We start from the raw sequence: 52,494 nt of genomic DNA, 5'->3' as shown, positions 1-52,494 counted from the left end.
ATCCATCGCCGAGCGCCATGGAAAACCAAGGCTGCCGTGGAGTTGGCAACGTTGGAATGGGTCGCCTGGTACAACCATCAGCGTCTGCTCGGGTCCATCGGGTATATTCCTCCTGCGCAGGCGGAGGAGGCCTACTATCGGACTCAATCTGAATCTGTGCCGATCAACGCGTTACTTTAACCAAACAGCCTCCTCGATTCCCGGGACGATTCAATTGGACCGAAAGTGATCTGCATAAGCCGGCGATTAACTCATTTGTTTACGCCGGCTGCGTGTATGAACCTGTGGGTTAGTCCTGCTGTTGCATAGCGAGCAAGCACTCACGCTCTGCATTTGCAAATAATGCCATTTCTAGAGATACAAGACTGGTGCCAGGAAGCTCTGTTTGGCAGCGTGTGAGCACATTGATATATTTCTTGTATGTTTCGCTTGAACTAACTGGCAACCAACCGGAGCTAATGAGATTTTTTGGGGAAAATCGGGCATCTTGCGTAAAACCTTGCCCTGATCTGGCATTCCCAACGACGTTATTGCGACCTGGGACGTATTTGAAGGCTATGCCTTTTTGAATCCCGGCATTGAGTTGCACGGCGTTTAAACATGCAGCTACGCGCGCGTCATAAATGGCAAATCGGTCTGGATATACAACGGCGAAAATTTTCGAGTAGCTAGCGATGCCTTGAAGTGGCGTTGGAGGGTCTACGGTATCAAGAAGTGCCTTGACATATCTTTCTAGTGTCTCTGGACGATTTGCATGGACACCCCCCCAATCACTGACAATATTCTTAGCAATCTGAAGTCTGCCATCGTACGTTGCTTCTTCCCACTGCCTCTTGAAGTGTGCTTTTAGCTCGAGATTCGCTTGATATCCAACATGGCCAGAGTTTGGGAATCCCTCTATCAGCGGAATTCTCCAATTGTAATTTTTGGGTAGATGTGGGATCTCCCTGCGGAAGAAATCGCAAAGAGAAGATATTGTTTGAGTCAAGTCTATTCCCTTGGTAGTTAAACGCATTATGGGGGGCGCTCTTTGGTACCTTGCCGGTATTATATTGACTTGAGACGGATACGAGCTATCGCATGGAGAAAACTGTGCACCTCTTTGCATCAATCCGAGTTGTCACCTGAAACGGTGAACATATGAATACGATTACGTCGCGGTTCGGCATTTTTTGCCGCTGTTCAGCCTAGGATCAGCTGTCGTGAAGTTGTCCGGTAATGGGCCGCAACCTTTGACAGACAGCGCCATGATGATTGCCCGTACCCAAGCTGCCGCCAGGCGCTGCATCCCTGACGATATTTTTCTGCTGCACCCACAGCTTTCCTGCTCGATATACGGCTGATGCCGCTGAGCGTAACGCCTGGATAACGCTATACACCAGCGCCAATGTGGATGGTAATGTCACAGGGATCAGCTATATGCAACTGCCTCAGTTTTTGGCCTGTGTCCTGATAACCCTCCAGGCATCGCGAGAGACGGTGGTGCATACTTTGACCGTGCTGTGCCTGACTCGCTGAATTCACATTGATGTCCATGTTCGCAAGCCGTTGACCGGCCATTTTGCCACCAACCCCTACACCGTTCACTTGGCGCCCTTACCTATTTCCTCGGGGGAGGGCCATGGGCCGTGGGCGCTGAGGCAATCTGGTGTCGTATCCACCTGAAATGGTGGATACCAGCAGATGGCGCTCGCAGTGCTCAAGATGGACTTACCGGGCGTTCACGGAAAAAGAAACGCCAGTGATCACGCATACGGCAAGGCCCATCATCAGGGTCAAAGCCATTGCGGCAAAGGGTAGAAGCTGAACATAAACGATTCTTTCCTGGCCGTGTCCCCCGGATAGCGTTGCGGCGATCGACATCCGTACCGGCGAAAAGATTCCTAGCGACATGCCAGAGGCTTGCTGCAACGCTGCGACGGCAGGAATGCTCAGGCCGGCTTGTATCGCCAGGGCGACTTGAGAAGGGAGGAAAAGACTGTTCGCGGAATTGCCGCTATTGGTGAGAATGCCAAACGTGCCGGTGAGGAGTGGTGTCAGGAGGATAGCCTTTTCTCCGAGCGCGTTGAACGTTGCAACAGCGAATGCCTTGGATATCCCCGCAGCGGTCAGTACCTCAGCCATCATGGCGAATAGGAACACGGTAAATACCGCATGGCGTCCTGTTCTCCAGGCTGTGCCGGCCTCCTGTCCGAGGAAGCGCCCCTGCGCGCGTGCGCAGGCCGTCACCACGCTGCCGGCGATTAACCAGCTGCCTGCGTGGAAAAATGGCGCCCAGGCAGGTAGATCCGCGAAGGGTGATATCCGAAACAGGGAACTGAGGTTGTCTCTAAGCCAGGGTACCAGCCGTGTTAGGGACATACAGCCGATCAAAATCACATAAGGGAGTACCTTGTGTGTGGCGACCAGGATCTGATGGCGGTTCGGCCGTCTATCTATCAGGTAGCGGACCACGATCAAGGGTCCATACGCGGCAAGGAGCGCGATTTCCGGACCGAACGTTGCCGTGGTCACCGCCAGGAACAGCATGCAAGTACCTATCCATCCGAGTTCCCTCAGGTTCTCGGATCGCGGAGCCTCGAGGCCCGCCTGCCGTGCCGTACGCCAGAACAGACAAAGCCAGACCAGCATGAGCAGTGCAACCGGCATCATGGTGTAAAGCCCCAACTGCGTTGCGGGTATGCGAGCGTAGGCAGCAGCCAGCAATGTCCCGCTACTCATGGCGCCCCAGGGGATCACCGTCTGGCTTAGCAGCGCAAATACCATGAGATGCCGGGGGGCGAACCCGAAACGGCGGATGAGCATGACGGTACCGAGCATGCCGACACCGTAGCCAGTGGCGGATTCAGCGAACGGCCCCACCAGGAAACAGGCGAAGAATACAAGCCTGCGTTTGGCCAGGAGCGTTTCAGATTTTTCAACGGCGGGTGAATCGACGGGCGAAATGTCAGCGGTATGGCCCGATGGGGCGCGCGCGGCTACTTGCCAGAACATCAGTCCGCCCAGGACGTACGGGGCGACGATTGCTCCGATCCAGAGGCCGCGCCGCAACGCTTCATCCAGTTGACCGGCATCGAACGCGATGGGGCTGCACAGCATTGCAACGGGAATGGCACTCATCAGGCCCAGGGCTGCAGCGATGGTCGTGTTAACCCGCCCGCTGACAATCGTTGTCAGAACGATCAGAGTGGGCAACGACCACAGGAAGTACGTCATCTATCCTTCTATCGTTAGGTAAAGGCCGAACCTCGGTACCTATCGGTGTGGCAGTCCCACCTATGGCGTTTCTTGCCCGGTATTCCCCCATCCTCACCTGACATCAGACGTTCTGAGCGTTTGGGCTGGTGGGGAAGAGGCCTTGGAAGTGGAGGCGCGGGTTGGAATCGAACCAACCTGAACGGATTTGCAATCCATTGCATGGCCACTTTGCTACAGCGCCAATTTTAGTCACGTGACAAAGTTAATTATGATCTGGGCCAATATATTTTGCAAGGGATTTAGGCTGTCGCTGCCATCGGTATGTGGTCTTGCCTTGAGCTTTTCGCTGCCTTGAGTTCCTTGCGCGACAAGACATGTCATGCAGTTCCACTTCCCATGGCCATCATTAACGAAGATTTTCGTTCCAAGGACATATCAGGTTTGGATAGCCATACCTAGGCACGGGCCTGCCAGGCTCGACGGATCATGGCAGGCGGTTGGCAATGATGGGAACCCTGCGGCCGACGTTCGTTATAGCAATGGTGACAACGTTCGATCCGCACCTTGGCCTCAGCGTGGCGGCGGCACTATTCACGTTTGCACAGATCGTCGAATAGTTTGTCATTGAAGCTTTCGACGAAGCCATGGTGCCCAGGGTTGCCGGGCGTGATGAAGGCTGGAGGATGGCAGCGTCACGCAACCAACGCGGCACGCGGCCAGCGCATCACTCGGACAGCGGTGAATTCCGTCCCATTGTCGGGTAGAAAAACGCCGGCTTGCCGGGCAAGAGCAACAGGCGGTCTCGCCCCAGAGTAACGTTCTGCTCGCACAGGCTGACGCCGACTTCGATCGCCAGGTATTCCCGCGTGAATTTGCTGATGACGTACGGTATCTTCAACGTCCGTCCAGGTATTTGGTGGCGGAGGTGGTCATCACTGGATATCCCGTTGAATGAACGCATGGTTGCATCTATTGACTTCAGACAAACCGGGAATCCACGTGGATATCTGCAGACGAAAAAAAGCCCAGGTCTTGATCTGGGCTTTTTAGAATTTGGAGCGGGAGACGAGTCTCGAACTCGCGACCTCAACCTTGGCAAGGTTGCGCTCTACCAACTGAGCTACTCCCGCATTTTCGCGCCGTTGCAGCAGCGAAGAGAACGTAATCTTACACCTAAAAATTTATTTCTGACAAGTCAGGCGGGCGGCGTCTGGACAGTTTCAGGTTGCGCCTCTCGGCCGGCCCGTTCAAACCAGGCCAGGATGGCCTGCCAGTGCGTATCGCCATACAGTCTGCGAAAGCGCCGGGTTTCTTCTGTGTCCGGATTGCGCCAGGTCGCCAGCCGCTGAGCAATGTACCCGGCAGTCAGAGGAATACCGCATTCGTGCACGATGCAGTGGCGCCATTGTTCATAGGTGCGGGGGATGGGGGTGCTCATGGCGTTCTGGCTCCGGCGGAAATGAATCCCAATTTAAATATGTTATAACATTTCATATTTTGTGGGGAGTCATGAGATGGCGCATGAGGCTGGAGAGGGGTTTCCGGGGGTAGTGGCAGAGGGTGTTCATTCATGTTGAAAGCTAAGCTTGACGCCCTGGTGGTCGGCGCGGGGGCTGCGGGAGTTGGGATGGCTGTGGTGCTGGCTCGGCTGCCTGGGCTGCGCTATGGCGTGCTGGAAGCCGGGGAGGTGGGTGAGTCGTTCAGGCGCTGGCCCAGGCAGACGCGGTTTATTACGCCGTCGTTCCATAGCAATCCGTTTGGCCTGGCGGATCTGAATGCGGTAACGGAATACAGTTCTCCGGCCATTTTCAGCGGTACGGAACATCCGTCGGGCGCGCAGTATGCGGATTATCTTTCCCTGCTGGTGGCACGCCATGATTTGCCTGTGGTGCCGCATTGCCGCGTGCAGTTGGTGGAAGCCTTGCCGGAAGGGGGCTTTCAGGTGCGTACGCAGCAGGGCGTCCTGCAGGCACGTTTTCTGATTTGGGCCGCTGGAGAGTTCCAGTTTCCAGCGCTTGCGCCGTTTCCCGGCGCGCAGTGGTGCCATCACTATGCCCAGGTGGATGATTGGCAGGCGTTCAGCTCCGCTTCCCAGACAGTGATCGGTGGCTATGAGAGCGGGGTGGATGCGACGGTGAATCTGGTGCGCCAGGGTTGCAAGGTGCGTCTGCTGGTGCGCAAGCATAGCTGGGATCCGCAAGGCAGTTACGACCCCAGCCTGTCGCTGTCGCCCTATAGCCGCGAACGTATGTATGAGGCGTTGGATAGCCAGCGCCTGGAAATCGTGTTTGGTGTGGATGTGACGGGAGTGACCCGCCTGCGCAGTGGTGGTTTCCGGATCGAGGCGGCAGACGGGCGGCCGTGGAATGCCCCCCAGCCGCCCGTGTTGGGCACCGGCTTTGTCAAAGGCGGTGGTGCCTGCCAGATTGCGGGCCTGTGGGACAGGCGTGAGGATGGCGCAATTGCCCTGAGCCCCTGCGATGAGTCCACCCGTGTGCCAGGCCTGTTTCTTGTCGGGCCGCAGGTGCGGCAGGAGGATCGGATTTATTGCTTCATCTACAAGTTCCGGCAGCGTTTCAGTCTGGTAGCTGGCCAGATAGCAGAACGCTTGGGATTGGATGCCGGGCAGCTGCAGGCGGGCGCCGGTGCATGGGGGCCGTTCGGGAATAGCGAGTGTTGCGAGGGCTGCGAGTGTTGAAGAGGATGAGCCGGCAATGGCCGGGTGTGGGAGTGTCCCTGTTGCTGATAGCAGCGATGCTGGGTGGGGCGCTGACTGGCCAGTTGGCGCCGCAGGCCGCCGCCTGGCTGGAGGTCAAGGTTGATGCGACGCTGTTGTGCCTGGTGGTCTTGCTGCTGTTTGGTGTGCCGGGGCGTCGTGGTGGGGCAGGCAGGTCTGCTGCCCAGGCCGGGTTCCTGGTCCTGGCCGTGGTGCTGAATTTTGCAGTCGTGCCCTGGCTGGGGTATGCCATTGCCTGGCTGGTGCTGCCGGGGCAGCCTTTGTTGATGCTGGGGCTGACGATTTATTTTTTGGCGCCATGCACGGATTGGTTTCTGGGTTTCACGCGTCTGGCCGGGGGGAACGTGGCCTTGGGAACGGCGTTGATTCCTTTCAATATGGCCTTGCAGCTGTTGCTGTATCCGGTCTATCTGCCGTTGTTTGCCGGGCAGGCGGCGGCGCTGGATGTCAGTATGCCGTGGGTGACGTTATGGCAATGGTTTCTGTTGCCCTTGATGCTAGCCGTGCTGTTGCGTCAAGGGTTGCGCTGGCGCCTGAGTGAAGGCCGTTTTCAGCAGGTGCTGGATGGGGCCGACCGTCTGGTGCCTTGGATGCTGGCTGTCCTGGTATGGGAAATTTTCTCGGCGAATATCGCGGTGATTGTCACCCAGGCTGAAAATTTTGCTTTTCTGTTGCTGGGGGCCATGCTGTTTTTTGCCTCGACCTATCTGCTTGGCGAGTGGGCCAGCCGTCGGTGTGCCCTGAGGTATCCCGAGCATGTTCTGTTGACGATGACACTGGCGGCGCGCAATGCGCCATTGATGCTGGCCGTCACAATGGCCGTGCTGCCGGGGCAGCCACTGGTGTATGCCGCGATTGTGGCCGGCATGTTGCTGGAGTTTCCCCATCTGGCTTTGCTGCGCCACTTGCTGTTGAGAAAAGAGGCGCAGTGCTGCGCTATCGCCGGTCCGGTATCGCGGGCTACAATTCCGGATTGATTCTCATCGTCATCGAAATGGGTGGATTTATGGCACAGCAGTCCGGGATCGCAAGGCTGTTCAAGGTATGCGCATTGATAGAGGCAATTACCTGGGCCGGTCTGCTGCTGGGGATGTACCTCAAGTACGGCCCAGGAACGACAGATCAGGTGGTCTGGTGGTTCGGACGCTTGCATGGTGTGGCGTTCATCGTTTATTTCGTCGTGGCGATCGTGGCGGCCAAACGTCTGCGCTGGCAGGCCAGCGATGCCTGGCTGGCGGTGCTGGCAGCTATTCCGCCGCTGGTGACATGGCCGTTGGAAATCTGGTTTCAGCGACGCGGTTTGTTGTCGGGGGCGGTGGCGCAACGCTAGCTTGCCAGGCCAGGTTCTTCCGCCTGCCGTTTTCCTGCGCTCGCCTGTGGGATGGCGGGATGGCCGGGTGCGGTGAGTCAGGCGGACAGGCCGGCATGGTGGCGGCTTTCCACCAGCGCCTGCACACGCGCAGCGACGCCCGCCCGGTTGTCCGCACGTAGCTTGCGGAAGATATTGGCCAGGTGGAACCGGACTGTGGGCAGGCCGACGTTCAGCCGTTGGGCAATTTGCTTGTCCGGGCAACCGCAGGCAACCAGCCAGGCAACGTCGGCTTCGCGCGGGCTGAGCTGGGCATGCTGGCGCAGCAGGGCCGGGGCGTCAGGGACGGATTCAAACCGGGCCTTGGGCGGGTGGCCGCCTTGCAGGCGATCCAGGGTGGCGGTCAGGCTGGGTTCCAGCATGCGCAGCAGTTCGATTTCCGCGGCGTCAAAGTTGCCTCGTTCGCGGCGGCGCCAGATGCGGAAATCTCCCAGGCAGCGTTCTTCAGAGAAGAAATATATATTGATGCCCCAGTGCAGGCGCTCTACCTGCAGGAAATCGTTGAAGAATTCCGTGCGGTTGAGGTCGTTTTGCGCCAGTACCTGTGTGGCGACAGTGGGGCGTCGCCGCTCCATCATGGCAAAGGTCAGCGGGTCAACGAAGCGGTAATACTCGTCCCAGGCGCGTAGCTGGCATGCGGGCATGTTTTGCGCGACCGGGCGCGCGAAGCGCTCGGTATCCGGGTCCCACACCATGGAGACGTAATTGTCTGCGCCCAGCAATTCCAGCAGCGGGATGCCCAACGCTTCACGCAACGTGTCTGCGTCGTCAGCCTGCGCCATCAACTGCATGGCCTGGCCAAGTGCGCGGGATTGGTTGGACGAGAGATACATGGTGCGGTTCACGCAGTGACGCCAGGGAGCGGACGGGCGCCAGCAAGGTTCAAGCGGAACTTTCATCTTAAAAACGCTTTTCCAGCACGGATATTGGGAATTACCAGAAGGCGAGTGCCAGCCGAGACACATCCACCAAAGAAAGGCGAACCAGGACGGCGCATCCATCCGGCGATGCGGCCGACGGCGTGGCAAGGACACCTATCAATCCTGATAGGTGTGCATCAACCCGGCTTTCTCTACGCTAAGCATCATTCTGATTGGGAGGATGCATGGATTGGATGGATGGCACAGTCCTGGCGATACGCGATGCGTTGGCCGCCGGGCAGGTAAGCAGCTCGGGCTTGGCAGAACAGTGGATAGCCAGGACACAGCAGTCAGAAAGGCTGAACGCCTATGTGGCTTTTGATGCAGACGAGCTGCGTCGCCAGGCGCAGGCTGCCGATGCGAGGCTGGCCGCAGGAGAGCGGCTGCCGTTGCTGGGCGTGCCGATTGCGCTGAAAGACAATATCGACGCCTTGGGGTTTGCATGCGGCAATGGTACGCGTGCACTGCACGGTCATCCGGCAAAACGTGATGCTGTGCTGGTGCAGCGGCTGCGTGCCGCGGGGGCGCTGATTCCTGGGAAGGCCGGCATGCATGAGCTGGCCTTTGGGGTGACGTCCAATAACGCCGTGACGGGCGCCATCCGCAATCCTTGGCATCCCGAGCATTCGCCCGGTGGTAGCAGCGGTGGTTCCGGTGCGGTGGTGGCGGCAGGGTTGGCGCCGGCAGCCATCGGTACCGATACCGGCGGCTCGGTGCGCATTCCTGCGGCATTTTGCGGCATTGCCGGCTTTCGGCCCAGCCTGGGGCGCGGCAGTAGTGCTGGGGTGGCGCCGATTGCCGCCAAGCGGGATGTCGCCGGGCCCCTGGCGCACAGCGTGGCAGACCTGGCGTTGCTCGATAGCGTGCTGACAGAGGATTGGACGCCTTTGCCTGAGATGGCTTTGCGTGGGCTGAGGCTGGGGGTGCCGGATGTATTTTGGCAGGGGCTGACGCCTGAGGTGGAGGCGGTCGCCCAGGCAGCATTGGCACAGCTGCGTGAGGCGGGTGTGGTGCTGGTGCCGATGCGATTTGAGGGCCTGGACAGACTGGATGCACAGGCGAATTTTGCGGAAGTGTTGTTTGAGTTCCAGCGAGATATGCCTCGCTACCTGCAGGAACGGGGGGCTAGCGTCGATTTTGCAGAGATGCTGGCACAGGTGGGTAGCCCGGACGTTCGTGAGCTTTTGCATGGCCTGCGGGCAGGCGCTGCGATCACACAGGATGGGTTGCGTCTGGCCGAGCGCGGGCGTGAGCAGTTGCAGGCCAGCTATCGCGCCGCTTTTGCGGCGGCGGATGTCGCGGCCGTGGTGTTTCCCACGGTGCCGTGTACTGCGCCGCGTATTGGCGAGGATGACGAAATCAGGATTCAGGGGCGTTCCCTGCCTTTGTTCCCGGCCATTACCCGAAATACCGATCCGGGCAGCCATGCTGGCTTGCCGGGGCTGTCCATGCCGGTAGGCGTGAGCCAGGGCCTGCCGGTCGGGATGGAGATAGATGGTTTGCCGGGTACGGATAAGCAGGTGCTGGCCATAGGGATGGCGCTGGAGCGTGTCTGGCCACGTCAGCCCTTGCCGGCAGCATTGCGTGCCAGCTGGCAGGCGGCCTGAATTTTTCAGGACGGGTTTGTTGTTTAGTTCACGGAGATAATCATGAATCGACGTCTATTTCTTCAAACAGCAGGTGTGCTGGCGGCTGCCAGTTGTTGGTCGGCCGCCTGGGCGGCGGCACCCATTAAAGTCGCAGTCATGATTCCGCAGAGCGGTCCGGCAGGCATGTTCGGCCCGGCATCGCGTGCCAGCGCCGAGCTGGCGGCAGAGCGCATCAATGCGCGTGGCGGCATTCTCGGCAGGCCGGTGGAACTGTTGTTTGGCGATGCCGGCCTGCCGCCTGCGGAAGCAGCGCAGGCCGCGTTGCGGCTCTGGAAGGGGCAGGGGGCGGTGGCGCTGGTCGGGCAGCATGATAGCGCCGTGCGCGGAGCGATTGCCGGCATGCTGAAGGGCAAGATCCCCTTTATTTATACCCCCGTCAACGAAGGGGGCAGCTGTGCGCCGGGGGTTTATGCGATTGGTGAAACGCCGCAGCAGCAATTGGCGCCCGTCATCCCTTGGCTTGCCAGCCAGCGTCAGCCCAAGAAGTGGTATTTGATCGGCAATGACTATGTCTGGGGCCGCAATACTCACGCAGCAGCAAAAACCTATATCGCTCAGACCGGGGCCGAAATCGTAGGCGAAGAGTTCCTGCCGTTCACGGTCGATAACTTCGATGCGAGCCTGGCACGCATCCGGGATAGCGGTGCGGATGCCGTGCTGGTTTCGTTGGTGGGCGGTGCATCGGTGAGTTTCAACAAGGCCTTTGCCAGTTTCGGCCTGGCGGATCAGGCATTGCGCCTGGGTACCTTGATCGAGGAGAACACCCTGGCAGGGATGGGCGCAGCCAACGCCCGCAATCTGTATTCCAGCGCCGGTTATTTTGCCAATCTGGAAACACCGGATGCCAAGGAGTTTGCCGAGGCCTATGCCAGCCGTTTCGGTGCTCAGGCGCCCATGATGAGTGGTATTGCGGAATCTACCTATGAAGGCCTGCTGGCACTGGAGGCCTTGGCCAACCAGGCCGGTTCGCTGGAGGTGGCTGCCATGGATGCGGCCAGCGACGGTACCCGATACCGCGGGCCGCGTGGTGAGGTCACTTTTGGCGGCAGGCATGTCGCCCAGGATATCTATGTGGCAGAGGTGGGCGAGCATGGCTTCCGGGTCTTGGAAACCTTTACCAGTGTGCCGGCCGGCCAGGACTGCAAGGTGTAACCGCGATGGAAACAGACTTGCTGCTGCACGGGCTGAATCTGGCCTATGAACTGGCCACCCTGATGTTGGCAACGCTGGGCCTGGCGGTGGTGTTCGGCCTCCTGGGGGTCTTGAACATGGCGCATGGCGAGTTCGTCATGCTGGGCGCCTATGCCGTCGTGACGGTACAGCAGTGGGGTTGGCCGTTGGTCACGGCCTTGCCCCTGGCGCTTGCCGGGTGTGCGCTGCTGGGCTGGGCGGTGGAGCGCTGGTTGGTGCGGCCCCTGTATGCCCGGCCATTCGACACGCTGCTGGCAACCTGGGCGCTGGCCATGCTGTTGCGCAAATTGGTGGAGGCGATCTGGGGCAAGGGCTACCGTCATGTGGAAAGCAGCCTGACCATGCCATTTTCCCTGGGAGAGACGCAGTATCCGGTCTATCGCCTGAGCCTGATCGTACTGGCTGTTGTGCTGATGGTGGCCCTGGTGCTGTGGTACCGGCGCAGTGCCGCTGGCCTGCGGGTGCGCGCCATGACGGGTAATCCGGTGCTGGCGCAGGCGCTGGGCATAGATACGCGGCGGCTGGCATCGCAGACCTTTGTCGTCGGCGTCATGCTGGCGGGAGCGGCAGGCGTGCTGCTGGCCCCCCTGGTGCGGATAGAGCCGGGCATGGGCCTGGATTATCTGCTGGACGCATTTTTCGTGCTGGTGGTAGGTGGCTTGGGAACATTGAGCGGGTTCGCGGGCGGTGTCGGCGTGATCGGCGGTTCGCAAGCCGTTGTAAGCAGTATTGCGGGGCAGACCAGCGGCTATGCCGTGGTTCTGGTGATTTCGATTCTCTTCTTGTGGCTTAAACCCAATGGTCTCTTCTCACGTCGCTGATCCGCCTCTGCCTCTGGTACCCGCCAGGCGCTCCATGCTTGTCCGGCGTTGGCTGCCGCCGCTGATCCTGGTGCTGGCGCTGGTGGTGACACCTGTACTGGGCGGGGAGTTCTTTGCCTATCAGATCGCGCTTTTTCTGATTTACGGCATCGCCACGCAAGGCGTGGCCTTGTGCTGGGGGCGCCTGGGCTTCCTGCCATTGGGGCATGCGCTGTTTTTCGGCCTGGGCGCCTATTTGGCGGGCGCGGCATTGAAAGCCGGGGAAAGCGAACCCCTGTGGTTGCTGGGGCTGTTGGGGGCGCTGGTGTTGCCCGCGGTACTGGCCTGGGGAATTGCCCGACTGATCTTTGCCCGTAATCAGAGCAGCGGCCCGTATTTCTCGCTGATCACTCTTGCCATGACCATGCTGGGGTTCCTGGCGGCGCAGCAATGGAGCAGTGTGACGGGGGGCTTCAACGGCATGGTGGATATCCCGGAATGGGCGTTCTTCGATCGTTATGGCCGTTTTTACTGGCTGGTGGCAGCGGCCGTGCTGGCCAGCACGCTGATCGTCAGCTTGCTGATCCGGCGGCCTATGGGCGTGTTGTGGGATGGCATTGCCCAGAATGAAGATCGGATGCAACTGTTTGGCTATGCCACAGACAGGATCAAGGCCAAAGCCTATGCGCTGTCGGCCATGCTGGCGGCCTTGGCAGGCATGCTGTTTGCCCTGCATCAGGGAATTGTCACGCCACAGGCCATGGGGTTTGTGCTGTCCACGGAGTTTGTGATCTGGGCTGCCGTGGGCGGCAAGACCAGCCCTTACGGGGCTGTGCTGGGGGCGGTGCTGATCGGCTATGTCTCGGCCGAGCTGCGCGACAGTTTCGTCTATTGGGAAGTCTTTGTCGCGCTGATCTTCATTGCCGTGGTGCGCTTCATGCCTACTGGCTTGGTCGGCTGGCTGGCAGGCCTGTTTGCTCCGCCGGTTCTGTCTGCCGAACCTGGCGGCATCGCTGCGCCTGCGCCGCCTGCGCGTGCCCAAGTGCCCAGCCTGCATTTCAAGGGGGTAGAGGTGCAACGTTCGGGGGTACGGATTCTCAATGGCTTGAGCTTCAGCCTGAAAGGGGCAGGGATCCGTGCCGTGATCGGCCCTAATGGCGCGGGCAAAACCTCGGCATTCAATGTCATGACGGGCCGTTTGCCGGTGCGTAGCGGCAGCATCTGGGTGAATGGAAGGAATATGACGGGGCGGCCAGCCTGGCAGGTGGCGCGTCAGGGAGTCGGGCGCAAGTTGCAGATTCCATCTGTGTTCCCGGCGCTCAGCGTTGGCCTGAATATCGCCATTGCACTTTGGGCCGGGCGCCTGAGCGGTCTGGATACCGTACGCCGTTCCCCGCTGGCCTGGCATAGTGCATTGCTGGATGAGCTGTTGCGGCGTTTTCCCGAGCTCTTGACGCATTGGAACAGCCCCGCAGGCAGTTTGTCGCAAGGGCAGCGTCAGGCGCTGGAACTGGTCATGACACTTCTGCCCGAGCCTGACTTGCTGTTACTGGATGAGCCATGCGCCGGGCTGTCGCCAGCAGAAACCCGCCGCATGATTACCGCTATCTGCGAAGTCGTGGCGCAACTGGGGGCGGCGGCGCTGCTGATCGAGCATGACTTGACGGCGGTGGCGGAAATCGGAGGGGATGTCTATGTGCTGCACCAGGGCACTCTGCTGGCCCAGGGCAGCCTGGCGGAGATGCAGGCCGACCCGGCGGTGCGCAGTGTCTATGCGGGAGCGCGGAAATGACGCAGGCGGATTTCGAGTTCGATGCCGTGAGTTGCGGTTACGGCGACACGGTGGTGGTGAGAGAAGTTTCGGGCCGGATCGGGCCTGGCGAAGTGCTGGCTGTACTCGGGCGTAACGGAGTGGGAAAAAGCACGCTGCTCAAAGCGCTGGCCGGCTTCCTGCCACTCAGTGCGGGACAGGTCCAATGGCAAGGACGGCGTTTGGATACGGTGCCCGCGCATCGCCGCAGAGAACTGGGCATGGTCTATTCTCCCCAGGAAAATGTGGTCTTCGGTGATCTCAGCGTGCAGGCCAATCTTTGGCTGCACCATCCGGCAGGCCGGGCAGATAGCCGTTATGACGCACTTTTTGATCTGTTTCCCCGTTTGCGTGAGCGCCTGGCCCAAACGGCAGGTTCGCTGAGTGGCGGCGAGCGCAAGCTGCTGGCCTTTGTGCGTACCTTGGGAATGCAGGCCGACCTGTGCATGCTGGATGAACCGACGGAAGGCGTGCAGCCGGAAAACATCGAACGGATGGCTGCTGTGGTCAGGGAACGGGCGGCGGCGGGGCAGCGGTTTCTGATCGTGGAACAGAACCTGACCTTTCTGGAGCAGGTGGCCGATACCGTGCTGGTCATGGACCATGGGCAAGTGGTTTTGAATGGTCGCATGCAGGCATTGGGGCGGGAGACGCTGGAGCAGCATCTGGTGATCTGACTGATGCAGGACGTCAGGACGTCAGGACTTCAGGCCGTCGGGCGCTGGCGAGCGGGGGCGGGGTGGCCGCCGCGGCCCTGCTGGTACGCGCTGGGCGGTTGTCCGAAATGCTGCCGGAAGGTGGCGCTGAACGCGCTGGGGCTGTCATAGCCATGCGCCAGCGCCACCTCCAGGACGGACGCGCCGGACACCAGCATGGGAAGCGCCAGCAGCAGGCGCGTGCGCCGGCACCAGCTGCCAAAATTCAATCCGGTTTCCCGCTGGAACAGGCGCGCCAGGGTGCGCGGGTGCATATGCATGGCCTGAGCCCAGGCTTCCAGGCTGATGGCATCAGCAGGCGAGGCAATGAAAGCGCGGCAACGCTCCAGCAAACCGGGGTGGGTAGGCATGGGCACATGCAGCGCCAGCGGCGTCGCAGCCTCGATTTCATCCAGAATCAGCGACATGATGCGCTCGGACCGTCCGCCCGTGGGGTAGTCCAGCGGCAGTTCGGTCGCAGCCAGGATCAGCTGCAGCAGCAAGGGTGACACTTCAATGACCTGGCAGTGGGGCCAGAGAGCAGGGCGCAAGCCGGGTTCGACGAAGATCGTGCGCATCGCCACGGGCTGATTGGCCATCCGGATGTCATGGTAGATGCCCGGCGGTACCCAAACGGCGCAGCCTGGTGGCACCACCCAACTGCCGTTTTCTGCGCGGATCAGCATGACGCCTGTCGTGGCGTGCAGCAATTGTGCTCGCCGATGGGTGTGTGGCGGGATATGGGCGTTGGCAGGCATATCCGTGCCATAGGCCACGACCGGGCTCGCGGTATGTTCGCCCTGCATGGGCGAAGCATGCGGGTCAGGCACGCGGATCAGCCCGGGCTGGGTCATGGCCCAGCGCATCTCGGGAGACGGTGTAAGGGGGAGCTCCGCCATGGTCAGGGTTCAGGTTGTCAGTTTCTCGACGATTGTTGTGGATTTTGCGCGAGAAGACAATCCCGGGGCTTTTTAAGATGGGTTGATTGCCATTCTTATTTCCCTGTTTCGAGGACTCAACCATGTTTATGTTTCGCTTGCAGGCTTGCTTGTCACGGAGGCCCGCATGAATCGCGCCCGTCTTGGTCTGTTGACGGGCACCCATGCCGTCAATGATTTTTATCAGGGTCTGGTGCCAGCCTTGCTGCCTTTCATGGCGCTGGAGCGGGGGTATAGCTACACCGCAGTCAGTGGGTTGATGCTGGCGGCTACGGCGCTCTCCAGTGTGGTGCAGCCTTTGTTCGGCATGTATGTCGATCGCGCGTCGCGCCCCTGGATGGTGCCGCTGGGCTTCATGGTCGCAGCGATCGGCCTGGTGCTGATGGGCTTGAGCCCGGAGTACTGGGGCAGCTGGATTGCTGCAACGCTGTGCGGCCTGGGGATTGCTGCCTATCATCCTCCGGCAACCGTGGCGGCGCGGGTGGCGGGTGGCTCGTCGCAGAAGGCGATGAGCGTGTTCTCCGTTGGCGGAACCATCGGCGCTTCATTCGCCCCTTTGCTGGCGGCATCCGTTGTCGGGGGCGGTGAGCTGGACCGAAGCGGGTTGCTGGTGTTGCCTGCGCTGTGCATGCTGGCCATCTGGATGTTCTGGACTCGCGCGGACGGCCGCAAGGCGGCCACAGCGGCCCGGTCTGCCGCCGTCAGCATAGGCGGACGCAAGATCCTGGCGGAAAACGACTGGAAAGCGTTCTTCCTGTTGTGCGGGGTGATCGTGGGCTGGTCCATTCCTTATGTGATCGTGGTGTCCATGCTGTCTCTCTATGTCACGCGCGAGCTGGGGGGGAGTGCGTTTGTAGGGGCTGCCGCGCTGACCACCTTCACGGCTGCTGGCGCTGCGGGTACCTTGCTGGGTGGTTGGATAGGCGACCGTTGGGGGCGTATGCTGGCCATCCGGTTGGGCTACCTGTTTGCGTTGCCGGCGCTGGCAGGCCTGGTGCTGGCGTCCTCGCCCATGATGGCATGGAGCTTTACCTTGTTGCTGGGCCTGTGCATGTTCTTGCCGTTTGCGCCCCAGGTGACGCTGGCGCAGGACTATCTGCCGCGCAATCAGGCGACGGCCAGCGGCATTACCCTGGGCCTGGCCATGTCCATAGGCGGGATGGTGGCGCCTTTGTTTGGCTTGCTGTCCGATGCCATGGGTTTGCGCTATACCTTGGGTGCGGTGCTGTGCGTGTTGTGCGTGGCTTGCCTGCTGGCCTGGTGCATGCGCAATCGTCTGAATACGCAGCAGGTGCTGGTACAGGCCTGATTGCTCCAGAGGCCTTGGATACGTGCCCATTGCGGGCCGGGTACGGGCCGGGCACGTGCCGGGTGCATGTGCCCTGGGGGGCGGGCATGGCGGGCTAACTGTCTGGCCGCGCCCCGGTCGCCACAGATACACTTATGGGTTTCGTCGCACCGGCTTCCCGGTCGGCGGTCGTGAACGAGGCTCGGAATTGATGAATGCGCGTAAGGCAACACTGGTTGGTTTGATTGCAGTGCTGTTGTGGAGTGCCATTGTTGGCCTGATTCGCGGCGTCAGCGAGTATTTCGGCGCGACAGGTGGTGCCGCGCTGATCTATACAGTGGCGTCGGTTTTTCTGTTGCTGACGGTCGGCCCCAGCAAGGTCTATGAATTTCCCCGCCGTTATCTGCTCTGGGGCAGCTTGCTGTTTGTGGCCTATGAGCTATGTCTGGCCTTGTCCATCGGTTATGCGAATAGCAGCCGGCAGGCCATTGAGGTCGGCATGGTCAATTACCTTTGGCCGGCCTTGACCATGGTTTTCGCCATCCTGTTCAACCGGCAGAAAGCCAGCTGGCTCATTATCCCTGGCTTTGTGATTGCCATTGCCGGGGTGTGCTGGGTCTTGGGCGGCGAGCAAGGGCTGGAAATCTCGGGCATGCTGGCCAATGTGCAAGACAACCCGTTGAGTTACGGGCTGGCGCTGGCGGGAGCCATTATCTGGGCCGTGTACTGCACCGTCACGGCGCGGATTGCGGAAGGGAAGAATGGCGTGACGCTGTTCTTCATGCTGGTGGCGTTGGTGTTATGGGTCAAGTACGCCGCCATGGGGGGCGAACCCATGCTGTGGTCCTGGCGCAGCGTGGTCTATTTGTTGCTGGCCGCTGCTGCCATGGGCTTTGGCTATGCGGCCTGGAATGTCGGTATCCTGCATGGCAATGTCACCATTCTGGCCGGGGCGTCGTATTTCATTCCCGTACTATCGGCGCTGCTGGCTGCGCTGCTGTTGAGTACGCCGCTATCGCTGGCGTTCTGGCAGGGGGCGGGCATGGTATGCGTGGGCTCGATACTTTGCTGGATAGCGACGCGCAGCCGTGCCCGGGCGGCATAGTCCGCAGGGGGCGTGCGGACACCGTGGCCGGGGGAAGCTATAGCAAGGGTTCTATCGGCAGGATGGACAGAAACCGCAGGTACAGCCGTTTCCAGAATGAACTGTCGGGCTCGCGGGTGAGACGAACTTCGCCATCCGGGTCTTGCTTGAGCCAGACGAGTTCATGCTTGTCGTCGAGTTCCAGCTGGTAGGCATACCGTGGAATACCTTGGTCAAAGGCTTGGGACATGGCCTGCGCCAGCGGCGCGCTTTCAATGACGAAGCCCAGCTCGGTATTCAATTGCGCCGAGCGCGGGTCGAAGTTGAAGGAACCGACGAAAACCCGTTCGCCGTCGATAGCGAAAGTCTTGGCATGCAGGCTGGAGCCGGAGCTGCCGAAGGGGCCGGCCTTTTCCTTGGGGCGCTCGGTATCGGAGTTGCGCCGCAGTTCGTAGAGTTCGACGTCCTGTTCCAGCAAGGGAACACGGTATTTGGCGTAACCGGCATGGACTGCCAGCACATCCGTGGCTTCCATGGCATTGGTCAGGATCCGCAGGCGTACGCCTTGCGCGGCCAGTTCGCCCAAGGCCTGCACCCCCTGGGTGGTCGGCACGAAATAGGGGGAAATCAGATCGACGGAGCGCCTGGGGGTACCCAGAATATCCGCCAGGCGCGCCGTCAGCAGCGCATCAGGCGGCGCCTGGCCCAGCGCCTTGGCCGGGTCGTCGCTGACCAGGCGCACTTTCGACCAGTGAAATGCCAGACGTCCGGCATAGAGGTTTTCAATGAAATTCGATTGGGCAATGGCCTGGACATAGGCATGGGCCTTGGGTACCAGGGCGGCATCGGCTTCTTCCTGCAGCAAGGTTTGCGCCCGCCGCTTGCCTGGTGAGGAAACCAGCTGCTCCAGCGGGTAGGCAGACGGGCTGTGCCAATAACGGTCAAAATCCTGGGAAACCTGATCGACGACGGGGCCGATGACCAGCACATCCAGATCTGCGAAGGCGACGTCTGGCGTGGCACCGAAATATTCATCGCCGATATTGCGCCCGCCAACAATGGTTGCCTGCCCATCGACGGTCAGGGATTTGTTGTGCATGCGCCGGTTCAGCCGGCGGAAATCGGTCAGGAAGCCCAAGGGCTTGAAGAGGCGCGATGGGAAGGGATTGAATAAACGCACTTCCACATTGGGTTCGGCATTGAGCAGCGCGAGCTTGCCATCCAGGCCGTTCGTGCCATTGTCATCGAGCAGCAGCCGGACGCGTACATTGCGTCGCGAGGCCTCATGCAGCGAACGCAGCAGCAGGTTGCCGGTGATGTCATCACGCCATATATAGTATTGGACATCGACGCTGCGTTCTGCCGCAGCAATCAGCAGAATGCGCGCCGCAAAGGCGTCCAGGGAGTCGCTCAGCGGCAGAACGCCGGACAGGCCGGGATGCTGGGCGGCAAGTGGTGCCAGGCTTCGGCCCAGCCGGGTGTCCAAACCGTCTTGTGTCATGGTCGCCAGGGATGCGCTGCGCGAGTCCGGCGCGGGCAGGCCACACGATGAGATCAGGCCAGCTGTGAGAATGGCAATCCCGCTTCGTAACATGACTGGCCCCTGCCGGATACGTCCGAAAGTCGATATCGTGGAAGGATTGTCACATAAATTCCCGGCCCCATGCGGTACCGGCAACAGGAAGGCGCGCCGTATTCTTTTCATGGGATGGCATGCAGGTGTGCATTGTGGCCCCCGTGGCAGGCCAGGCCGGCATACACTGTCGGTCGATTCAATCTTGCTCGGTTCTCGCACACCGTTCTACTGTGACCCAAACGCCATTCTCATCCCTGCCCCTGTTGCCCGCCTTGCTGGAAAACCTGCAAAGCCTGGGTTTTGAACAGATGACACCGATCCAGGCGCAAAGCCTGCCGCTGATTCTGGAAGGCCGCGACCTGATCGCGCAAGCCAAGACCGGCAGTGGCAAGACAGCCGCGTTCGGCCTGGGCGTGCTGCAATCATTGCAGATTCATCGCCAGACGCCGCAGGCATTGCTGTTATGCCCGACGCGTGAATTGGCCGAGCAAGTAGCGCAAGAGTTGCGCCGGCTGGCCCGCTCAATTCCCAACGTGAAAATACTGACTTTGTGCGGCGGTACGTCGGCACGGCCGCAGGCCGAATCGCTGGCGCGCGGCACGCATGTGGTCGTGGGTACGCCTGGCCGCGTGCAGGATCACCTTGATCGCGGCAGTCTTGACCTTTCCGGCCTGAGCACGCTGGTGCTGGATGAGGCCGACCGCATGGTCGATATGGGCTTCCATGATGACATCGTGGCCATTGCTTCGCGCTGCCCTTCCAAGCGCCAGACGCTGCTGTTTTCGGCGACCTATCCGGAAAACATCCGCAAACTCAGCGCCCGCTTCCTGCGCAACCCGGTCGAAGTGAAGGTGCAGGCGCAGCACGATGCCAGCCGCATCGAACAGATTTTCTATGAAATCGAAGACAGTGAACGGCTGGATGCCGTGGCAACTCTGCTGGGACATTTCCGGCCGGTATCCACGCTGGCGTTCTGCAATACCAAGATCCGCAGCCATGACCTGGTGGAACGTCTGCAGGCCGCAGGCATCAGCGCGCAGGCGCTCAATGGCGACCTGGAGCAGCGCGAGCGCGACGAAATCCTGATCCAGTTCGCCAACCAGAGCTGCGCCGTACTGGTGGCAACCGATGTGGCGGCTCGCGGCCTGGATATCCAGAACCTGGGGGCGGTCATCAACGTGGATGTCACCAAGGATACCGAGGTTCACATCCACCGTATCGGCCGTAGCGGCCGGGGTGAGCAGAAAGGGCTGGCGCTCAATCTGTGCTCGCCGGACGAAATGCGCTGGGCCAACCTCATCGAGCAATACCAGGGCAAACCGCTGGTCTGGGCCGACATCAAGGCCTTGCGGCCCAAGGCGGACCGTCCTTTGCGCGCGCCCATGATCACGCTGTGCATCCAGGGGGGCAAGAAAGACAAGCTGCGCCCGGGCGATCTGCTGGGAGCGCTGACGGGTGACGGTGGCCTGGTGTTCGAGCAGGTGGGCAAGATCAACATCACCGAATACAACGCCTATGTGGCGCTGGATCGCAAGATTGCCAAACAGGCCTTTTCCCGTCTGTCCAACAGCAATATCAAGGGCAAACGTTTCCGGATGCGGTTTCTGGAAGAGTTCTGAATCAGCGGGGGCTGAAATGAGTGGGCCAGGTTCGTGGCAAAATTTGCCTGGCTCAAACGTTTCATATCAAGGTCCTGATGCCCCGTATTCCTTTCTCTCTCACCGTTCTTGCCGCCAGCCTCTGCTGCGCGGCCACGCCAGTTTTCGCGGCGCTGCAACCGATCTCCGAAGCGCCTCTGGCGGGTGAAATCGAATTCAATTGCCAGTTCAATGCCGATAACAGCACGGACTGCTTGAGCACTTACAGCTATACCATTCTCAAGCCGAGCGGCCGCGACATGCTGTCGCGCATTGATCGCAGCTATGCCGAGAACGACAGCCTGACGGTAGAGAAAGCGGAAGTGACGCAGCCAGGCGAGCACCCGGTTCCGCTGGATGCCTCGCAAATAGATACGCGGACAGCGCCCAACCCTGACCAGGGCTTTTTGCGGGAACACCAGACATCCCTGGCATTCCCCAACCTGCGTGTTGGCACCCGCATCAGCTATACCTTGCGTGAGCATTTTGCGGCCCCGCCCTTGAGCACGCAGTTTCACTATGTATTCAACCGCCAGCCCATGCCGGTGCGCGACGACCGCTTCGAAGCGACGTTCAAGTCCGACCGGCCCCTGGTCATGCGTAGCGAAATGCTGGATGCCTATGACATCCAGCAAAGTACCGACAAGAAAACCATCAAGCTCAGTCTGAAACAGCCGCCGCTGTATCTGAACTATATCAACGAGGCTGACAACGCCTATCTGCGCCATGGGCCTCGCCTGGAAATCGGCAGTTCTCCGGATTTGCAGGAAAATATCGGGCCGTTCGCATTGCGTTACAACGAGATTCTCTCTGCTGAACTGCCTAGGGAAGCGGCTGCGGCAGTGGCTGCCGTGCAGGGAAAACCGGTGCCGGAGCAAGTTGCCGGTTTGATGCAGTACATCAGCGACACCTACCGTTATCTGGGCGACTGGCGCGCCAGCGGCCGTGGTTACGTACCCTTCACGCTGGCAGAAATCGAGCGCAACGGATACGGCGACTGCAAGGATCTGGCTGTGCTGCTGAGTGCCATGCTCAAGGCTGCCGGCATCAAGGCGGAGCCGACGCTTGTCAGCCGTGGCGACATGGCGCGTGAGCTCCTGATTCCCGGCATGTATGCACCGAACCATGCCATCGTTCGTGCCGAAGTGGATGGCAAGGTATGGTGGCTGGATCCGACCAACCCGGTATTCGCACCCGGCCGCAGCATGCCCGACATCCAGCAGCGCTGGGCGCTGGTACTGGGCGCCGAGGGGCAGGTTCGGCGTGAACACATTCCCATGGAATTGCCCAGCGCAACGGTGCAAGTCACGCGCAGCGAACACTATCTGCCTGACGGGGAGGCCAGGGTCGAAGCGCAGGCGGTCTTATCCAATGCGCTACTGATGGATGTCAGCGTGACAGACCGCTTTTCTGGCCGTACCAGCACCGACCAGGAGCTATGCCGGAAATTTGCCAAGGAAGTCAGGGACTGCGTCCTGGAACGTGAGGACAGCACTTTCGTGGTGCAGCCTGGCTACGTCATCAAGGCCCGGCTGACCGACGGTCGTGCCCTGGAGCGTCGTGGCGGGCAGTATTTCTATGACCGCGAAGACCTGGCTGGCCAATGGGAAGCTTTCGTCAAGTATCGCAGCGAAGGCCAGTTGGCCGATCTCTACCAGGGCGAACCGCAGACCGTCACCTATGACGTGACGTTGTCAGGCGGCAAGATCGACGAACCGGCGCAGCAGTGCAAAGTACGCAGCCCATGGTTCGACATTGACCTGCAGGCAGAGCCGACACCCGAGGGCTACCGCTATCGCTATCACGAAGCCCAGAAAATCAGCTGGTTGAGCCACGACGAAATCAACAGTGCCGAGTTCGGCAAGCTGATAGAGGAAAGCCGCCGCTGCATTGAAAAATTGCATCTGGCGGTTCAGTTGCCAGGGGACTGATGATCAGGTGAGCGTGATCACTCAAAAAATTGCCTCAGATGCCACGCTTGGCAACTGAGGCAATTTTGTCTGTCTGACGAGACAAGACGCGGGTGCAAAAACATCAAAAAAAGGTGTAACAACAGGCAGCACTATTTGGCTTGTTCCTGAATTTTCTCACCACCACGTTCAATGTCCTTGCCTATGCCGTCAACGGTGTTGCAGCCGGCGAGGCTGGTGGCAAGCATGGCCAGCGCGAGGATAAGGGTTTTTTTGTTCATACAACCTCCGTGAAAAAATCAGGATAAGGATGGAAGAACTGATGGCGGCGGCAGGCATGGGTTGCCTGGTTTCAGCGCCGTGGTGCATGGGGCAGACCATACGGGACGAAGCCATTCTTCAGGATAGCAAAAGTTGTGGTGCCAGCTGCTTCTTGGAAGAGATGGTTACGAATGTCCGTTTTTTTTGCATGCGCGACATCCCGGGGAACGGGCCTGTCGGGGGACCGACAAAGTCAGGCATATGGGCGGGTGTGGTGGCCGGCTTGGTGCCGCATGATCCTGGCGTTTAGGGCAGCCCTGGGGCCTTGCTATCGCGCAGTACGCATGAGGATACGGCTCGAAACGACTGGAAACAGGGCTGTTCTGTTGATCACGTATCATGAGCCAGCCCGATTGTTGGCAATGCTGCCCGGCGGGGCCGCGATGACCGCGAGATTGCCCTGAAACCGTGTGCGGGCATGCGCCGACTTGTCACCTGAAATCATAGAAACAATGGAACAAATGCAAGCTGATGCACTGATTGAGATAACCACGCTCAGGAACGTGGGCGAAGGATATCGGATTCTTTATGCCGAAGGCCTGTCTCCGGAAATAGATCAGGTCAGCTGGGAAGACGAGGAGGGGGATGTTGCCGTGGTGTCCTTTGTCGATGACACAGAGATAAAGGGTGCGGGCAATCTTGCCGTCCATGCGGTATGGCACGAGGATGCTGCGCGGGTGACGCCTGATCATCTGAAGCAGGCGCCAGTTTTGCCGGTGCCTGCCTTGAGCGAGGAGGCGCGGGCGGCTGCCAGCCGGAACTCGAACGCATGATCAAGATCGCAGACCTGGGCAGTTTTGAACAGGTGCCGCCCGTAGTCGAGGCATTGCTGGCAGGGGATGCTGCCGCTCTGGATGCCTTTTTATCTTCAGGCTGGGATATCGAAGCCCCGCTGTCCTTGAGCAAACACATCCAGGAAAGGCCGCTGGTACTGGCCTTGTGCGTCAATGCGCGTGCCTCGGTGCGGTGGCTGGTTGAGCATGGCGCCAGCCTGAACCGGGCAGATGCGCCGGCATTTCCGATTGCTGCGCGTTATACCGATCCGGCCATGATGCGCTATCTGGTGCAGCAAGGGGCCGATGTGCATGCCGAACGGAAAGTTGGCGGCGATGCCTATATACAGGCCCTGTACGGCGGGAAAATCGAACACTTGGAGGAAATCCATGCCCTTGGTCATGCCGCAGCAGAGCATGGCGGACAGGCGTTTCGTTCCGCGGTTTTCGAGCGTAAAAAACGGGTAGTGGAATTTTTCCTGTCGCATGGGGTGGACGTCAACTTCAAGGAAAAGGACCAGGTTTTCTCCGATAGTGCGACCCCATTGCTGGTAGCGGCGCGGAACTGCGACAAGGGCATGTGCCGCCTGCTGGTGGAGCATGGCGCGGACGTCCTGGCAACGAGCCGGGATGGCGAGCGCCCCTACACGGTGGCGCTGGAAGAAGGCGATGAAGCCTTGGCTGCCTATTTCCGCTCACTGGAACCTGCCGAGCTGCACAGCGTCGAGCACAGGCTGCGCGAGCTCGAACCCTACAAGCTGCCGCCGGAAATGCTGGCATTCCTCCAGGGTGATCAACGGCGTATCGAATTGCCGGAGTGCGACTTCGGCTTCTTTGAATTCTTTGCGCTGACAGACATCTTTCCGATGAAAATCGGCCGCAGGAAGGTCTTGCGGCTGAGCAAGGAATCCGGTGATTACACCGATATCGTGCTTGTCTGGAACCCGACCAAAGGACGCATTGGCTACTGGGATATCGAGCACGAGGAATACGCCGACCTGGCCACCTTCAAGGCCTTCATGGCGAATCCTGCCAAGTACATGAACGGCGTGCTGGACGGCGATTATCAGTGAGATATGGCAAGCGCCACCGGCTGTGCCGGCGCTTGCCCAGGCCGCCGGCGCCGCACTGCCACCACTTTCCCTTCACCCACAGCGCGTGCACGCAACTGCCCGCAGCCAGCATCCACATCCTGTCCGGCGCTATTCCTGACCTTGGTAAGCACGCCATTGCCGTGCAGGTATTGCACGATGTGGCGGATACGCGCCGGATCGGGGCGCTGGTAGTCATCGCCTTCCAGGCTATTGAAGGGAATGATGTTCAGCACACAGAATTTGCCTGTGAGCAGACGCAGAATGGCGTCCAGCTCGTCATCGCCGTCATTGACGCCTTTGAGCAGCGTCCATTGATACTGGATGGGGTAATCCGTCGCACGTGCGTATCGTTCCCCCATTTCTATCAAGGCGTCAGGCGTAATTTTCGGCGCATGGGGTAGCAAGTGCTCGCGCAATGCGGCCTTGGTCGTATGCAACGAAAGCGCCAGGGCAGGCTTGACGCGCTGCATGGGCAAAGCCTCGAAAACCCGCGGGTCGCCCACCGTGGAAAACACAAGATTCTTGTGCCCGATATTGCCTTCCGTACCCAGCAGTTCGATGGCTTCCAGCACATTATCAAGATTATGGGCGGGCTCGCCCATACCCATGAACACGACCTTTTTCACCGGGCGCAGGCGTCGTGCAAGCACCACCTGGGCCAGGATCTCCATGCTGCTCACCTGGCGCAGCAGGCCGCTTTTGCCGGTCATACAGAAGCGACAGCCTACCGCACAGCCGACTTGCGTTGAAACGCAAAGCCCGCCGCGCGGCAGCAGCACGCTTTCAACCATCTGGCCATCGGCCAGCTGAATCAGCAGGCGGGAACCATCATTGCCTGGATGCTCCGAATGAATGCGGGCCAAGCCATCCAGTTCCGCTGTCAGGGCAGGCAGGGCATGACGCAGCGCCAGCGGCAGAAAATGTTCAGCTGGCCGCCGTTGCGTCCCGCTATCGAGCGCCTGCCCGCTTAGCCAGGCGCGCAGAATCCGGCCGCGGTGAACCGGCAGGGCATTGAAGGAGACCAGGCGCTGGGTGAAGTCGGAGACACGCATGGGAGCGGATTCTACCTTGCCTGACGTATCTCGTTGCGGACAGAAGCCTGCGGATCCGCGTGGCCGCTGCAGGCTGTTGAATGCCAGGCATGCAGTCACAGCGTTGAGAAGACGTTTGCAGATGTGCGTAGCTTCAAGCGCAAAGAGGATGAGGGACGGCCCAAGCGGCGGGAAGCATGGGTGCGGAGCCAGGCTGATAGGGATCGTGAACGCATGCACTGATGGTGGCTAGGGATAACCCAAGAGTCGGTTTCCGCTTAGGGAAAGTCATGATGTAAGGTCAAAAACTAGTTATATAGAATAAATAAAAATCCGATAAACATTCGGAATTTTTGATAAATAAGTTATTTTTTATAAAAATAAACCGAGGGATGGAGGAGACCATGGCAGCAAACGTTCGTACGAAAACTATTAGTGCCCTGCTGGCTGCGACCGCATCTGCGCTGGTACTTAGCGCATGTGGTGGTGACAGTGATTCGGGGACGGCTCATGCCGCGCCTGCGCCTGAGCTTCGCGTCGGGCCGCTGGGCTCGGCGTTCTGGGATGTGTACCGGCGTCCGCCTGCCGATGCCAAGCCCGGCGATGTGCTTTATATCCAGGCGCGCTCAGACGCACCCTCGGGTGCGAAAGGCTGGAATGTGGTTTATGTCTCCGAGATCGCACCCGGAAAACTGGCGTATGTATCGGGTGAAATCTACGCGCCTGCCGAGAACGCCTCGGTGCCTCGGGATGTCGTGCTGTGGAATCACGAAACCACAGGCGTGGCAGATGCCTGTGCTCCTTCGCGCAGGAATACGGATGAGGAGCGCATCCCTGCATTGAAGGCATTGCTTGAAAAAGGGCACATCGTTGTCATGAGTGATTATCCGGGGCAAGGCTTGCCAGGGCCGGCCTACTATATGGCCGGCCAGCCCAATGCGCGGTCTTCTCTGGATATGTTGCGGGTGGCTCAGCAAATGCCCGATATCAATGCTTCGAAACGCTATGTCATGTACGGCTGGTCGCAAGGTGGCCAAACCACGATGTGGGCGGAATCCATTGCGCCACAATATGTTCCGGAATTTACTGGCCTGGGGGCTGCGCTGATTGCGCCTGGCGTAAGAATCAAAGACCTCACGCTACGGTCGATGACGAGTACCTCTTTGGCTGGGTATGTCATCTCGACCCTGCCTGGAATCAAGGCGTACTTCCCTGAGCTGCGCTACGGTGATTTTCTGACGACGGAGGGATTGGAACAATTCCCGGCGATGGCGGACGGGTGCTTTGATGTCTGGAACACCGCAGCCAATGTCAGCGAACCCTATAAACCGGATGCGCTGGTTGAGGGATCCCCCTGGTGGCAAGCCATGTCAAAGGTGGATGATTTCAAACCCAGCGGCAGCATGCCATTCATTATTTTCCAGGGGGATGCGGATCACGACACGCCGATCGAATTGACGCTGCGAGAGCGTGACGCCATCTGTGAAGCAGGATCCTCGATGGAGTTTCGTAAATACAGCGGCCTGGATCATAGTGGTGTCGTACCGGAGGCCGCTAAATTGTTCCCCGATTGGGCGGATGCCAGATTCAAGGGGCAGGTGGCAGTCAATCAATGTGACGCTTGATGCGTTCATAACGCGTCTGTTTCGGGCTTGATGATGAAACCCTGACATCAGACGCTGAACCTCGAACTGCCGAATCCGTAGCGATATCAGGATCCGGAAGCGGAACGCCGCATGCGATGCACAATCGCATGCGGCGTATGTATTTCCTGCAGGCATACTGGAAGGCAGGCCTGCGGTATTTCCATTGCACTTTCGTGGCGCTGTCAACGGCAAGCCGGCATATCCGGCCAGGGCAGATATGCGGTTCTCTGTCGGCGCTAGCTAATGCAGAAACCCTTGTATCGCCAGGGGGGGCGGCGCGGAGTTATTTCATGAGAATACGATATGGGCATGTTGTTTTTGTATTAGGGTACCCTGGACAAGTATGCGAGCATTCGCATGGCACCTGCCCGGCATGGCACATGCCAATTTCTGGGTGGGTATCGGGTATCTGACCAGATACCTGTCAGGGTGGTGACGGCATTGACACAATCAGGCCGGCACAAACCGCTTCGTCGTTCATGCTTTTTTCAAGGAAATTGAAATGGGTCGTGTAGCAGGAAAAGTCGCTCTGGTTACGGGCGCTGCGCTGGGCATCGGCAAGGCTTCGGCAGAACTATTGGCGCGCGAAGGCGCCAAGGTCGTCGTCACGGATCTGAAGGTCGAAGAAGGCCAGGCTGTGGTCAGCACGATCAAGGAGCAGGGCGGCGAAGCCATCTTCGTACAGCATGATGCTTCCAAGGAAGATCAATGGGAAAAAGCTATTGCTGCCACATTCGATGCATTCGGCAAGCTCAACATCGTGGTCAATAATGCCGGAATTGCGTTGGGCAAAAACGTGGAAGAAACCACATTGGCCGAATGGCGCAAAGTTCAGGACATCAACCTCGATGGCGTATTTCTGGGCACTCGCTTCGGCATTGAAGCGCTGAAGAAAAGTGGCGGCGGCTCCATCATCAATCTCTCGTCCATCGAAGGTTTGATCGGCGACCCCAACCTGGCCGCCTACAACGCCAGCAAAGGGGGCGTACGTATCTTCACGAAATCGGCGGCACTGCATTGCGCACAGGCCCGCTACGGCATTCGCGTCAACTCAGTTCATCCGGCTTACATCTGGACGCCGCTGGTGCAGGAACTGGCGCAGGATGAACAAAGCGATGCCTACAAGCGTCTCGTCAGCCTGCATCCGGTGGGCCATCTGGGTGAACCCAACGATATTGCCTACGGCATTCTGTATCTGGCCTCGGATGAATCGAAGTTCGTGACAGGTAGCGAACTGGTGATTGATGGCGGTTATACGGCGCAGTAAACGGTGCTGCGGCAGCCTGCGTAGTGATGCGCCGGCTGCCTTGCCGCACTGATGTTGGCAAGGCAGGACAGCGCCGTGGCATTGTCTGATATGCCTGCGAATGAGATGTTCAAACCCGCGCTAGCCGGCTACCGACGGCTTGGGTGTCGAAGATTCTATGACTGGCGGCGAGTTGTGTAGCCGAATGGTGCGTGCGCACTCTTATGTTGGAAACAAAGCCTGGATATTTACAGATAGGCTGGTAATCAAAGAAGATACCGATCACCAGAGTCCAAGGACAGCATGGTGAAGGCGCAATAACCGGGGTTATGGCGCCCAGGGTAGCTAGCGTGTTGCGGCCAATGCCAGTGCAGGACGCAATGAGGTGGCAAAGAGTTCACCGTGGCTTTGTTCCGGGAACGCCTGGAAAGTAATGTCCATGCCTTCATGCGCGAGCCTGCTCACCAGCGCATGCGTGCTCTCCCGGCCAGGTGGAACCATGGCAGCCGGGCTGGATGAGAGGGCGGGTGTAGCGTCGGGGTTGGCGGCGGGACGTCCTCGGCCTACCAGCACTCTGACGATGGCCTTTGGCGCCTGGTCTGCATGAAACCCGTTTGCGCGTTTCAGCAGCGCGTCATCACCCCAGCCGACCGAAGGGTCGCCTGCGACGTAGCGCTGGAACATGAGCGGCCGGGTGACCAGGGTGTAGAGAGTGAGCAGGCCGCCGAACGAGTGCCCCCAGAGGGTCTGCCGCGCCGGATCCAGAGGAACGCGCGCTTCGACAGCCGGTCGGATAGCATCCTGGATGATATCCAGGAAAAGGTCTGCGCCTCCGCCGGGACGGCCCCGGTTCACGGTACCTGTTTGCACTGTACCGTCCGGGTTCAGGATGGGCGGCGTGTAGTCGAAAGCCCGCGCCATTACATCGTGCCGGGACGGCACGTCGTAACCGATACCGACCAGTACCGGGGGATTGTCCGCGAACAGGGCAGCCAGGTCCTGGTCTTGCAGGGTGTGCATGGCGGCGTTGCCATCGAGCATGTAGATGACCGGGTAACCTTGAGGTGGAGCCGGTTTGCGTGGTACTCCGATATACACCCGGTAATGGCGCTCGCCATCTCGGGAGTCGAACCGCAGGCGATCAAATTCGTAATACTCGGACGGCAGGTCCGCGACCGTCGGGCCGATTGGCTCATCCCAGCGGCGTCTGGTAGGCTGGGGTTGAGCGGCGGCTGTGGATGATTGGGCGAAGGTGCTGGCCGGCATACATGCAGCAGCGAGCAGGAAGCGTCGGCGCAACATAAGGTTTTTTGAATTTATGGTGAATGATATCAATAATCAGTCATTATAAATTGAGGTCGAAAACCTGGGTATTCAGTATGAACCATACTAGGCTTGCGCCGCAGCCGGCCTGATTTTCGGATGCCGGTGAAACATCACGGCGACCGGAATGCCGCTCAGGATGACCATCGAGCAGAAAGTGCAGATCGCGGCATTCATGCCCCAGTGGTCGGCAATCCAGCCTATGCCCATCATCGGAACCATGCTGCCAACATAGCCAACCACCAGGTAGGTGGCCAGCAATCCTGCGCGGTTATTCGCTGTGGCAAGGCGATTGATCATGCTCATGCCGGCAATCATGGTCATGCCATGGCCCAGCGCAGTGAGCAGCACGCCCAGCGCGAACAGGGTAGCCGAACTGACCCACAGGTTCACCATCAGCAGCGCATTGCTCAAGGCCAGGCTGATCAGGCCGAGCGCGCCAGTCAAGTGGGTAGGCAGGCGTGCGGTCATGACTTGCACGGCGGCGGAGGTAAAGAGGATCAGGGCGATAGTGGTACCGCTCACCACCGGGCCATGCCATGGCAGCAGCAGATCCAGGAACAGCGGCGCCATCGAGGTGTAAAGGCCAAAGACGCCAAATGCCATCAGGGGCAGACAACAGGTAAGCGCGAAGGCCTTGGATGTGCTGGCTTCCGGCCAGGTCAACGAGGGTAGGATGTCCTGCACGCGCAACCGCTGGCCCGGCGCAGCTCGGGCGCTTTCAGGCAATTTCAGGCGATACAGCGCGGTCAGCGCCAGCGAGCCAAGCAGCAGGGTTGGAATGTACGTGACGACCAACGGCGCCGGTCCCCATTGGCCGATGATCCCGCCCACCAGCGGCCCCAGGCCGAAGCCGAATGCCATCAGAAACCCCGTCATCATGGCGACATGCTGAGGGTTGGCATGCCGTGACAGCCTGGATAATCCCAGTGTCGCACTGGTGGTAAGCATGCTCGACGCAACACCCACAATGAAGCGCCCGACATTCAGGCTCGTCATGTCCCAGGCGAACAGGCTCATGGCGGTTCCGATCAAGGACAGTGCCAGGCCGCAAAGCATCATCGGCCGAAAGCCGACGCGGTCGGGCAGGCGCCCCAGGAACAGCAGGCCGAGCAGCGCGCCGCCCATATAGACGACGTACATCAGCGAGATGTCGCTGGTCTGCAATTGCCAGGTGTCTTTGTACAACCCGTACAGGGGGCTGATGAGCGCCGTCCCCATGACGCCCACGATCATGGCGAAACTGACCCAGGAGAATGGCGATCCTTTGATTTTCATTTTTCAGTGACTATGTTTTGCGGGAGTGTATGGGGAAGCTGGCATTCAGTCTGGCTCCCTGTGTTGCTAGGTTATGCGCCCGTCTTATCAAAGTGAATTGAAATTTTTTCCAGGGCTTGGCACGTGCCTTCCAATGCCTGCGGCGACAGCCGGGCAAGAATGATGTGCTTGAAAAAAACGTGCACGACTTTTGGCGGGAGGAGACAGCGGAAGCCGGTAGGCTTCGCTGGATGCTCCGTAGAGCAAAAAGGCTTTCGAATCAATTGCCTGCGGAGGCACTGAGAGGTCAGTGGACGTCTGCAGACGAAAAAAAGCCCAGACCTTGATCTGGGCTTTTTTTATATCTGGAGCGGGAGACGAGTCTCGAACTCGCGACCTCAACCTTGGCAAGGTTGCGCTCTACCAACTGAGCTACTCCCGCATGGCTTGTTTGCTATCGTTGCTGGAATCTTTTTTCGAAAGATTTCCTTGATGGCTTGCTCAGGGAAGCCCTGCGCAACAAGCGAAGAACGCAACTATAGCATAAGATTACGGCACTATGTCAAATGCCTCAGCCCCCCATTTTCCCATGGACCCAGTTGCTTCGGATGTGCCCGTGCTTGCTGCCGCTGCGCAGGATTTGCGCGAGTTGAATACCCTGGGCCTGCCGGCTCGGGCCGCTGCGTTTGTGTCGGTGACCGATGCCGCCCAGTTGCCCGCGTTGAGTCGCTTGGTGCGTGAGTATGGTTCGACGCTGGTGTTGGGGGGCGGCAGCAATCTGGTGTTGCCGGATGAGGTGGATGGGTTGGTGGTGGCGGCGCGGCTGCCTGGTGTGCGCCGCGTGGGCGAGACGGATGTCGCGGTGCTGGTCGAAGCTGCTGCTGGCGAGAGCTGGCACGGCCTGGTGCAGTGGTGCGTGGCGCAGGGATTGGGTGGCCTGGAGAATCTGGCGTTGATTCCCGGTACGGTGGGCGCGGCACCCGTGCAGAATATCGGCGCCTACGGGATGGAGGTGGCCGAGCGGCTGGTGCAGGTGCGTGCCTGGGATATGGCTGCCGCCCAGCCAGTTGTGCTGCCCGCCAGTGAGTGTGGGTTTGCCTATCGCGATAGCCGTTTCAAGCAGGACGGGCAGGGGCGTTGGCTGATTGTGTCGGTGCTGTTGGCGTTGCCCAAGGTGTGGGTGCCGCATATGGCTTATCCGGATTTGCAGCGTTATCCCGGTCTGCAGGATAGGCCTGCCGCCGAGGTGCGTCCGCAGGATATTTTCGATGCGGTGTGCGCAGTGCGGCGCGCCAAGTTGCCGGATCCCGCCGTGCTGGGCAATGCCGGGAGTTTTTTCAAGAATCCGGTGGTGGATGATGCATTGGCCGATGCGCTGCAATTGCGTTTTCCTGAGATGCCGCGTTACCGGGTGGCTGCAGGCCTGAGCAAGCTGGCGGCCGGCTGGTTGATCGACCGTTGCGGCTGGAAAGGGCGGGCGCTGGGCCCGGTTGCCATGCATGAACGCCAGGCTTTGGTGATGGTGAATCGAGGGGGCGCACATGCGGCAGATGTGCTGCACTTGGAAGCCGCCGTGCGTGCCGATGTACTGGCGCATTTTGGCGTGCAGCTGGAACGCGAACCTATCCTGGCTCCAGAGAGGGGTTGATCCAGAGCCTCGCAGCTGCTGGCAGGCACATGTGCGCGAGCGTGGCTGCCGGGAGCGAAGTCGAATCTGGTTCGGCGCATTGAGCGCAGGCTCTGAAAAACAAACAACCCCGGGCCTGGGCGCGGGGTTGGCAAAGCACATCATTTCACGGCAACGATGCCGTGCTGGCAGCTTCAGATCGCCAGCACATCCTGCATATTGAACAGCCCGCGTTCATGTTGGCCCAGGAATCTGGCGGCACGTACGCTGCCTTCAGCGTAGCCGGCGCGGCTGCTGGAGCGGTGGCTGATTTCAATGCGTTCGCCGGTGCCGCAGAAGTACACGGTGTGGTCGCCGACGATGTCACCACCGCGCACGACGGAGAAGCCGATGGTGCCGTCCTGGCGCGGCCCGGTTTCGCCATAGCGTGTCCATACCGCGACGTCTTCCAGTTTCTGCCCGCGGGCTTCGGCAATGACGCGGCCCATGCCGATGGCCGTGCCGGAGGGGGCATCGACTTTGTGGCGGTGGTGGGCTTCGAAGATTTCCGTGTCGTAGCCTTCGTTGAGCAGTTTGGCCGCCATTTCCAGCAGGCGCAGGGTAGCGTTGACGCCTACGCTCATGTTGGGTGCAAAGACGACCGCGATTTTCTCACTGGCGGCACGGATGGCTTCCTGGCCGGCGGCATCAAAACCCGTGGTGCCGATCACGATTTTGGTGCCGTGGCGGACACAGGCTTCCAGGTGGGCCAGGGTGCCTTCCGGGCGGGTGAAGTCGATCAGGCAGTCGGCTTGGGCGAGGTCGTCCAGGTTGGCGCTGATCAGGACGCCTGTGGTGGCGCCCAGGGGAGCGCCGGCATCCTGGCCAAGAGCGGCGGAGTCAGGGCGGTCCAGGGCGACGGCAAGGGTGAGGTCCTTGGCGGCGAGAACGGCTTCGATCAGCATGCGGCCCATGCGGCCGCTGGCGCCTGCAATGGCGATGCGCATGTGTGGTGTTCCTTGCAATGGAGGGGGGCAGGGCTGCCGGGTGAGGCTGATGGCGGCCCTGCACGGAATTTACAGCGGCATGGGGGCCGGGCTGGCCGAGCCGGGTTCGGTGATAGGTGTGGGTTGCAGTTCGATGTGCAACGGTACCGGGTCGCCACCGATGTCCAGGGTTTCCGTGACGCCTTCCTGGGGTGCAGCAGTGGCGGCAGACGGGGCGGTTTCAGCGATCTTGTCAACTTCGACGAGGTCGATCTTGCCGTCCTGGGCGCCCTTCTGGAAGGGCTGCACTTCCGGTACGGCATCGCCTTCCCAGCGTACCAGCCTGTCGTTGTCGAACCAGACGGTGAAGAGGCGATGCTGCGGTTTGCCGCTGCCGGGCTGGTAGTAGTAGGTGTAGTCCCAGCGGTTCGAGTGCAGGATGCTGGTCAGCATCGGGCTGCCCAGGGCAAACTGCACCTGGTCGCGGCTCATGCCGGGTTGCAGAAGGGCGACCTGGCTGGCGGTGATCCAGTTGCCTTGCTGGACGCTCGCCCGGTAGGGAAAGCCCCATTTGCCCGAGGTGCAGCCGGTGGCGCCTATGGCCAGCGCGATGAGTAGGGCGCTGAGGCGGGCGCGAGAAAACGATGCATTAACTTGGGACATGCTGCGATCCATGGAATGGGCTCGTGTCGGTTGCGTGATGAAATCTGTCATAAGTGTAGCCGGGGATGGCGTGACCGGTCAGGCAGGGTCCAGTGTGCCGGAACGCGAGAGCATTTCTTTCGCGTGCCGGCGTGTGGTGTCGGTCAGGGTGATGCCGCCCAGCATGCGGGCGATTTCTTCGATTCTGCCTTGTTTGCTCAATGGGACAATGGCCGAGCGCGTGAGTTCGCCGTCTGAGCTTTTGCTGACCTGGAAGTGGCTGTCACCGCAGGCCGCGACTTGCGGCAGGTGGGTGACGCAGAGCACCTGGTGGCGCGTGCCCAGTTCCTGCAGCAAGCGCCCGACGACTTCGGCGACGGCGCCACCGATGCCGGTATCAACCTCGTCGAAGATCAGGGTCGGTACCCGGGCTGCGCGGCTGGCAATGACCGAGAGCGCCAGGGAGATGCGCGCCAGTTCGCCGCCAGAGGCGACTTTTGCCAGCGGTCGCGGCGCGACGCCTGTATGGCCTGCCACAAGGAAAACGATGCTTTCGTTGCCATGGGCGCTGGGCGCCGTGGCGTCGAGCTGAACATCGAAGCGGCCGCCATCCATGGCCAGGGTCTGCATGGCAGCCGTGACACGTTGCGAGAGATCGGCTGCTGCCCGGCGGCGTCCAGCGGACAGCTGCTCGGCAAGTGCGGCGTAGGCGGTGCAGGCTGCCGCTTCTTCCTGCTTCAGATGTTCTGCATCGCTGGCCGCGCGCAGGGAGTCGGCTTCCTGTTCCAGCTGTTCCTGGAGTTCAGGCAGGGCTTCAGGATCGGTTCTGAGTTTGCGGGCCAGGTCGAATACGGCACTCAGGCGCGCTTCGGCGCGCGCCAGGCTCTCGGGGTCGAGATCCATGCGTTCGACGTAGTCGCGCAGTTCCGAAATGGCATCGCTGGCGGCGATGCGAGCAGATTCCAGCGTGTCGCGGATGGCGGTCAGCGCGGTGTCGTGGCGTAGCAGATGGTTCAGTTTGCCAATGGCACCGGAGAGCAGATGCAGGGCGCCTTGATCATCATCCAGCAGGCCCAGCGCCTGCGCGCCGCCATCGAGCAGCGCCTGCGCATGAGCCAGCCTGTCATGCTCAGCCTGCAGGCGGGGCCATTCGCCCGGCTGCAGGTTGACGCTACGCAGCATGTCCAGCTGCCACTGGAGTTGTTCGGCGCGCTCCTGGCGGGCGTCGGCATCGCGTTCCAGCCGCTCGATCTGGCGGGTCAGCTGATGCCAGTGCTTCCACGCCTGTTCGGTCTGGCGCGCCAGCGAAGTCAGTTCGCCGTGCGTGTCCAGCAGATCGCGCTGGGCATCGCCGCGCATCAGGCTCTGGTGGGCGTGCTGGCCATGGATGTCCACCAGCTGTTCGCCCAATTCACGCAGTTGTGCCAGGGTGGACGGTGCGCCGTTGACATAGGCGCGGCTGCGCCCCTGGGCGTCTATCACCCGGCGCAGTACCAGTTCGTCGCCAGCGTCCAGGTCGTGCGCCTGCAGCCATGCATTCAGTTCTGCCGGAGGGGTGAAGCTGGCGTGGATATCGGCGCGGCTGGCGCCTTCGCGCAGCACGCCGGCATCGCCGCGTGCGCCCAGGCAGAGCGCCAGGGCGTCGATCAGAATGGATTTGCCAGCGCCGGTTTCGCCGGAAAATACGGTAAAGCCTGGGCCGAAACGAATTTCGGCCTCATCGACAATGACGAAATCGCGGATGTGCAGCGAATGCAGCATGATGGTTTACTCGTCCTGGTCATCCATTCTGGGCATGACGTTCCAGTGTAGCTTGTGGCGCAGGGTAGAGAAGAAACTGTAGCCCGGCGGGTGTAGGAAACGGATGGTGTCAGGGGCGCGCAGCACTTCAATCCGGTCGCCGGGTTGCAGCTCCGACCAGGATTGCATGTCGAAGTGAATGCTGGCACCGGCCTCGACGCGGCTCATGGAGGTCAGGGTGATGCTCAGCACGCCGGTAGGTGGCAGCACGATAGGCCGGTTGGAGAGGGTCTGGGGGGAGACCGGAACCAGCACCATGGCTTCTATGCCCGGGTGGACGATCGGGCCGCTGGCCGCCAGCGCATAGGCGGTCGAACCGGTGGGCGTGGCGACGATGATGCCGTCGGCGCGCTGTGTATTCATGTACACGCCATCGACTTCCAGGCGCATTTCAATCATGCCGCCACGGCCGGCGCGGCTCAGGACGACGTCGTTAAGCGCACAGGCCTGGCACAGGATTTCACCGTCGCGCAGCACGCGGCCCGTCAGCATCATGCGGTCTTCCGCGTTATAGCGGCCGGCCAGCAGGTCGCGCAGCGCATCATGCGCCTGTGGCAGCGGGATGTCGGTGATGAAGCCCAGCCGGCCATGGTTGATGCCGGCAACCGGAACCCGGTACGGCGCCAGTTGCCGTGCGGCGCCCAGCATGGTGCCGTCGCCGCCGACGACAATCGCCAGTTCCGCCTGGCGGCCGATTTCTTCATAGGTGGCCAGGGGAAAGCGTGTCAGGCCGGAGTAGCGGGCCGTTTCTGCTTCGACCAACACGTGGCGGCCAGCTTCGGACAAGAGATCCCCCAGGCTGCCCAGCAGGGCATCCAGGTGGGTATCCTGATAGCGGCCAATCAGCGCAACGGTGGAAAAATGCATGAAATCCTGGCAGGGTCTAAGGTGATGGACATTTCCTGTCTCTTGGGGGTACGGGCGTACACAGGCGGTATTGCCCCAGGATCAGGAATGTCACGGCACCATATTAAACAGGCCTGGCCCGGCCTGGCTGCAGGCGGCAAGGCCGCCATGCCGCCACGTGGAGGCGCGGCCAAATCTGGCGCGGGTGGTGCCTGCGCCTAGACCGCGACGTCTGACCAGGACTGGGCTGACGTTACTGGCGCGATTATATCGACCGCCATCTGTTCATAGGGATGTAAAAGCATCCTAAAATGAACTCATGATGGATGATCGCGCACGCTCTCTGCTCAAGGCCCTGATAGAACGGTACATCGCTGATGGACAGCCTGTCGGTTCGCGCACGCTGTCGAAAGTGTTCGACCTGTCACCGGCCTCCATACGCAATATCATGGCCGACCTTGAGGAAATCGGGTTGATACACAGCCCGCACACGTCTGCCGGCCGGGTGCCGACGCCGCGGGGCTACCGCGTGTTTGTCGATACGCTGCTGGCAGCCCGGCCGTTTGAGCCCGGTGGGGTCAGTTTCGAAACCCGCCTGCCGATCGCCGATCCGGTGCGTACTGCTTCGGCAGCGGCCAGCATGTTGTCCAACCTGACCCAGTTCGCGGGCGTCGTGCTGACGCCGAAACGTTCCCAGGTGTTCCGTCAGATCGAATTCATCCGGCTGTCCGAGCGCAAGGTGCTGTTGATCATCATCACGCCGGACGGTGATGTGCAGAACCGTATCCTGTTCACGCCACGTGATTACGCCGAGCCGGAACTGCTGGAAGCGGCCAACTACTTCAACATGCATTTCGCCGGCAAGTCGTTTGATGTCGTCAAGCGTACGCTGGCAACCGAGCTGGATCAGCTGCGTGAGGATATCTCCCGGCTGATGATGGCAGCGGTGGAAACCAGCGCCGATGTCGAGAACGAAGGGGATGCCGTGCTGATCTCCGGGGAGCGCAAGTTGCTGGAGGTCGATGACATCACTTCAGACATGGATCGCCTGCGCCGCATGTTTTCGCTGTTTGAAAAACGGACGGAACTGCTGCAGCTGTTGGATGTGTCGAGCCGGGCGCAAGGGGTGCAGATCTATATCGGCGGCGAATCGCAATTGATGCCGTTCGAGGATATCAGTGTCGTCACGGCGCCCTATGGTGTCGATGGCAAGGTCGTGGGCACGCTGGGCGTGGTCGGGCCGTCTCGCATGGCCTACGACAAGGTCATTCCCATCGTGGATATCACCGCCAGGCTGCTATCCAATGCGCTCAGCCAGTCCAATTCTTGAGGAATGCTGTGAAATACCTGCCCGAGCCCCGGCGTGCCGATCCTTTTGATGTTCCGCCGGTTTCCGGCGAAGCCCAGGCCTATGGCCGGCAGGGTGTACTGCTGCTCAATCTGGGGACGCCGGACGCGCCGACCCCGGCAGCCATCCGGCGTTATCTGGCGGAGTTTCTGTCTGATCAGCGTGTGATTGAACTGCCATCCTGGCTTTGGAAGCCCGTGCTGTACGGGGCTATCCTCACGCGTCGTCCGGCCCGCCTGGCGCCGCGGTATGCCAGTATCTGGATGGAGGGCGGCTCGCCTTTGCTGGTCTATACCCAACGTCAGGCCCAGGCAGTGCAGGCGGGGCTGGCGGCCAAGGGGCTGGACGCGACGGTGGCCGTCGGCATGCGCTACGGGCAGCCTTCGGTGCCGCAGGCTTTGCAGGCGCTCAAGGAGGCGGGCTGCGAGCGTATCCTGTGCGTACCTTTGTATCCTCAATATGCCGCCAGCACGACCGCCACCGCAGTGGATCAGGTGGCGCGCGCGGCAGCGCGCATGCGCGATCAGCCCGAACTGTCGTTCATCAAGCGTTTTCACGTGGATGCAGGCTATATCGGCGCCATGGCCACGGCGATCCGGCAGCGTTGGCGGGCCGACGGTGAGCCTGAGCGCCTGTTGCTGAGTTTCCATGGCTTGCCGCGGGCCTGCATCGAAAAAGGAGATCCCTATTATCGGGATTGCATGCAGACAGCGCAGGCCTTGGCAGCGGTTCTGGCTTTGCCGCCGGAACGTTGCGTGGTGACTTTCCAAAGCCGTTTCGGCCCGGCCAAGTGGCTGGACCCGGATACCGAGGGCACCTTGAAGGCCTGGGGCAAGGCGGGGGTGTCCAGTGTGGATGTGGTTTGCCCTGGTTTCACTTCGGATTGCCTGGAAACCCTGGAAGAAATTGCCATGGAGGGCCGTGAGGCCTTTTTGGAGTCCGGGGGGCGTCAGTTCCGCTACATTCCGGTGATGAATGATGCGCCAGCGTGGCTGGCAGCGTTGACGGATCTGGTGGCCAGGCGGCTCGAAACATTGCGCTGATCCCGGTGCTGGCGCCCGGCGGGACGGGGTGGGCGCAGCGCTTTCTTTGCCGCCTCGCCTTGAAAACAGGCAGGGTTGCCCCCAGTTATAGGCCCGAAGGTGCAATCGCCTGTGCAAGAGCCTGTAGGTGGCGCTCTGCCAGGCCAGGTGCATCAGGCCGTTTGATATGAATTTTGCGGAGATAATCGACATGACGGATAGCAATTCGCCCGACCAGGTGCAACCGGAAACGCATCAGGAACAACCGGATCTGCAGGCACAGCTTGATGAAGCACTGGCCCAGATCGCGGAACTGAAGGATCAGGTGCTGCGCGCCCATGCCGAAGCAGAAAACGTGCGCCGCCGCTCCCAGGAAGATGTGGCCAAGGCCCGCAAGTTCGGTATTGAGTCCTTTGCCGAAAGCCTGGTGCCGGTGCGCGACAGCCTGGAAGCTGCGCTGGCGCTGGAAAACCAGACTGCCGAAGCGCTGCGCGAAGGCGTCGATGTCACCCTCAAGCAGCTCTCTGCTGCCTTTGATCGCAATCACCTCAAGCAGATTGCGCCGGCGCCCGGCGAACGCTTCGATCCGAATCTGCACCAGGCGATTTCCAGCGTGCCCTCGGAACACCCGGCCAATACCGTGGCCAATACGCTGCAGGTGGGTTATCTGATTTCCGATCGCGTGCTGCGTCCGGCGCTGGTGATGGTTTCCGCCGGCTAGTCTTAAAACGTTGTCTGTTTTCAGTGGGGACGCTTGAAATTGCGATGATCGTCCCCAGATAGTCCAGCATGAGGGCGTGATGCCCGGCAAGTAACGAATCTGACTATTTAGCAAGGTACTCTAGACATGAGCAAAATCATTGGTATCGACCTGGGCACGACCAACAGCTGCGTTGCAGTTCTGGAAGGCGGTCAGGTCCGCATTATTGAAAACGCCGAAGGCACCCGCACCACGCCTTCCATCGTCGCCTACATGGACGACGGCGAAACCCTGGTCGGCGCGCCGGCCAAGCGTCAGGCAGTGACCAATCCGCAGAACACCCTGTTCGCGGTGAAGCGCCTGATCGGCCGCAAGTTCGACGAAAAGGCCGTACAGAAAGACATCGACCTGATGCCTTACTCCATCATCAAGGCTGAGAACGGCGACGCCTGGGTGGAAGTGCGCGGCAAGAAGCTGGCGCCTCCCCAGGTATCGGCGGAAATCCTGCGCAAGATGAAAAAGACCGCCGAGGACTACCTGGGCGAAGAAGTGACCGAAGCCGTGATCACGGTACCGGCCTACTTCAACGACAGCCAACGCCAGGCAACCAAGGACGCTGGCCGTATTGCTGGCCTGGACGTCAAGCGCATCATCAACGAACCGACGGCTGCTGCCCTGGCTTTCGGCCTGGACAAGAGCGAAGCCGGCGACCGCAAGATTGCCGTCTATGACCTGGGCGGCGGTACCTTCGACGTTTCCATCATCGAAATCGCTGACGTTGATGGCGAAAAGCAATTCGAAGTGCTGTCCACCAATGGCGACACCTTCCTGGGTGGCGAAGACTTCGACCAGCGCATCATCGGCTACATCATCGACGAGTTCAAGAAGGAACAAGGCGTTGATCTGTCCAAGGACGTCCTGGCGCTGCAACGCCTGAAGGAAGCCGCTGAAAAGGCCAAGATCGAGCTGTCGTCCAGCCAACAGACCGAAATCAACCTGCCGTACATCACGGCGGATGCTTCCGGCCCGAAGCACTTGAACCTGAAGATCACCCGCGCCAAGCTGGAAGCCCTGGTCGAAGACCTGATCGCCCGCAGCATCGAGCCTTGCCGCGTTGCCATCAAGGACGCCGGTGTCAAGGTTTCCGAGATCGACGATGTGATCCTGGTCGGCGGCATGACCCGCATGCCCAAGGTGCAGGAAGCGGTGAAGGAATTCTTCGGCAAGGAGCCGCGCAAGGACGTCAACCCCGATGAAGCCGTTGCCGCTGGCGCTGCTATCCAGGGGTCCGTGCTCGCAGGCGACCGCAAGGATGTGCTGCTGCTCGACGTCACCCCGCTGTCTCTCGGTATCGAGACGCTCGGCGGCGTGATGACCAAGATGATCCAGAAGAACACCACGATCCCGACGCGCCATGCGCAGGTGTTCTCTACGGCTGATGACAACCAGCCGGCCGTGACCATCAAGGTGTTCCAGGGCGAACGTGAAATCGCCGCCGGCAACAAGATGCTGGGCGAGTTCAACCTGGAAGGCATTGCACCGGCACCGCGCGGCCTGCCGCAGATCGAAGTCACGTTCGACATCGACGCCAACGGCATTCTGCACGTGTCGGCCAAGGACAAGGGCACCGGCAAGGAAAACAAGATCACCATCAAGGCCAACTCCGGCCTGACGGAAGAGGAAATCCAGCGCATGGTGCAGGACGCCGAGGCCAATGCCGAGGAAGACCGCAAGGTCGCCGAGCTGGCGCAGGTGCGCAACCAGGCGGATGCCTTGGTGCACGCTACCCGCAAGTCGCTGGGTGAGCATGGCGACAAGCTGGAAGCCTCCGAGAAGGAAGCCATCGAGAAGGCCGTGGCCGATGTCGAAGCCGCGCTGAAGGACAACGCTGACAAGGCTGCGCTGGAAGCCAAGGTGGAAACCTTGACGACCGCTTCGCAGAAACTGGGTGAGAAGATCTACGCCGATATGCAGGCGCAGCAGGCCCAGGCTGGTGGCGCGCAGGAAGAAGCCAAGCCTGCCGACGACAACGTCGTCGATGCCGACTTCAAGGAAGTCAAGCGCGACCAGTAAGCACGGGTGAGCCGGTGCGGCTGATGAGAATCAGCCGCCCGGGCCCTGGTTCCAGGTGAATTCAACGGGGGCTCAGGCTCCCGTCATGCCCGGCGCTGCCCTTTTGTTTGGCGGTGGCCGGGTATGGCTTTATGGGGTAACGCATCCCGCGTGGGCTGTGTGACAAATCCAATCATGGCAAAACGTGATTTTTACGAAACGCTCGGGGTGGCCAAAGGTGCCTCGGATGACGATATCAAGAAGGCTTACCGCAAGCTGGCAATGAAGTACCACCCGGACCGTAATCCGGGCAATAAGGAAGCCGAGGAAAAGTTCAAGGAAGTCAAAGCGGCCTATGAAGTGCTGTCCGAGGCGGACAAGCGCGCCGCCTATGATCGCTATGGCCATGCCGGTGTTGATCCCAATGGCGGCATGGGGGGCGGGCAGGGCGGCATGGGTGGGTTTGCCGAGGCTTTTGGCGATATTTTTGGTGATATCTTCGGCGCTGCCGCTGGTGGCCGCCGTGGTCCGCAGGTGTATCGGGGTGCCGATATGCAGTACAGCCTGGAGATTTCGCTCGAACAGGCGGCCAGCGGTTTCGATACCGAGATCCGTATTCCGGGTTGGGATGAATGCGACAGCTGTCATGGCAGCGGCGCCAAGAAGGGTTCCAGCAAGAGCACCTGCCGGACATGTGGCGGCGCTGGCGCCGTGCGCATGCAGCAGGGCTTTTTCAGTGTGCAGCAAACATGCCCCACCTGCCATGGTTCCGGCGAGGAAATTACCGATCCGTGTGAGAAATGCGGGGGCGCGGGCCGTTTGCGCCGCAACAAGACGCTGCAGGTCAAGATTCCTGCCGGCATCGACGACGGCATGCGCATCCGCTCCAGCGGCAATGGCGAGCCTGGCCTGAACGGCGGGCCGCCGGGGGATCTGTATGTCGAAGTGAATATTCGCCAGCACGATATTTTCCAGCGTGATGGCGACGATTTGCATGCGGAACTGACCATCCCGTTTACAACGGCAGCGCTCGGCGGGGATATTCAGGTGCCTACCTTGAATGGCAAAGCGGAAATCACCATTCCCGAAGGCACGCAATCAGGCAAGACTTTCCGTTTGCGCGGCAAGGGGATCCGTGGCGTGCGCTCCACCTATCCGGGGGATCTTTACTGCCATCTGGTCGTGGAAACGCCGGTGCGCCTCAATGAAGAGCAGAAGTCCCTGTTGCGCCAGTTCGAGTCCTCGTTGACGCAAGGCGGTACGGATCGCCATTCGCCGCAGAGCAAGTCCTGGACGGATCGTGTGCGGGAGTTCTTCTCCTGATCTCCTTTGCGTGAAAAAGATCGCGCATACCTTGCCGGCCCTGTGGGCCGGCATTTTTTTGCCTGCGTGAAACCGGTGGCGCCTGTGTCTGGCGTTCGAGCGGCAGACGCATGCGCACCTGTCGCCGCACGCGTAATGGGCGGAAAAAATGCGGGTAAACCTCAAGCTGAATGAAAAAGCTTTTCAAACTCTGGTAGCAGGGAGTGGCGACATCGGTCTAAACTCGCCGCCTTGTGTTACATAATTGCTGCTTGATAACCGCACTCCGGAGGAACGATGTCTTTCAATCTTAATAGAATGGTCAAATGTCTGATGGCCATGGCGTTGGGACTGGTTGCTCCGCCGATGCTGATGGCGACGACCCTGCCTGCGGGCGTGTCCAAGGTGGCAACGGTCGAAGGGGTGAGCGAGTATCTTTTGCCCAACGGCCTGAAAGTCGTGCTGGCGCCGGATGCTTCGACCCCTGTGACGACAGTGAACATGACTTATCTGGTCGGTTCGCGGCATGAGAACTACGGCCAGACCGGCATGGCGCACTTGCTGGAGCACATGCTGTTCAAGGGAACGCCGACCACGCCGAATGCCCTGGGCGAGTTTTCCCGCCGTGGCCTGCAGGCCAATGGGACGACCTCCACGGATCGCACCAACTATTACGCCAGTTTCGCAGCCAATCCGGAAAATCTGGAGTGGTATCTGCGCTGGCAGGCCGACGCCATGGTCAATTCCACGATTGCCAGCGAAGACCTGGCCTCGGAAATGACGGTGGTGCGCAATGAAATGGAGAGCGGCGAAAACAGCCCCTTCCGTGTGTTGATGCAGCGCATGCAGTCCGCCGCGTATCTGTGGCACAACTATGGCAAGAGCACGATAGGCGCGCGCAGCGATGTCGAGAATGTAGATATTGCCCAGCTGCGTGATTTCTACCGGGTGTATTACCAGCCGGACAATGCCGTTCTGGTACTGAGTGGCGCATTTGATGAGGCGGCAACGCTGGCGGTGATCACCGATGCCTTTGGCAAAATTCCCCGGCCGCAGCGCCAATTGCCGCGCGAATACACGGTGGAACCGGTGCAGGATGGCGAGCGCAGTGTGACCGTACGCCGGGTGGGCGGGACGCCCATGGTGGCGGCGCTGTATCACGTGCCGTCGGCGGCTGCGGCGGATTACGTGTATTTCAACCTGGCGACCATGATGCTGTCCGACACCCCTTCGGGGCAACTGTATCGTGATCTGGTGCAAAACAATCTGGCTACGGGCGTGTTCGGCTTTGCCATGGCGCGGCGTGACGCCGGGCTGGCCATGTTCGGGGCGCAATTGCAGCCGGGCATGAGCGAAGACAAGGCCCTGAATGCCCTGACGGATGTGCTGGAGTCGCAAGGAACCCGTACCATGACCCAGCAGGATCTGGATCGGGCGCGGAATCAGTGGCTGACGGACTGGGAGCGCACCTTCGGGGATGCGCAAAGCCTGGGTATTGCCTTGACGGAAGCGATTGCAGCTGGCGACTGGCGCCTGTTCTTCCTGCAGCGCGACTGGGTGCGCGGGGCGGGGCTCGATGAGGTCGAGAAGGTGGCGCGCAGTTACCTGCTGCGCAGCAACCGTACCTCTGGCCGCTATGTGCCGACGGAAAAACCGGTGCGCGCGCCCGAGTTGGCCGCGCCGGATGTGGCGCAATTGGTGGCGGATTACAAGGGGGATGGCCAGGCGCCGCCTGCCGAGACGTTTGATACCAGTCCAGCGGCCATAGATGCGGCAACGCAGCGCAAGACCCTGACGCTGCCCAATGGGCGCATCGGTCTTGCCATGTTGCCCAAGAGCACGCGCAGCCAGCGTGTCGAAGCTGTGTTGATGCTCTATTTCAGTGATGCCAATGGCCTCAAGGGCCATCGGGTTGCCGAAGAGATCGTTGCTGATATGCTGGCCATGGGCACCAAGACCCGCACGCGCCAGCAAATCAATGATGAAATCGACAGCCTGCGCGGGACGCTGGGTGTTTCCGGCGGCAAGGGCCAGGTGGAAGTGACCTTCTCCGCGCCCCGCGAGAATCTGCCGAAGATGATCGCGCTGGTGTTCGATCTGCTGCGCAATCCGGTGTTCCCGCAAGATGAGCTGAAGACCTACCTGGGGCAGGAGGGCAATCGCTTGCGCAACGCCATGAGCGATCCGATGGGGCTGGCTGGTCAGGCGCTGGCACGCCATGACAACCCCTGGAGCAAGGATGATATCCGCTATCAGCCCACGTTCCAGGAAGAGCTCGATGATCTCAAGGGGGTCAAGCGGGAAAATCTCCAGCGTTTCCACGAGGTTTTCTATGGTGCTGGCGAGATGACTTTCTCTGCCGTGGGAGATTTTGATCCCCAGGCGGCCGAGCAGGCCCTGGTGGCAGGTGTGGCCGGCTGGCGCAAGGCGCCGGTCTATCACCGGGTAGAAAATGGCTATCGCGCCGTGGCGCCCGAGCAGTTCGAAATCGACACGCCGGACAAGGCCAATGCCTTCTATCTGGCTGGCGGCAGCTTTGAAATGCAGGATGACAATCCGGACTATCCGGCATTGATGCTGTCCAACTTCCTGTTGGGGGCATCGGAAACCTCGCGCCTGTGGATGAAAATCCGCGAAGAGGCCGGCTTGTCCTACAGTGTGCGCAGCCATGCCACCGTTTCTTCGTTCGAACCCTCGGCGCGCTGGCGCGTGTATGCCATTTTTGCGCCGTCCAACCGTGAACGCCTGGAAACGCTGATCGAGCAGACGCTCACCGAGGCGCTGGACAAAGGGTTTTCGGACAAGGAAGTGGCGGATGGCATCGAGGCATTGCTGAACTACCAGCGCCTGTCGCGCACGGTAGATGAAAACCTGGCGCAGCGCTGGGCCAGCTATCAGGAGCGCGGACGCAGCTTTGCCTGGGTCGAGGCATTTGAGCAAAACCTGCGTCAGCTGGATGCTGCCGAGGTCAACCGGGTATTGCGCAAATACATGCATCCGGAAGCATGGAGCCGTGCCGTGGCAGGGGATTTTTCCAAGGCTCCTTGACGCCATGGGCTGCCGGAATGATGGCCGCTGTGCCTGAGCTGTACTGATTCCGGCAGCAAGTCCCTTGGGAGAGACACCTATTGCGTGGTTCCCCCCGGCTTGTCCTCGGTTTGGCCGAAGATGAGAGCATTTCTTGCTATACTCGACGGCGCCCTCAGGGCGCCTTTTTTCGGCGTCTTCGGCTCCAGAACCGATGCCGGTCTTGCGTCCTTTCCATGCGTCGCAAGCGAAGATCTCTTTCTTGTCGTCGAAGCTGATACAGGCCCGCAATAGTGCCAGGGTGCCGTTCGTCCCCACGGTGAACGGCGCTGCATGCATCTGCCTTGACCGGCCGATACCGTGCTGCGCGAAGTTTCCGCGGTTTCCGTGATTGAGCAAGTTAACGAGAAAAAATGTCTAACACGTCGAAGATCCTCTACACCCATACTGACGAAGCACCGGCGCTGGCTACCCAGTCGCTGCTGCCCATCATCCAGGCCTACACCCGGTCCGCAGGTATCGCGGTCGAGACCCGGGACATTTCTCTGGCCGGTCGTATCATCGCTACCTTCCCGGATTTCCTGACGGACGAGCAAAAAGCGTCGGACGATCTGGCCGAGCTGGGCCAGCTGGCGACCCGCCCGGAAGCCAATATCATCAAGCTGCCCAATATCAGCGCGTCGATTCCGCAGCTGAAGGCCGCGATCAAGGAACTGCAGAAGCAAGGTTATGCGCTGCCGGATTACCCGGAAGCCCCCGCCAACGACGAGCAGAAAGCCATCAAGGCCCGCTACGACAAAATCAAGGGCAGCGCCGTGAACCCGGTGCTGCGCGAAGGCAACTCCGACCGCCGTGCGCCGTTGTCGGTCAAGAACTATGCCCGCAAGCACCCGCACAAGATGGGTGCCTGGTCGGCCGATTCCAAGTCGCACGTTTCGCACATGGAAGACGGCGATTTCTACGGCAGCGAAAAGTCCGTCCTGATCGCCGCTGATGGTAATGTGAAGATCACCCTGCACGGTACGGATGGCACCGTCAAGGTGCTGAAGGAAAAGACGCCGGTCAAGGCTGGCGAAATCCTCGATAGCGCCGTGATGAGCAAGGCCGCATTGCGCCGTTTCCTGGATGCCCAGATCGAAGACGCGAAGCAAAAGGGCGTGCTGTTCTCGGTGCACCTGAAAGCCACCATGATGAAGGTGTCCGATCCGATCATGTTTGGTCAGGTCGTCGAAGCCTTCTACAGCGACGTGCTGGTCAAGCACGCCGACGTCCTGAAGGCCGCCGGTTTCAATCCCAACAATGGTATCGGTGACCTGTACGCCCGCCTGGCTTCGTTGCCGGCGGACAAGCGCGTGGAAATCGAAGCCGACATCAAGGCTGAGTACGACAAGCGTCCGGCGCTGGCCATGGTGAATTCCGACAAGGGCATCACCAACCTGCACGTGCCCAGCGACGTCATCGTCGATGCTTCCATGCCTGCCATGATCCGTGAATCGGGCAAGATGTGGGGTGCCGATGGCCAGCTGCACGATGCCAAGGCCGTGATTCCGGATCGCTGCTACGCCGGCGTGTACCAGGTCGTCATCGAAGATTGCAAGCGCAATGGCGCTTTCGATCCGGTCACGATGGGCAGCGTGCCCAACGTCGGCCTGATGGCCCAGGCTGCCGAAGAATACGGTTCGCACAACAAGACCTTCCAGATCCCGTTTGCGGGTGTTGTGCGCGTGACGGACGATGCCGACCAGGTGCTGATGGAGCAGAACGTGGAAGCCGGCGATATCTGGCGTGCCTGCCAGGCCAAGGACGCTGCCGTGCGCGACTGGGTCAAGCTGGCCGTGACGCGTGCCCGCGCCAGCGGCGCGCCGGCCGTGTTCTGGCTGGATCCCAAGCGTGCCCACGATGCGCAATTGATCGCCAAGGTCGAGCGTTATCTGAAGGATCATGACACGACCGGCCTGGATATCCGCATCCTGCCGCCCGAAGAGGCAACCCGCCTGTCGCTGGAACGCATCCGCGCCGGCAAGGACACTATTTCTGTCACTGGCAACGTGCTGCGCGACTACCTGACCGACCTGTTCCCCATCATGGAACTGGGCACCAGCGCCAAGATGCTGTCGATCGTGCCGTTGATGGCGGGTGGCGGCATGTTTGAAACGGGTGCAGGCGGTTCCGCGCCCAAGCACGTGCAGCAATTCCTGGAAGAGGGCTTCCTGCGCTGGGATTCGCTGGGCGAGTTCCTGGCGCTGGCCGCCTCTCTGGAACACCTGGGCGACACCTACGGCAATGCCAAGGCCAAGGTTCTGGCCAAGACGCTGGACCAGGCAACTGGCCGCTTCCTGGACGAAAACCGTTCGCCCGCCCGCAAGGTCGGCGGCCTGGACAACCGTGGCAGCCACTTCTACCTGGCCCTGTATTGGGCGCAGGCGCTGGCCGAGCAGAACGAAGATGCTGAACTGAAGGCGCAGTTCGCACCGCTGGCCAAGACGCTGAGCGACAACGAAGCCAAGATTGTGGCGGAACTGGCAGCGGTTCAGGGCAAGCCGGTGGACATCAAGGGCTACTACCGTCCGGTGCTGGCGCTGGTGAGCGAGGCCATGCGCCCGAGCGCAACCTTCAATGAAGCGCTGAAGCAACTGGGTTGATCGTTCCTGGCGTGCCCGGTGCCCCGGGCATGCCGTTAGGCAACACAGCACTCCCTATTCTTGCGAGCCGTTCCGGCTGGCAGGAATAGGGAGTTTTTACATGGGTCGGCCGAATGCCGGAGAATGAGGCGCGTCCGGGGTGGCCCCGGCTTGTCGGGAGTCGTCCGACTCGGGCCGCTTCTTGGCAGGAGGGGGGCTTACTTGCTGGCGCGCTGGCGGATCAGCTCAATGTAGGTGTCGCTATCGAGCGGGGTGCCCAGGCGCTGGGATTCCCATACCACCTGGCCCAGGCATTCCATGATTTCATGAATTGCATGATGGCGGTCGCTGCGGTTGGCCATGCGTTCAAAGGCGGCGCGTATGCCGCGAGGATGGTCGATGGACAGCTGTTCTTCGATGGCGAGATGCATGGACAAATGCAGGAACGGATTGGTCCGCCCCTGTTCCACGGAGTAGTCTGCCGTCAGCGCCTCTTCATTTTCGAGGTCCTGATGGTATTCCGGGTGCTCGGCCATCCATTCCACCGCCATGGCTTCCAGCGGGGTCTGGACTTCGCCGGCCCGGTGTTTGCGCCAGGCTTCGATGAAGAACTGGCGCACCTGATCGCGTGAGGGATTGAACATAGGGCAGCAACGGGAAAGAGAACGCAACATGCCATTTTACGCTCTCATCCGGCTTCAGCTGTGACGCACTGAAATCAGCGAAACGAAGGGACACATCGTTATCGTTTCCAAGAGTGGGGCAGGGCGCTACACTGTGCCATGATCTTGCTGTCGTGAAGAAACCGGCTGGCCGGCAATGTTGCAGGCATCTCTTGTATCGTGGGCTGGGCTTGTGTTATCCTTTAGGGCTAACTATGCCTGTGTGGCTTTTGCCAGGCGGGTTTTTGCCAGGTCATGGTGCTTCGGTATTTCATGGTCTGTACGGTTTCGATTATCAGCGGCGCGGTCAAGCACACTTTGTAGCGGTCTGTCGCCAGTTCAACAAGGAAAATCCCATGAAAGTGGTTGCTTCGCTCAAGAACGCGAAAGAGCGTCATCGTGACTGTCAAGTCGTGCGCCGTCGCGGCAAGATCTACGTGATCTGCAAAACGAATCCCCGTTTCAAAGCACGCCAGAAGTAATTTGCAGGCCCAGACTTGCTCTGGGCTGTAGAACCGCTAAACTTCAATAGTCGGGAAAATTTTTGCCGGCTGTCCATGGCTGTTCGAGTTCCGGGTGCGTGTCGCGTGCCTGGGTGCATCATAAAGTTTCGGCGACGGGGTAGTCGTGCGTTTCTTGGCACTTAGGAAGCGCGTCGGCAGTGTGCGGTCGAATGGTTTCGGTGGCTGGGCGTGGTGTCCGCTATCGTAAAACCGAAGTTAACCGCGTTCTATCTGGAGAGAACAAGTGGCATCGGATAAGATTGAACTCAAGGATAGTGGGCTTAAGGTAACCTTTCCCCGTCTGAAGATTCTGGATGTGTTTCGCAACAGCGAACAGCGTCACCTGACCGCTGAAGATGTCTATCGCCTGTTGATGGCGGATAGCATCGAAATTGGTTTGGCGACGGTGTACCGTGTGTTGACCCAGTTCGAACAGGCAGGTCTGCTCAAACGTAACCAGCTGGGTACGAACAAGGCTGTTTACGAATTGAACGACGGCGAGCGCCACCATGGTCACCTGGTGTGCAGCAAGACCGGCGAGGTCAAGGAGTTTCACGATCCTCAGATCGAAAAGCGCCTGCACAAGATCGCCGAGGAAATGGGTTATACCCTGTCCGAGTACACCATCAACGTCTTCGCTACACCGAAGGCCTGAGCGGTATCCTCTTTCGCCAGCATGTCTGGCGGGAAGAAGAAAAGCGGCTGATGTTTACATCAGGCCGCTTTTTTATTTGGCTCGATCGGATGGGCGGCGCTGGACTTCGGGCAGCGGCGGGAAGCGCTGGTTTGGGGCCAGCACTTCCCTTGCTGCGCGATGGCGTGTTTACTCGCGCCAGTGCAGCCAGCCGGCGTCCAGCCAATCGGTCAGGTACTCTCGCACGGCCTGTCCCACACGCCGTTTGTGCCAGTCGGCGCAATCCAGCTCACGGGCATCGGCCAGTGCGCGCAGCAGTGCGTCCGGCGCGCATGTCAGGCACTCTCCGTTGATAAAGCACTGGCGTTCGCGGTAGAGCATGCGGGTGCGCCTGTCCAATATCAGCCGACCATAGGCAGGCAGGCTATCGGGCAGGCAGTCTGCCATGTCATCGCTGTATTCCAGGCTGGATTCAAACACGGCATTCGGGTGCGGTTCACTGAGCCAGCAGCCCAGGAAACGTGTCGCCAGGGCGTCATCGAAACGGACTTTGGCAACGCTGTCCAGCGCATGCTTGACCAGTTTGGCAGGGATTTCCGCCGGGGTGGTGGTGGCGGGCAGGCCCGGGTCGCGATAGCGTGAGGACAGGTCGGGGCCGGGCAGCAGGGGCTGGGCATAGGTGCCACCGCTGCAGGTGGCGCGTTCCATGACCTGATCCATGGCGGCTTCCAGCATGCCGCGGGCCAGCGTGGCGCGGTCCGGGGAACGGAAGCCGATGGAAATCGTCATGCAGTCATGGCCGACTGCGATGCCATCGTGCGCCGCCTGTGGCGGCAGGTACAGCATATCGCCGGGTTCCAGGTAGTATTCGGCGTCCGGCTGGAAGTTGCTGAGTATCTTCAGCGGGAGGCCGGGGATCAGGTCCAGATCGCGCTGCTGGCCGATACGCCAGTGGCGGGTACCCTGGGCCTGCAGCAGGAAAACGTCATAGCTGTCGAAGTGCGGGCCGACACCGCCGCCGTCGCTGGCCACACTGACCATGACATCATCCAGCCGGGCGTCGGGAATGAAACGGAACTGCTGCATCAGGCGGGCGGCGGCGTCATCGTGCTGGTCCAGGCTCTGTACCAGCAGGGTCCACTCGCGTTCTTCACGCTTGGGCAAGCGTGCGAACGGCCCGTTTTCCATCTGCCATTCCCCATCCTCTTTCCAGATCAAGCGCGATTCGACATCGTCCTGGCGTGCGAGCT

43 protein-coding genes, 3 tRNA genes and 1 pseudogene (1 of these 47 cut by a window edge) are annotated in these 52,494 nt (G+C 60.4%); 27 read left to right on the top strand and 20 right to left on the bottom strand.

What is annotated here, in order from left to right; translation table 11 throughout:
* Positions 1 to 180, top strand: a pseudogene (locus ACNA1V_RS09490) (IS3 family transposase); the annotation flags it as partial.
* 109 nt (positions 181 to 289) lie between these two features.
* Here ACNA1V_RS09490 and ACNA1V_RS09485 read toward each other — a convergent pair.
* The 6 genes from ACNA1V_RS09485 to ACNA1V_RS09460 form a co-directional block, all read right to left on the bottom strand.
* Positions 290 to 1,015: a hypothetical protein gene (locus ACNA1V_RS09485; protein WP_415833358.1), complete on the bottom strand. Its 726-nt coding sequence runs from the start codon at positions 1,013 to 1,015 to the stop codon at positions 290 to 292.
* Positions 1,016 to 1,710: 695 nt separating this feature from the next.
* Complete coding sequence (locus tag ACNA1V_RS09480) at positions 1,711 to 3,216, bottom strand: hypothetical protein (protein ID WP_415833357.1); 1,506 nt, start codon at positions 3,214 to 3,216, stop codon at positions 1,711 to 1,713.
* 149 nt (positions 3,217 to 3,365) lie between these two features.
* Positions 3,366 to 3,439, bottom strand: a tRNA-Cys gene (locus tag ACNA1V_RS09475).
* A gap of 483 nt (positions 3,440 to 3,922) precedes the next feature.
* Positions 3,923 to 4,096, bottom strand: coding sequence for a hypothetical protein (locus ACNA1V_RS09470; protein WP_415833356.1), 174 nt, complete (start codon positions 4,094 to 4,096; stop codon positions 3,923 to 3,925).
* 156 nt (positions 4,097 to 4,252) lie between these two features.
* A tRNA-Gly gene (locus ACNA1V_RS09465) sits at positions 4,253 to 4,328 on the bottom strand.
* Between the two features lie 65 nt (positions 4,329 to 4,393).
* The gene (locus tag ACNA1V_RS09460; RefSeq protein WP_415833355.1) at positions 4,394 to 4,636 is read right to left on the bottom strand and encodes a hypothetical protein; all 243 of its coding nucleotides are present in this window, start codon (positions 4,634 to 4,636) and stop codon (positions 4,394 to 4,396) included.
* A gap of 132 nt (positions 4,637 to 4,768) precedes the next feature.
* Here ACNA1V_RS09460 and ACNA1V_RS09455 point away from each other — a divergent pair, with 132 nt between their 5' ends.
* From ACNA1V_RS09455 to ACNA1V_RS09445, 3 genes are read left to right on the top strand one after another with little or no spacing between them, the layout of a single operon-like run.
* A complete protein-coding gene (locus ACNA1V_RS09455) occupies positions 4,769 to 5,896 on the top strand; it encodes an NAD(P)/FAD-dependent oxidoreductase (protein WP_415833354.1) in 1,128 nt (375 codons plus the stop codon).
* Between the two features lie 5 nt (positions 5,897 to 5,901).
* The gene (locus ACNA1V_RS09450) at positions 5,902 to 6,912 is read left to right on the top strand and encodes an arsenic resistance protein (protein WP_415833353.1); all 1,011 of its coding nucleotides are present in this window, start codon (positions 5,902 to 5,904) and stop codon (positions 6,910 to 6,912) included.
* A gap of 29 nt (positions 6,913 to 6,941) precedes the next feature.
* On the top strand, positions 6,942 to 7,265 hold the full coding sequence (locus ACNA1V_RS09445; RefSeq protein WP_415833352.1) for a DUF3817 domain-containing protein: 324 nt from the start codon (positions 6,942 to 6,944) through the stop codon (positions 7,263 to 7,265).
* A gap of 77 nt (positions 7,266 to 7,342) precedes the next feature.
* Here the strand turns inward: ACNA1V_RS09445 and ACNA1V_RS09440 are convergent, their stop codons facing one another.
* Positions 7,343 to 8,203 (bottom strand): helix-turn-helix transcriptional regulator, encoded by an 861-nt coding sequence (locus tag ACNA1V_RS09440; RefSeq protein ID WP_415833351.1) that lies wholly within the window; start codon positions 8,201 to 8,203, stop codon positions 7,343 to 7,345.
* Between the two features lie 206 nt (positions 8,204 to 8,409).
* Here ACNA1V_RS09440 and iaaH point away from each other — a divergent pair, with 206 nt between their 5' ends.
* Genes iaaH through ACNA1V_RS09415 form a run of 5 tightly spaced genes read left to right on the top strand, consistent with a single transcriptional unit; the run spans position 8,410 to position 14,351 of the window.
* The gene (iaaH, locus tag ACNA1V_RS09435) at positions 8,410 to 9,831 is read left to right on the top strand and encodes an indoleacetamide hydrolase (protein WP_415833350.1); all 1,422 of its coding nucleotides are present in this window, start codon (positions 8,410 to 8,412) and stop codon (positions 9,829 to 9,831) included.
* 42 nt (positions 9,832 to 9,873) lie between these two features.
* On the top strand, positions 9,874 to 11,025 hold the full coding sequence (locus ACNA1V_RS09430) for a substrate-binding domain-containing protein (RefSeq protein ID WP_415833348.1): 1,152 nt from the start codon (positions 9,874 to 9,876) through the stop codon (positions 11,023 to 11,025).
* Between the two features lie 5 nt (positions 11,026 to 11,030).
* Positions 11,031 to 11,885: a branched-chain amino acid ABC transporter permease gene (locus ACNA1V_RS09425; RefSeq protein WP_415833347.1), complete on the top strand. Its 855-nt coding sequence runs from the start codon at positions 11,031 to 11,033 to the stop codon at positions 11,883 to 11,885.
* 34 nt (positions 11,886 to 11,919) lie between these two features.
* Positions 11,920 to 13,656 carry an ABC transporter permease subunit gene (locus ACNA1V_RS09420; protein WP_415833346.1) on the top strand — a complete coding sequence of 579 codons (1,737 nt, stop codon included), beginning with the start codon at positions 11,920 to 11,922 and terminating at the stop codon, positions 13,654 to 13,656.
* Positions 13,653 to 14,351: an ABC transporter ATP-binding protein gene (locus ACNA1V_RS09415; RefSeq protein WP_415833345.1), complete on the top strand. Its 699-nt coding sequence runs from the start codon at positions 13,653 to 13,655 to the stop codon at positions 14,349 to 14,351. The genes ACNA1V_RS09420 and ACNA1V_RS09415 overlap by 4 nt, the downstream gene beginning before the upstream one ends.
* Before the next feature lie 29 nt (positions 14,352 to 14,380).
* Here the strand turns inward: ACNA1V_RS09415 and ACNA1V_RS09410 are convergent, their stop codons facing one another.
* Positions 14,381 to 15,268 carry an AraC family transcriptional regulator gene (locus tag ACNA1V_RS09410; RefSeq protein ID WP_415833344.1) on the bottom strand — a complete coding sequence of 296 codons (888 nt, stop codon included), beginning with the start codon at positions 15,266 to 15,268 and terminating at the stop codon, positions 14,381 to 14,383.
* 166 nt (positions 15,269 to 15,434) lie between these two features.
* On the opposite strand from ACNA1V_RS09410, the gene ACNA1V_RS09405 reads away from it, so the two are divergent.
* Together ACNA1V_RS09405 and yddG are read left to right on the top strand one after the other, a co-directional pair.
* The gene (locus tag ACNA1V_RS09405) at positions 15,435 to 16,616 is read left to right on the top strand and encodes an MFS transporter (protein WP_415833343.1); all 1,182 of its coding nucleotides are present in this window, start codon (positions 15,435 to 15,437) and stop codon (positions 16,614 to 16,616) included.
* Between the two features lie 187 nt (positions 16,617 to 16,803).
* Positions 16,804 to 17,700 (top strand): aromatic amino acid DMT transporter YddG, encoded by an 897-nt coding sequence (yddG, locus tag ACNA1V_RS09400; RefSeq protein WP_415833342.1) that lies wholly within the window; start codon positions 16,804 to 16,806, stop codon positions 17,698 to 17,700.
* A 37-nt stretch (positions 17,701 to 17,737) separates the two neighbouring features.
* On the opposite strand, the gene ACNA1V_RS09395 is transcribed toward yddG, so the two are convergent.
* A complete protein-coding gene (locus ACNA1V_RS09395) occupies positions 17,738 to 19,273 on the bottom strand; it encodes a phospholipase D family protein (protein WP_415833341.1) in 1,536 nt (511 codons plus the stop codon).
* Between the two features lie 212 nt (positions 19,274 to 19,485).
* On the opposite strand from ACNA1V_RS09395, the gene dbpA reads away from it, so the two are divergent.
* Both dbpA and ACNA1V_RS09385 read left to right on the top strand, forming a co-directional pair.
* Positions 19,486 to 20,874 (top strand): ATP-dependent RNA helicase DbpA, encoded by a 1,389-nt coding sequence (gene dbpA, locus ACNA1V_RS09390; RefSeq protein ID WP_415833340.1) that lies wholly within the window; start codon positions 19,486 to 19,488, stop codon positions 20,872 to 20,874.
* Positions 20,875 to 20,951: 77 nt separating this feature from the next.
* Positions 20,952 to 22,823 carry a DUF3857 domain-containing transglutaminase family protein gene (locus ACNA1V_RS09385; RefSeq protein WP_415833339.1) on the top strand — a complete coding sequence of 624 codons (1,872 nt, stop codon included), beginning with the start codon at positions 20,952 to 20,954 and terminating at the stop codon, positions 22,821 to 22,823.
* A gap of 131 nt (positions 22,824 to 22,954) precedes the next feature.
* Here ACNA1V_RS09385 and ACNA1V_RS09380 read toward each other — a convergent pair whose 3' ends face one another.
* Positions 22,955 to 23,050, bottom strand: a complete 96-nt coding sequence (locus tag ACNA1V_RS09380) for an entericidin A/B family lipoprotein (RefSeq protein WP_415833366.1) — start codon at positions 23,048 to 23,050, stop codon at positions 22,955 to 22,957.
* A gap of 501 nt (positions 23,051 to 23,551) precedes the next feature.
* Between ACNA1V_RS09380 and ACNA1V_RS09375 the strand changes: the two genes are divergently transcribed.
* Both ACNA1V_RS09375 and ACNA1V_RS09370 read left to right on the top strand, forming a co-directional pair.
* The gene (locus ACNA1V_RS09375; protein WP_415833338.1) at positions 23,552 to 23,896 is read left to right on the top strand and encodes a hypothetical protein; all 345 of its coding nucleotides are present in this window, start codon (positions 23,552 to 23,554) and stop codon (positions 23,894 to 23,896) included.
* Positions 23,893 to 24,969 carry an ankyrin repeat domain-containing protein gene (locus ACNA1V_RS09370; protein WP_415833337.1) on the top strand — a complete coding sequence of 359 codons (1,077 nt, stop codon included), beginning with the start codon at positions 23,893 to 23,895 and terminating at the stop codon, positions 24,967 to 24,969. The genes ACNA1V_RS09375 and ACNA1V_RS09370 overlap by 4 nt, the downstream gene beginning before the upstream one ends.
* Here the strand turns inward: ACNA1V_RS09370 and ACNA1V_RS09365 are convergent.
* A complete protein-coding gene (locus tag ACNA1V_RS09365) occupies positions 24,963 to 26,042 on the bottom strand; it encodes an RNA methyltransferase (RefSeq protein WP_415833336.1) in 1,080 nt (359 codons plus the stop codon). The genes ACNA1V_RS09370 and ACNA1V_RS09365 overlap by 7 nt on opposite strands.
* 332 nt (positions 26,043 to 26,374) lie before the next feature.
* On the opposite strand from ACNA1V_RS09365, the gene ACNA1V_RS09360 reads away from it, so the two are divergent.
* Positions 26,375 to 27,646 (top strand): lipase family protein, encoded by a 1,272-nt coding sequence (locus tag ACNA1V_RS09360; protein ID WP_415833335.1) that lies wholly within the window; start codon positions 26,375 to 26,377, stop codon positions 27,644 to 27,646.
* 523 nt (positions 27,647 to 28,169) lie between these two features.
* Entirely contained in the window at positions 28,170 to 28,934 is a 765-nt protein-coding gene (locus tag ACNA1V_RS09355) for an SDR family oxidoreductase (protein ID WP_415833334.1), read from the top strand.
* Positions 28,935 to 29,258: 324 nt separating this feature from the next.
* On the opposite strand, the gene ACNA1V_RS09350 is transcribed toward ACNA1V_RS09355, so the two are convergent.
* From ACNA1V_RS09350 to ACNA1V_RS09340, 3 genes are all read right to left on the bottom strand, one after another.
* The gene (locus tag ACNA1V_RS09350) at positions 29,259 to 30,215 is read right to left on the bottom strand and encodes an alpha/beta hydrolase (RefSeq protein WP_415833333.1); all 957 of its coding nucleotides are present in this window, start codon (positions 30,213 to 30,215) and stop codon (positions 29,259 to 29,261) included.
* A gap of 87 nt (positions 30,216 to 30,302) precedes the next feature.
* Positions 30,303 to 31,514: an MFS transporter gene (locus ACNA1V_RS09345; protein ID WP_415833332.1), complete on the bottom strand. Its 1,212-nt coding sequence runs from the start codon at positions 31,512 to 31,514 to the stop codon at positions 30,303 to 30,305.
* A 345-nt stretch (positions 31,515 to 31,859) separates the two neighbouring features.
* Positions 31,860 to 31,935 (bottom strand) — tRNA-Gly (locus ACNA1V_RS09340).
* 117 nt (positions 31,936 to 32,052) lie between these two features.
* Between ACNA1V_RS09340 and murB the strand changes: the two genes are divergently transcribed.
* On the top strand, positions 32,053 to 33,141 hold the full coding sequence (gene murB / locus ACNA1V_RS09335) for a UDP-N-acetylmuramate dehydrogenase (protein WP_462937402.1): 1,089 nt from the start codon (positions 32,053 to 32,055) through the stop codon (positions 33,139 to 33,141).
* A gap of 173 nt (positions 33,142 to 33,314) precedes the next feature.
* Here the strand turns inward: murB and dapB are convergent, their stop codons facing one another.
* The 4 genes from dapB to ACNA1V_RS09315 form a co-directional block, all read right to left on the bottom strand.
* A complete protein-coding gene (dapB, locus tag ACNA1V_RS09330; RefSeq protein ID WP_415833330.1) occupies positions 33,315 to 34,106 on the bottom strand; it encodes a 4-hydroxy-tetrahydrodipicolinate reductase in 792 nt (263 codons plus the stop codon).
* A 69-nt stretch (positions 34,107 to 34,175) separates the two neighbouring features.
* Positions 34,176 to 34,748 carry an outer membrane protein assembly factor BamE gene (locus tag ACNA1V_RS09325; protein WP_415833329.1) on the bottom strand — a complete coding sequence of 191 codons (573 nt, stop codon included), beginning with the start codon at positions 34,746 to 34,748 and terminating at the stop codon, positions 34,176 to 34,178.
* Between the two features lie 78 nt (positions 34,749 to 34,826).
* Positions 34,827 to 36,488: a DNA repair protein RecN gene (gene recN / locus ACNA1V_RS09320; protein ID WP_415833328.1), complete on the bottom strand. Its 1,662-nt coding sequence runs from the start codon at positions 36,486 to 36,488 to the stop codon at positions 34,827 to 34,829.
* A 6-nt stretch (positions 36,489 to 36,494) separates the two neighbouring features.
* A complete protein-coding gene (locus tag ACNA1V_RS09315) occupies positions 36,495 to 37,394 on the bottom strand; it encodes an NAD kinase (RefSeq protein ID WP_415833327.1) in 900 nt (299 codons plus the stop codon).
* A gap of 301 nt (positions 37,395 to 37,695) precedes the next feature.
* Here ACNA1V_RS09315 and hrcA point away from each other — a divergent pair, with 301 nt between their 5' ends.
* The 7 genes from hrcA (at position 37,696) to ACNA1V_RS09280 (ending at position 49,466) form a co-directional block, all read left to right on the top strand.
* Positions 37,696 to 38,703, top strand: a complete 1,008-nt coding sequence (gene hrcA, locus ACNA1V_RS09310) for a heat-inducible transcriptional repressor HrcA (protein WP_415833365.1) — start codon at positions 37,696 to 37,698, stop codon at positions 38,701 to 38,703.
* Positions 38,704 to 38,711: 8 nt separating this feature from the next.
* The gene (hemH, locus tag ACNA1V_RS09305; protein ID WP_415833325.1) at positions 38,712 to 39,764 is read left to right on the top strand and encodes a ferrochelatase; all 1,053 of its coding nucleotides are present in this window, start codon (positions 38,712 to 38,714) and stop codon (positions 39,762 to 39,764) included.
* 190 nt (positions 39,765 to 39,954) lie between these two features.
* Entirely contained in the window at positions 39,955 to 40,464 is a 510-nt protein-coding gene (gene grpE, locus ACNA1V_RS09300) for a nucleotide exchange factor GrpE (RefSeq protein ID WP_415833323.1), read from the top strand.
* Between the two features lie 126 nt (positions 40,465 to 40,590).
* A complete protein-coding gene (dnaK, locus tag ACNA1V_RS09295) occupies positions 40,591 to 42,516 on the top strand; it encodes a molecular chaperone DnaK (protein WP_415833322.1) in 1,926 nt (641 codons plus the stop codon).
* Positions 42,517 to 42,690: 174 nt separating this feature from the next.
* Positions 42,691 to 43,818, top strand: coding sequence for a molecular chaperone DnaJ (dnaJ, locus tag ACNA1V_RS09290; protein WP_415833321.1), 1,128 nt, complete (start codon positions 42,691 to 42,693; stop codon positions 43,816 to 43,818).
* A gap of 312 nt (positions 43,819 to 44,130) precedes the next feature.
* Entirely contained in the window at positions 44,131 to 46,845 is a 2,715-nt protein-coding gene (locus ACNA1V_RS09285; protein ID WP_415833364.1) for a M16 family metallopeptidase, read from the top strand.
* A gap of 392 nt (positions 46,846 to 47,237) precedes the next feature.
* Positions 47,238 to 49,466 carry an NADP-dependent isocitrate dehydrogenase gene (locus ACNA1V_RS09280; RefSeq protein ID WP_415833320.1) on the top strand — a complete coding sequence of 743 codons (2,229 nt, stop codon included), beginning with the start codon at positions 47,238 to 47,240 and terminating at the stop codon, positions 49,464 to 49,466.
* Between the two features lie 197 nt (positions 49,467 to 49,663).
* On the opposite strand, the gene ACNA1V_RS09275 is transcribed toward ACNA1V_RS09280, so the two are convergent.
* Entirely contained in the window at positions 49,664 to 50,089 is a 426-nt protein-coding gene (locus ACNA1V_RS09275; RefSeq protein ID WP_415833363.1) for a DUF1841 family protein, read from the bottom strand.
* Positions 50,090 to 50,463: 374 nt separating this feature from the next.
* On the opposite strand from ACNA1V_RS09275, the gene ykgO reads away from it, so the two are divergent.
* Both ykgO and ACNA1V_RS09265 read left to right on the top strand, forming a co-directional pair.
* On the top strand, positions 50,464 to 50,589 hold the full coding sequence (ykgO, locus tag ACNA1V_RS09270; RefSeq protein WP_068374019.1) for a type B 50S ribosomal protein L36: 126 nt from the start codon (positions 50,464 to 50,466) through the stop codon (positions 50,587 to 50,589).
* 265 nt (positions 50,590 to 50,854) lie between these two features.
* Entirely contained in the window at positions 50,855 to 51,265 is a 411-nt protein-coding gene (locus ACNA1V_RS09265; RefSeq protein WP_415833319.1) for a transcriptional repressor, read from the top strand.
* 168 nt (positions 51,266 to 51,433) lie between these two features.
* On the opposite strand, the gene ACNA1V_RS09260 is transcribed toward ACNA1V_RS09265, so the two are convergent.
* A protein-coding gene (locus ACNA1V_RS09260; RefSeq protein ID WP_415833318.1) for a JmjC domain-containing protein crosses the window boundary here: on the bottom strand, positions 51,434 to 52,494 show its 3' portion. It continues 142 nt past the right edge of the window; the window shows 1,061 of its 1,203 coding nt (coding positions 143–1,203); the start codon falls outside the window, past its right edge; its stop codon occupies positions 51,434 to 51,436.

The organism is Kerstersia similis (assembly GCF_965139615.1).
Classification (GTDB): Bacteria; Pseudomonadota; Gammaproteobacteria; order Burkholderiales; family Burkholderiaceae_B; genus Kerstersia; species Kerstersia similis.
The sequence above is the reverse complement of the archived record's forward strand: the minus strand, read 5'-3'. Positions and strand labels throughout refer to the sequence as shown.

Coding starts and splice junctions, on each gene's coding strand:
- ACNA1V_RS09485 (WP_415833358.1), bottom strand. CDS start 1,015: ATGCGTTTAACTACCAAGGGAATAGACTTGACTCAAACAATATCTTCT.
- ACNA1V_RS09480 (WP_415833357.1), bottom strand. CDS start 3,216: ATGACGTACTTCCTGTGGTCGTTGCCCACTCTGATCGTTCTGACAACG.
- ACNA1V_RS09460 (WP_415833355.1), bottom strand. CDS start 4,636: ATGAGCACCCCCATCCCCCGCACCTATGAACAATGGCGCCACTGCATC.
- ACNA1V_RS09455 (WP_415833354.1), top strand. CDS start 4,769: ATGTTGAAAGCTAAGCTTGACGCCCTGGTGGTCGGCGCGGGGGCTGCG.
- ACNA1V_RS09450 (WP_415833353.1), top strand. CDS start 5,902: ATGAGCCGGCAATGGCCGGGTGTGGGAGTGTCCCTGTTGCTGATAGCA.
- ACNA1V_RS09445 (WP_415833352.1), top strand. CDS start 6,942: ATGGCACAGCAGTCCGGGATCGCAAGGCTGTTCAAGGTATGCGCATTG.
- ACNA1V_RS09440 (WP_415833351.1), bottom strand. CDS start 8,203: ATGAAAGTTCCGCTTGAACCTTGCTGGCGCCCGTCCGCTCCCTGGCGT.
- iaaH (WP_415833350.1), top strand. CDS start 8,410: ATGGATTGGATGGATGGCACAGTCCTGGCGATACGCGATGCGTTGGCC.
- ACNA1V_RS09430 (WP_415833348.1), top strand. CDS start 9,874: ATGAATCGACGTCTATTTCTTCAAACAGCAGGTGTGCTGGCGGCTGCC.
- ACNA1V_RS09425 (WP_415833347.1), top strand. CDS start 11,031: ATGGAAACAGACTTGCTGCTGCACGGGCTGAATCTGGCCTATGAACTG.
- ACNA1V_RS09420 (WP_415833346.1), top strand. CDS start 11,920: ATGCTTGTCCGGCGTTGGCTGCCGCCGCTGATCCTGGTGCTGGCGCTG.
- ACNA1V_RS09415 (WP_415833345.1), top strand. CDS start 13,653: ATGACGCAGGCGGATTTCGAGTTCGATGCCGTGAGTTGCGGTTACGGC.
- ACNA1V_RS09410 (WP_415833344.1), bottom strand. CDS start 15,268: ATGGCGGAGCTCCCCCTTACACCGTCTCCCGAGATGCGCTGGGCCATG.
- ACNA1V_RS09405 (WP_415833343.1), top strand. CDS start 15,435: ATGAATCGCGCCCGTCTTGGTCTGTTGACGGGCACCCATGCCGTCAAT.
- ACNA1V_RS09395 (WP_415833341.1), bottom strand. CDS start 19,273: ATGTTACGAAGCGGGATTGCCATTCTCACAGCTGGCCTGATCTCATCG.
- ACNA1V_RS09385 (WP_415833339.1), top strand. CDS start 20,952: ATGCCCCGTATTCCTTTCTCTCTCACCGTTCTTGCCGCCAGCCTCTGC.
- ACNA1V_RS09380 (WP_415833366.1), bottom strand. CDS start 23,050: ATGCTTGCCACCAGCCTCGCCGGCTGCAACACCGTTGACGGCATAGGC.
- ACNA1V_RS09370 (WP_415833337.1), top strand. CDS start 23,893: ATGATCAAGATCGCAGACCTGGGCAGTTTTGAACAGGTGCCGCCCGTA.
- ACNA1V_RS09365 (WP_415833336.1), bottom strand. CDS start 26,042: ATGCGTGTCTCCGACTTCACCCAGCGCCTGGTCTCCTTCAATGCCCTG.
- ACNA1V_RS09355 (WP_415833334.1), top strand. CDS start 28,170: ATGGGTCGTGTAGCAGGAAAAGTCGCTCTGGTTACGGGCGCTGCGCTG.
- ACNA1V_RS09350 (WP_415833333.1), bottom strand. CDS start 30,215: ATGTTGCGCCGACGCTTCCTGCTCGCTGCTGCATGTATGCCGGCCAGC.
- ACNA1V_RS09345 (WP_415833332.1), bottom strand. CDS start 31,514: ATGAAAATCAAAGGATCGCCATTCTCCTGGGTCAGTTTCGCCATGATC.
- murB (WP_462937402.1), top strand. CDS start 32,053: ATGTCAAATGCCTCAGCCCCCCATTTTCCCATGGACCCAGTTGCTTCG.
- dapB (WP_415833330.1), bottom strand. CDS start 34,106: ATGCGCATCGCCATTGCAGGCGCCAGCGGCCGCATGGGCCGCATGCTG.
- ACNA1V_RS09325 (WP_415833329.1), bottom strand. CDS start 34,748: ATGTCCCAAGTTAATGCATCGTTTTCTCGCGCCCGCCTCAGCGCCCTA.
- recN (WP_415833328.1), bottom strand. CDS start 36,488: ATGCTGCATTCGCTGCACATCCGCGATTTCGTCATTGTCGATGAGGCC.
- ACNA1V_RS09315 (WP_415833327.1), bottom strand. CDS start 37,394: ATGCATTTTTCCACCGTTGCGCTGATTGGCCGCTATCAGGATACCCAC.
- hrcA (WP_415833365.1), top strand. CDS start 37,696: ATGGATGATCGCGCACGCTCTCTGCTCAAGGCCCTGATAGAACGGTAC.
- grpE (WP_415833323.1), top strand. CDS start 39,955: ATGACGGATAGCAATTCGCCCGACCAGGTGCAACCGGAAACGCATCAG.
- dnaK (WP_415833322.1), top strand. CDS start 40,591: ATGAGCAAAATCATTGGTATCGACCTGGGCACGACCAACAGCTGCGTT.
- dnaJ (WP_415833321.1), top strand. CDS start 42,691: ATGGCAAAACGTGATTTTTACGAAACGCTCGGGGTGGCCAAAGGTGCC.
- ACNA1V_RS09285 (WP_415833364.1), top strand. CDS start 44,131: ATGGCCATGGCGTTGGGACTGGTTGCTCCGCCGATGCTGATGGCGACG.
- ACNA1V_RS09280 (WP_415833320.1), top strand. CDS start 47,238: ATGTCTAACACGTCGAAGATCCTCTACACCCATACTGACGAAGCACCG.
- ACNA1V_RS09275 (WP_415833363.1), bottom strand. CDS start 50,089: ATGTTCAATCCCTCACGCGATCAGGTGCGCCAGTTCTTCATCGAAGCC.
- ykgO (WP_068374019.1), top strand. CDS start 50,464: ATGAAAGTGGTTGCTTCGCTCAAGAACGCGAAAGAGCGTCATCGTGAC.